The following is a 48,955-nucleotide window of genomic DNA, read 5'->3' as shown; positions in this document are numbered from 1 at the left end:
TCCAAGTGACTGGTTTTTTTTCGTCTAGAGAAAAGTGATAAGACAATAAAGCATCGACGATGGTAGCTCTTTTCTTCAAGGAGAGCCGCTAGGGGATCAAAGGGGTCGTTATCAAGATTACGCTCTAAAGATAAGTAAAAAGCCTGATTTATGATCAGGCTTTTTTTGTCTGAAATTTATCGAAAGACACATCATAAGCTGCCTATCTCTCGTTCCTATGGTCCTCCGTGGGAATGCATGCTCGTCAGCTCTGCAGGCTAGGCACTCAATACTACCCAACATACTTGAGCCGAACTTTAAAGTCATGCACTCTCACGCAGCTTAGATAGAAGCATACTTTCTTTTAGCTACTCTGTGCTGACATTTGCCTTGAGTGAAAGTCTTTGTGATTGTGTTCAGTTTTTAATTAATTAGAATCAATTAGTTATGTGAAAAGCGCAAGAATGATCGCGCTAGACAGATATAAATAGATATTTAAATAACACGCACTCTCTTTAGCTAGGAAAGCTTTTAATTGATAAGTTGGACAAATCTAACATGAGTATTATTAGAAAGGGGGTACAATGAGAAAATTATCAATCATCACACTAGGTGTATCAGACATCGAATTGTCAGCTCAGTTCTATGAGGCTGTGCTTGGGTTAGAGCGCACTGACTATAAATCTGATGAAATCGTCTTCATGGATGTTGATGGGCCTGAGTTGGCGCTATTTCCCAAATCCGAGTTAGCGAAAGATGTTGGTGTTGAGCCCAGTGGTTCTGGTTTTGCAGGTATTACTCTCGCTAGAAATGTCGGGTCGTCTCATGAAGTTCTTCGTTTATTGAGCTGTGCTGAAGCGAACGGAGGGAAAATTGTTAAAGAAGGGCAAGCTGTGTTTTGGGGTGGTTTTTCAGGTTACTTCTCTGACCCTGATGGCTACTTATGGGAAATAGCCGTAGGTTCAGAGAGTTACCGTGCAGAAATAGAGCAAGGCAGAGCACAGAAAGTTTAAGGCGAACTCACTAACACGAGCTAATTTCGCTTACCTCCAGAATGATAAGACTCTCAAAAAAAGTTAAATACATGAGATTTTGATGAAAAAAATTCTAGTTTTTGGCCTGATGGCTTTTACTTCGATATTTACCTGGGCAAGTGATAATAATTCCAAATACCAGCGTGGTGATTGTATTACTCCTATCAAGGTATCCTATTCATGGTATGGAAAGTACGCATTAGTCGAAGCTTATTCTGCTATTGAAGGACTTACGAAAGCCAAATCATATATTTTGGCATTTCCACAAAATGGCTCTAATAGCGTAATTTTTAGCAAGAAGATTGAAAACGCTACAAAGAAGGTTGAAATAAATCTATGTGGAAAATAAAGGTAAAATAGAGTGAAGCCCTTAAGTTTTAGATGTAGTAATTAAATGTGTTTAGTCTTAAACCTTAGAGACCACTATGAATCAATGCCTTTTATTTGATAACGATGGAACCTTGGTAGACAGCGAACGGCTTTGTAACATTGGACTTGTCGTCAAATTCAGAGAACTAGGTGTGAAGCTCGATGCTGATGAACTTGTTATACGGTTTAGAGGCTGGAAGCTGGCGAGCATTCTCGACACTTTATCGATCGAATATGCATTGGTTTTACCTGATGACTTTGTTGCTAGTTACCGTGCGATAGTGACAGATCTTTTTGAAACTGAGCTAAAGCCTGTGGACCATATCGAGGAAACGTTAAAAAACCTATCGCAACCCAAAGCAGTAGTATCGAGTGGACCGGTACACAAAATCAATCAGGCTCTTAGAGTATGTGGTTTGACTAAGTACTTTGAAGGTAACATTTATAGTTCATATGAAGTGAAAATTTGGAAGCCTGATCCTGGCATTTTTTTATACGCAGCTAATAGTATGGGGTTCAAACCAGAGTGCTGTGTTGTTATTGATGATGGCCCTGTTGGCGTTGAGGCAGGTTATAAAGCGGGGATGAAAACGCTATTCTTTAATCGGTTTAATGAAGCTCTTGATTACCCATCGATGGTAAGCTTTAGCTCAATGAAGGAATTGCCAAAGCTTATTTATGCGAAATAAAGAAGATTACTACAGCATTGTAAGATGATTTTAACTAAGTATAAGCATTAGCTTAGTATGGGAATAACCTTGATCGCAGAAGAAAAATTAATAATCTGGATAGCACTATCAGATCTATTTCTTGATACTGATATTGGTGATTTAACTTTTAACTACATCGCTCGAACAGTTATAGAAAAGTAAGTAATCTGTATCAGAGGTTGAAGAGATACTCTGGTATGAAGTTTATCCGGTATTAGAGAGTAACCTTAGAAATGTTGCAGGTAATTGGGAAGGGTGGACGGATGAATGGCTACTTCAAAACTTACCTGCACCAATAAGGACAAATGTTATTCACGGAGAGTCGTTAATAATTAAAGAGATAAAGCGCTGTTGGCAAGAAGTGCTTAAAGCACATGAAAACCAAAATGCTTAATAATTATTACTAATAGTACTATTTTCTCGCTCCCATGATCCTCCGTGGAAATGCAGTCGCATTAATTCCAATACTTTCCGCCAAACTTGAGCTGGAGCTCAAGGCTATACATTCTCATGCAAAGCAAGGAGCGAGCACCTATTCAGTAACTCGCGTTGTTATTTGCCTTAAAGCTCGTTAGCGATTCTTCTATAACCTTGTACCAGTGTGTGGTTAGCTGAGACAACAGACTCAGAGAAGGCGGAATATTCAGGGGGGACTTTGGATATGCTGTTTAGGTCGAAACCTTTACCTATGTTGGTCATAGGTGGCACGTGAAAGCTCTCAGGCAGGTCGAGCCCATCGACAACACAGTTATGGCGGATTACACAGCCTTTGCCGATAAGGGCGTTGAACACCACTGAATTGAAGCCGATAAAGACATCATCTTTCACTTCACAAGGGCCATGGATAATGGAGCGGTGAGCAATGGATGAACGCTCGCCAATGGTTACAGAAGCCCCTGCTTTTGAATGAATGACAACCCCATCTTGGATGTTGGTATCACGCTTGATAAGGATGGCTTGCATCTCACCTTGTTCGTTAACTTCATCGGCACGAATTACCGCATAAGGGCCAATGAAAACGTTGTCTTCAATGATTACCTTGCCACATATGATGGCTGTTGGATCAATAAATGCCGTTTCTGATACTTGCGGCATATGACCACTTGGGTTTCTTCTTAACATATTGATTTCTCGATCTAGATTAAATCTTCTTTTGAATAAAAAGGTTAACGTTTGAAGCTCAGTCGCATAGCTGAATCATCTGTAGCTTTTACCTCTTGGTTATCAAATACCAAATTGCCATTGACCCAAGTGCTTTTTATTTGTGCTGAAAAAGTGTGACCAGCAAAAGGTGTCCAACCGCATTTATAAAGGCTGTTTTCATGTGTAGTAAGTGTAGAAGAGTCGGTATCGACTAACACTAAATCTGCATAGTGACCTTCTCGAATAAAGCCACGATCTTGGATGGCATAACGAATAGCCGGATTGTGTGCTGTTTTCTCTACGACCTGAGTAATACTAAGGGCTTCTCTGTTTACTTGATCAAGCAAGGTTAATAATGCGTGCTGTACAAGCGGCAAGCCTGCGGGTGCTTGATTATATTCGACTTGTTTTTCTTCCCAAGTGTGTGGTGCATGGTCTGTGGCGATAATATCAATTTGACCTGTTTTTAAGGCTTGGATAATCGCAGTACGATCGCTTTCAAACTTGATGGCAGGGTTACATTTAATTTGATTACCTAGTGTTTTATAGTCTTGATTATTAAACCAAAGATGGTGCACACAGGCTTCTGCAGTAATCTGTTTATTTTGAATTGGGCCAGCTTCAAAAAGTGCGAGCTCTTTCTCTGTCGTAATATGCAGAACATGTAGATTGCTTTGGTATTTTTTAGCAAGAGACACGGCATAAGAAGAAGAGGCATAGCAGGCTTCGTCATCTCTTAAAATAGGGTGATCTTCAATCGTAAGAGTATCTTTAGCTGCAAGTAGCTTTTCTGCGTTTTGGGCGATTACTGGGCCGCTTTCACAATGAGTTACGATAAGGACAGGGGAGTCACGAAAGATTGCTTCTAACGCTTCTGGCTTTTCAACTAATAAGTTACCTGTTGATGCCCCCATAAAGACTTTCACACCACAGTGTTTACTAGGGTCTAAGCGTTTAATTTGCTCAAGGTTATCTTCGGTAGCACCCAGATAAAAAGAGTAATTTGCTAGCGAGCTCTCTTTAGCAATATCAAATTTCTTCTCTAGGGCTTCGATGGTGGTAGTGGCAGGGTTTACATTAGGCATTTCCATATAGCTGGTAATACCACCTGCTACAGCGGCACGAGATTCGGTGGCAATGGAGCCTTTATGAGTCAGTCCAGGCTCACGAAAATGTACTTGGTCATCAATCATGCCTGGTAGTAAGTAGCATCCATTTGCATTGATAACTGTATCGTTAGGACCTGGGCTAATATTGCTGTCGATAGCATCAATCCTTTGACCAACAATGCGCACATCAGTTTCTGTAATCTGGCCTTCATTGACGACTCTAGCATTCTTTATGAGGGTGATAGACATGAGTTTTCAGTCTCCTAATATGTTTAAAGGGATTAAGTATTTGATGGGAATTCTCTAGGGTTTGGATTTGCTATGGGTTAGCTAAATTCAATATTTGAAATAGGTATTATGTTTTATAAATTATGATATGTTATATCATAACATTTATTGAATGACATTATATTACTAAGGTATCGATAACCAAAACAATGGCTAAGAAAAGATAGGCTGAAAAAGATAGGAACGGATTAGTCTAAACTGCTTAAGCAACTTAAATCTAATGCAGATACCTTTACCTTGTTTTAAATTGAGTGCTTAGAAAGGATACAACCCAAGCTGCTTATTCATTTTAATCTGATATAGGCCATTCACTATCGTCGACAATAGCTGCGTGAATAAGTTTGTTTCTTAGCTCATTTACATTTTGTTTTAATTCATCTCGAATGAGGCGAATCGCAGGTGAGATTAACTGACGGCTAGGTAGGACTAACCACATCTCAGTGATAGGTATTTGATAGTCGGGAAGCAGTCTTTGTAGGCGTCCAGCCAGTAAATCTTGTGATACATCTATTGCAGACTTCTTCGCAATACCAGCGCCATCTACACACCAACGGCGTACGATATCGCCATCATTAACAACTCGATCGCTTTTAACTTTAATTTTGTACTTGTTTTCACCTTGATAGAACTCCCAAGCATCGTGCATTACTTCGTAAAGCTTATAAAGTAATGTGTTGTGCTCTGATAATTCCTCTAGTGTATCTGGTGCTCCAAACTCTGAGATATAGCTAGGAGAAGCACATAAAAAGTGTGGAATATTGCAAATTTTAAAGCCATAAAGGTTTAAGTTTTGAACGGCCTCTTTAGTCATTGCTCTTAACGCAACATCGACACCGTCTCGGTAAAAATCTACCCTACTGTCACTTACATGCAAACGCAGTCTTAGGTCAGGGTGTTTACTCATTACGTCATTGAGCAAGATGCGCATTAAGTTTCGGCCCATTTCTGATGACATAGCCATTTTTACTTCACCATTAATTGACTGAAGTTCTTCGTTGATTGCCATCTGTCCCTGTTGAAGTAAATCTAGCGCTTGTTGGCAAATAGGAAGATAGCGTTCCCCTTCAGGTGAAAGTCTTATTTGGCGTGTTGTACGTACAAACAGCTGTGCTCCAAGAGACGTTTCAATTCGCTTTAAGGCAACACTGGCTGCAGATGAGCTCATGTCTAGTTGATTGGCCGCCGCAGTTATCGAATGAAGTTCCGCCACTTTTATGAGCACTTGTAGGTCTGCAATCTTCATAAATTTCTCATGTAATTTCGATAAATCATACTCTGAATTTAATGTTTATTATCCATGTTTTAGCGAAAGTTTATTAAATATTTAACTGTTTATCAGGCGAATAACACAGCATAAGATTTTTATTTAATTATGAAACAAGGTTTGACATGAAAATTCTTAAAAAGTTATCCAAGTTTGCACTAGTAACGACATTTATTTCCTCACAGGTATTTGCTGCTGAAGTAGCTTCAAAAGTTGTTGCATCAGATGATATTGAGTGGGGTTATCTTAATCCGCTACGAGGAGCACTTAGCCCAGGTGCTGCAGACCTTTGGGGTGATAGAACAACAGCTACAGCAACAGGCATGTTAGTCCGTTTCAATAAGGGCTTTGAGTCACCACCGCATATCCACAATATTACTTATCGTGGCATAGTTATTGATGGTCTGTTGCATAACGATGATCCTAAAGCAGAAAAAATGTGGATGCCGACAGGTTCATTTTGGACTCAGCCAGCAGGGGAAGATCACACAACCGCTGCCAATGGTGAAACCAACCTTATTTACCTAGAGATAGACTCTGGGCCCTACTTAGTTAAGCCCTCAACAGAAAAGTTTGATAATGGAGAACGACCTTTAAATCTACATCAAAATAATATTGTTTGGTTAACGAATAGCGACCTACATGACATTAAAGCGAAAGGTGTATTAACAACTTATGTTTGGGGTAGCACCGCAAAAATGGGGGGCTCGATGATTAAGCTACCTGCAGGTTTTAAAGGAAGTTTAACCACTAAAGCGAATGAGTTTCGTGCTGTCGTTATTTCGGGGGCTATTAACTACAGTTCAAAGGACTTAACGGTACCACAATTACTAAAAGCGGGTAGCTACCTTGAGTCAGAAGGGCGTTTTACCCATAAATTGGAAAATGATAGCAGTCGTGATGCTATTATCTATATTCGCACTGATGCTAGGTATCAAGTGAACTAACGGTTAAGTGAATAGGCATATGAAAATAGTATTTTTAGCCATGACATTGCTCTTCTCTCTTGTTACACCTTTAAGTGCAGTAGCCTTGCAAGTTAATAATAAGCAGGTCATGGAACTTAAGTGGTTAGATCTTATTCCTGAAAGTGATAGAAGACAAAGTAAAACTTCAGAAGCTCTTATTGAGCATGGCGCAACTAAGGCTTCACAGCCGAAGGTAGGGCGAGTCCGTGATGAACTGAATGAAAAAACAGTGAGGATTCCTGGTTTTGTTATTCCTTTAGAGGGAGATTCAGAAACCATTTCAGAGCTTTTATTGGTTCCATTTTATGGCGCCTGTATTCATGTTCCTCCGCCGCCACCTAATCAAATTATTCATGTTAAATTTGATAAAGCCGCTCCCGTAGCAGCACTATGGGATGTGGTTTATATAACAGGGAAATTGAAAACAATACCTTTGGTAAGCCATAGCTTTGATATTGAGTCTGGATATTCGATAGAAGACGCTTATTTAGAAGAGTATAAGGAAAGCTAAAACTGCGCTTATGAAAGTTGTCAAAGTGATTTGCTTACTTTGTTAAAAGCAAAAAAAAGAGCTTCAGAAAATCTGAAGCTCTTTTTAATTTGGTACCAGTAGGCGGACTCGAACCGCCACGCCTTTCGGCAACGGATTTTGAATCCGTCGTGTCTACCAATTCCACCACACTGGCTTGAAACGTGGAGCGTATTCTATGTGTTTTACTAATTATGTCAACGGTTTATATTAATTTATTTTGAATCCAGCTAAAGGTTTAATCAGATATCTGCTTTTACATATGGATACTCTTGAGGGTGCCGTCCGCCCATAAGCTTGCTTCGCCATAGGAGCGGCTTAATACTAATTTCTCGTTACTCGGAAGCTTACCAATATAGCCCCAATCACTTTGCTCAAGTGCGCAGGCTTTTTTAAGTCTCAGTCCAATGGGGCCTTGATGATGCTGTATGGCATTAATAACCTCTTCATCAATATTGATTTGGTCGAACACCATTTGTTTCTCTAGCTGTAAAATAAGGTCAATGCCTGACATCATACCCGCCATAAAATCAGCATCAGGGTTGTCTGAGTTTTCTTGTATACCAAGTGCTTCGCAACATTTTGCTCGAATTAATAAGAATCTAAAAAGCTCTCTAGGTGGTTGAGAGGAAGAACTAATGGTAATTAGCATTGCCCATTTTTTTATTTGGCTCAAGCCGATATAAACGACGGCTTCTTTTAGGTCGGTGACTTTACGAGTCATGCCACAAATAGGGCTATTTAGTACTCTGAGCAATTGATAAGACAAGGTTGGGTTTTTGCTAATAAGTTGGGTAACTTTATCAATTGAAATATTGTCATTCTGAAGCTCATTAATAAGCTCTAGTGCACTCTCAACCCCCGAGGTAATACGTTTACCTTTAATGATGTTCGGCCTTTGTAAGTAGTAACCTTGGAATAACTGAAAGCCAAGTTTCTTGCAGCACTCATACATTTCAAGGTTTTCAACTTTTTCTGCTAATAAGGTGATTTTCTTTTTTTGTAATACTTGTATATGAGATTTATATTTTTCAGGGTCTGTCGCTAACACATCAATTTTTATCATTTTGATATAAGGGAATAGCTGTGTGTAGCTAGGGTCAAAGTGATAATCATCTAAAACAAATTGATAGCCAGCTTGGTACCAGCGGGCAACTGCTTCGACAAAATCTGGGGTGATTTCTTGGTCTTCTAAAATTTCGATATAAACAAGTTTAGGTTCGATCGGAAAAAAGGCATCAGACATGAGCAACTCACGTGTGATGTTGACAAAATAAGGGGTGCACATCTGAGCTTCTAACTCAGTAATTCCAATGCATAAGTTAATGAGTACTTGGCTAGTCGCTCCTTCGCCATCAATGACATTTGCCATCTCTTCATCACTACTTCTAAAAAGTAACTCATAGCCAAATAACTTTTTATTTGCATCAAAGATGGGTTGTTGAGCCATCATTAAGTCATTGAATACAGAGGGCAAAGAAGACATAAGTTACCTTTTTGTTATTATTCAGTGCTCACCTTACTCGGACGATTTACTATGCTACTAAATAGCTCATTTTGCTGCTTTTTTGTCGCTGATAGTGAGATAAGTATGGCCCACTTTTTGATTTGTTCTAAGCCTATCATGACAATGGCTTCACGAATGTCTGTGATTTTTCTTGGTAGACCACTGATCGGATTGTTTAAAATTCTAAGTAATTGATAAGTTATATAAGGATTATCATTGATGAGTTTAGCAACATTATCAAGATTAGCTTTATCATCTCTTAATTCAGACACAATTTTTTTCGCGGTTAAAATTTCTGCACTTGGTCCTTTTTTATCCACTTTTTGTATGGCTTTAAAATAATCACCTTGAAAGTGTGTTGCCCCAAGATGCTTACATGCTTCATAGGTTTTTTTGTCATTTACCTTACGAACAATGATCTGACGTTCTAAATTCTTAAGAGGTTCTAGTTTCTGTTTATTGTTTATTAATTTAACCGCATCCATTTTGATCATATGGATAAAAGGCAAAATATGGCTGTAATCGATATCGAAACGAAAGCCACTTAAAATGAAACGGTAGCCTGCTTGGTACTATTTTCTTAAGGCTTCAATTGATGAGCGAGTAATTGCGGTATTACCTGGTAGCTCAATGTAGATAAGATGCGCTGCAATAGGAAAGTGGATATCAGACATTAAAATCGCGCTGGTTAATCTGATCGATAGGGGCGTATTAAACTCATCTTTTAGCTCACTTACGCCTATGCAAATGTGAGCTAACTTTTGGTTTATTGCATCCTTTGAGCCTTCATAACCTGGCGTGCCTGGTTTACGTTGGAAAATTAGCTCTGTATGAGCGGTATTCCCTTCGGCATCAATAATGGGCTGATGCGCCATCATTAACTTGGTTAAAGCAGAGGATGTTTCTGACATTAGAAGTCCTTTTTTGTCGCCTATTAAAATTAGAATACCATAAGTTTTATCAAGAGGTTTTATTCTTGCATGCAGCTAGTGGTTTGAAGAGGCGGTATTTTTTAAAACTAATTCAGATAAATCTATCTACTGATTATTGTTTAATGCTTGTTTTAATTAATTAATAAAAGGAAATGATTGATGCTAAATTTTATTGACACAGGTTTTTATCCTACCTAAAATGCTTAACACTTTTGGGGCCTTAGCTCAGCTGGGAGAGCGCAACGCTGGCAGCGTTGAGGTCAGGAGTTCGATCCTCCTAGGCTCCACCAAATTCTGTTATTACCTAATATTGTTTTCAATATTAGGTAAACGAAAAAAGCCTCGTTGATACGAGGCTTTTTTGTTTCTGGCGATTTTTTGCTTTAGCAAGCTCTTGCTTATTCCCTAGGGTAGTAGTTGCATTAGTCCTAATTGTACTAGTTGCTGCTTTTGAGGCTCAGTTAAACTTGCTGTCATCTTATTAACAAAAACACGGCTTTCTTTTAGATAAGTTAAGTCGTTTTTTAAATTAGCTTCTTCCCAGTCAATTTGATTCGTAATGCTCTTCTCTTTGTTTGGATATGACATACAAAGCGTCATCCAATCTTTATCAAATTGGGTGTTATAAGCTTGCCACTCATTTACTAAGCTTTGCTGCTCACTTGTCAGAGAAAGCTCGTTTAAGTCACTTAATAATAAGTCGCTTTCTTTGAATTCTTCATCATGACCTTGATGCTGGTCCTTATAATCCATGTAACCATCTTCAAAAATAACCAAGCCTTCATCCATTTCAAACTCATCAACGGAGTAATAAAGACACTCTTTTTCTAGTTTGCTTTTACATGCTGAAGGGTTGTCTGGGCTACAAGCATCATTTGCAAATGACATTGGTGCTAATAAAACACCGCCTAGGGTTAAACTTGCTGCAATTAGTTTATTCATCTTAATAAGCTCCTATTTAAATTTTATTTCGCCATGATGAATGCCTTCATGGTCGATGAAGATAAGCTTAGTGAGTAGGGTCTTACTTAAGTCTTGCCTGAATATTAACTTTTGGTAATGAAATAATGACGAAAGCCTTGGTATTCTTAGGCTAGTTAAAAGAATAGGGTGAACAGCGTGAAAGTATTGGTAGTTGAAGACGACCTAGATGTGTCTAAATTTATTTGTACAAGTTTAAAGCAGCTAGGTTACGTGGTTGATGTTTGTCACAGTGGTAAACAAGGGCTACTACAAGCAACAACAGAAACTTATGACGCCATTATTTTGGATCGAATGTTACCTGAGCTTGATGGCATCACTCTTCTTAAAACAATCCGAGCAACAGGGTCTTTAGTCCCCGTTATTCTATTAAGCGCGATGGCAGAGGTTAGCCATAGAGTAGAAGGGCTACAAGCTGGTGCTGATGATTATCTGACTAAACCCTTTGCATTTTCTGAGTTACAGGCTCGTTTAGATGTGATGTTTAGACGAGCTACCCAAGAGCCAAGCGAGCAAACCGTCCTACACTGTGATGACCTAAGTTTGAATCTGCTCACGCAAGAAGCAAAACGTGATGGTGTGACGATTAACTTACAACCTAGAGAATATCGTCTATTAGAGTATTTGCTGAGGCATCAAGACAGGGTTGTTACTCGTACCATGTTGCTTGAGGCTGTGTGGGATTATCATTTTGATCCACAAACGAACGTAATAGATGTTCATATCTCTAGGTTGAGAAATAAAGTTGATAAGCCGTTTGGACACACCTTGATACACACGATTAGAGGGAGAGGCTATGTTGTTAAAGCGGCTTCTTAATCTTGTTAAAAGCTCTAGCTTTCGGTTTTCACTTACCGTCATGGGGACTTTATGGCTCACTTTTGCGCTTATTCTTTTTGCTCTTTATCAAATCGTAAAAACCAGTTTATGGGAAAACGTTGATATTTTATTCGAGCGACAAGAAGCGCAAGTTGAGGCCTTGTTTGAAGATTTTGATAACTTTGAAAACTTAGCCGTTCTTCGTCAAAAGCTGAGAGAAATTGGCGATCAAGCCGGTGTGGAAATTGACTTAACGCTACTGAACCCAATAGAGGATCAAGCCTACATTGATGAAATAGATGCCTATGATGAAGAGGACGATAACTGGTCAGAATGCGCGGCAGAATTTGAGCATTGGATACATCATTTAGAAATGGAAGGTGCTGAGTTTGACCCATCATCGGGCGACTTTATTCTGGCAGAAGATGCCTATTGGGAAGAGTTTGAGGCGGATGATCCTGAGCAATTCCGCATTGCACAACTTGCCTTAGCAGACGGTAATTACGTCACTCTCTCATACAATATTAGTTACCTGAAAGAAGTAGACAGTGTGCTATATAGTGCCTTGATAATCGGTTTGATATTAAGCTTTATCATCCTGTTAGCTGGCACCTTAATTCTTACAAGGCGCACGGTCACTCGTCTTACTGTGATTAATCAAACTTGCGATACTATCATAGAAGGCCAACTAGATGAGAGGATTCCATTAAGTCAGCGCAATGATGATTATGATCATATGGCAAAAAATATTAATGGCATGTTGGATAGAATTGCGAGCCTGATGCAAGGCGTTCAAGAGGTGTCAGATAATATTGCCCATGATATGAGAACGCCACTCACCCATTTACATAATAGACTGGAGTCCTTTTCACCAGATGCATCTCAAGCACAGCTTGCTAAGTTCAAAGAAGAAGCTACACAAGACACAGACAGAATACTCAAGCTTTTTAATGCCTTGTTAAACATTGGCAAGCTTGAAAAGAGTGCTGTTGATATTCCGATGAAGTCGATTAACTTAGCGTCCTTACTGGCCGACATTGCAGAAATGTATGAGCCTTTAGCGCAAGAGAAGGGAATGAAGGTCCAGTTGGATTTACATGATTATCAAGTCGTTGCTAATGGTGACTTGCTCTTTCAGGCATTCTCTAACCTATTTGATAATGCTATTAAATACGGTGCACAAGATACGGATATTAAACTTTGCTGCAAGCCCGGTTTGATCGTATTGCAGGATTCGGGTGCCGGTATAGATGCAGATGATTATGACAAGGTATTTAGGCGCATGTACCGACTAGAAAGGCATAGAGGTAGTAAAGGCCATGGTCTTGGTTTGACTCAAGCACAGGCTATTTTTAACTTCCATCAGTGGCAAATTAGTCTGGCAAATGCGCATCCGGGGCTCAAAATCATTATTCAAACCGAAGCTTAGTGAAACGAGCCAAATAAAGAGAGCTTTCTTTGGGTTAGCTCTCTTTATTTAATATTTCTAACCAAGCTTGATCTGCTTCTGCTTGATAAGTTTGCCAGTCGCCCTTTAGCCAGCGTTGTCTGCCTCTTTCAGCATAAAATAAATGCAACTTGTCACCAAAAAACTCCCATACAGAACCATCTGTATTAATCAAACCTTCACCTAAACTCAAAGCATTTGCACAGTGACCATTGTATCTAGGGGCATACTTGCGCGGGTTCTCGGCAAATTTATCCGCCGATGCTTGGCTAGCAAAACGCCACTCAGCATCTTGCCAATTAACAGTGAAGTGCTCGACACCTTTTGTCGTTGGCGTGCTACCTGTTAAGTCCTCTTGGTAATAACCCAGGGCATCATGCTTGCCTATAGCAATATTATTCCAAAAGCTTGTACTAACAGGTTCGCTAGCAAAGAGGCTATTACAGGTGAGTAATATCAGGCCTAAAAAGAGCTTTTTCATTGTCTTTCCTTACATAAATGAATTGAGTCAGCGCATTAAATATGTCTCAAATCTAGATTAGAAAATACTCATATAGTTCAAAATATTATCTAACCCAACAGAATGACTTCGATGTGATCTAGGTCAGCCTCCCCTTAGACTAATGTCTTATCTGGCCTAGCTTCCTATTTTTCTTTTTAAGTTTTAGTGTTTTAGCCTGATTATTTAAAACTTATTCAGGAAGAGGTGTTTTAAATATTTTGAAAGTTGGCTGTATGACGAACATGAAAAGGATTAATTGCCAATCAAACTCATATATAGGAGCCAAACATTGACCCAATTTCTACGAAATTTCTCAATTAATTTAAGACTTAATAGTCTTGTTTTTTTTCTCTGTCTTGGTTTAGTCGTGGTGCTAGCCATGTCACTTGCATCTTACAAACACTCATTAAATTCAGAAAAAGCCTTAAAAACACGCCATGTCGTGGATCTCGCCCATTCAAGCATTAATTACTTTTATTCATTAGAGCAATCTGGCGAGCTTTCTAGAGCCGAAGCACAAAAACAGGCTAAAGCCTCAATCCGAATGGCTCGTTATGGCGGTACTGAATATTTTTGGATTAATGATTATCAAGCAAATATTGTTTTGCATCCTATAAAGCCTGCTTTAGAAGGCAAGGACTTGAGTAACTTAGAAGATGCAAATGGTAAAAAGCTTTTTACTGAGTTCGTTAATATTGTCAAAGCGCAAAAAGAAGGTTTCGTGAGTTACCTTTGGCCTAAACCTGGTTTTGAAGCTGCGGTGGAGAAGGTTTCCTTTGTAAAAGGTTTTGAGCCTTGGGGCTGGATTGTCGGTTCTGGTATTTACCTTGATGATGTTGAAAGCCAGTTTATTAATGAGCTTCTCACTGTTGGCGGCAGCTCTGGTGTTATTATTATTTTAGGTCTTATTTTATCTATCCTTATCGTGCGTTCTATTACTCAACCTTTGCAAGCCAGTCTAGACGCTCTTGATAATATCTCAGCAGCAGAAGGTGATTTAAAGCATAGGTTGCCAGTTTCAGGCCGTGATCAGTTTACTCATATTGCCGTCGCATTTAATGCTTTCAGTGACAAGATTTCCAGCACCTTAGCTGAGGCAATTCAACTCAATCACAGTGTTTATGAACACAGTAAAGAGTTGAGGAGTGTGGCGGGTAATACCACAGAACTTGCCCAAACTCAGCTCGATACTATTGCTCAAATGACAGTCGCGATAGATGAGGTATCAGAGCAGAAAGAGCAAGTATTGGAGAATAGCCAAGCAACCTATGAGTCTGCCAAGGTAACCCAGGAGCGTACCGAGTTAGGTAAAACCTCGGTTAAACAAACCATGGAATCCTTAGAAATCCTTTCTAGCGAGCTAGACGATGGTGTGCAAACAGTGAGTTTACTTGCACAGGAGTCTCAAAATATTGGGGCCGTGCTGGATGTAATCAGTGGTATTGCAGAACAAACCAACTTATTAGCATTAAATGCTGCCATTGAAGCGGCTAGGGCGGGCGAACAAGGTCGAGGTTTTGCAGTGGTTGCTGATGAAGTCCGAGGCTTAGCGAGTCGAACTCAAAGCTCGACAGATGAAATACAAGGCATGATAAATCGTTTGCAAGCGGGCGCGAAAGAAGCCGAAAGTAAAATCAATTCAAGCCATGAATACTCTAAGCGAACAACACAAGACATTACTCAAACGGATCAGGCATTAGCTGATATTGCGCAATCGGTTACCGCAATTAGCCAAGCCAGTGATGTGATAACTGAGAGCATTAATAATCAGCATCAAGCTGTGACACATTTAAATAACTTAACCCAAGATATCTCAAAACTGGCGGATCAAAGTAATGATGAAATCGTCACAACTCGTCAATCAAGCGAGTCTTTAGCTAATACCACGTTAAAAATGAAGGAACTGATGTCTAGTTTTAATATTTAACCCCAAGCGAGAAGAGCCTCGCTTTCATTTATCCCTCAGTACTACTTTAGGCGTTAAGGTCATCCCCAAGACTTTAGCGCTTTTTTTTGCACTCACTCTAATAGTAAGCTCTTATACTTATCCAAGTTCACAAGTATTTATGGGCCTTCTTTTTGACAAGCTGGTATGCTTTAACTATTTGCTTTTCATCTAAATTTTTGCATCGAACTGGGCTTGGGTTTATATATGTTTCATCTTTATACGGGTAATCGCTTAGAAGATCTATCAAGCATTTTAGCGCGTATTTTATCCTTATCTTTGCCAGAAAGTCCTTTCGCTAAAGAGCACATATTGGTGCAGAGTCCTGGCATGGCTCAATGGCTCAAAATGCAGTTAGCCCAAGAGCAGGGAATTGCGGCAGGCTATGAATTTCCTCTACCTTCTACGTTTGTTTGGCGCTGCTTTCAGCAAGCCTTACAAGATATACCGGGACAAAGCGAATTTAATAAACCCTTTTTAGTTTGGCGCTTAATGCGTCTACTAGACAATAGGTTAGAAGAGGTCGAGTTTCAGCAACTTGCTTGGTACTTGGCTGAAGATGACAGCCAGCTAAGACGTTTTCAATTATGTTCTAGCATTGCTGATATCTATGACCAATATCTTGTTTATCGTCCTGATTGGATCGCTGCTTGGGAAGAAGGTAATCAAGCCAAAGACTTACCAAAAAGCAAGGATCAAGATCAAGCTTGGCAATCTATCTTATGGCGTGACCTCGTTGCCGATGTTGCTTCCTATGACCAATCTTTGTATCACAGAGCCAATTTACTCGAAGCCTTAGAAGAAGTTGTTCGCTCTAAGCCTAAACCACCTGCTATTCCGCAACGAGTCTATATTTTTGGTGTATCGGCTCTGCCACCTAATACCTTGCAATCCCTTCGCTTATTAGCTGAAAGTAATTGGATAGATATGCATCTATTTTTGCAGAACCCTTGCCAGTATTATTGGGGCGATATTGTTGATAAGAACTATCTGGGTAGAGTGCTGAATAAACAGGCGAATAAACCCGGCTTGAATCAGGACACATTGCACCTAGATGCCAACCCATTATTAGCGTCTTGGGGACGCCTTGGTCGAGACTATATTGGTGAGTTGCAAGCTTTTGCGAATCAACAGTTAGAGGTGTTTGAAAGCTATTGTGATGATGGCACTCAAGCTTCTCTATTGAATCGGATACAACAAGATGTGTTAGAGCTGAATAATCACGGTGCTTTAGAAGAGAGAAGTTTAAACAGTTCAGACTCTCACTATAAATATCCTATTGCGAACGATGATAATAGTGTAGCGGTTCAAGTTTGCCATAGCGCGTTGCGAGAAGTTGAGGTGCTGCATGATAGTTTGCTGACCTTGTTTGAAAAGAACCCTCACCTTACGCCTAAAGATGTCATTGTGATGCTGCCTGATGTGAACCAGTACAGTCCTTTTGTGCAGGCTGTATTTGGTCAGGCCCCACAACAGCAATCTATTCCATACTCTTTGATAGACCAAGCAGCTGGGATGGAAAACCCAGTGGTTGATGCCTATGTCACCTTACTTAGCTTGGCCGATAGCCGCTTTACCCTATCTGAACTTGTGAGTGTATTAGAGGTACCTGCTGTATTGGCGCGCTTTGGGATACAAGTGCATCAAGTGGAACGAATTCGTCAATGGTGTAGTGAGGTTGGTATTCGCTGGGGGTTGGATGAGTCAACCGCGACAGATTTAGACTTACCCAGCCAAGCGCATAATACTTGGCAAAATGGATTAGACCGTATGTTGTTGGGCTACGCCATGGGCAATGACAATATTTGGCAGTCCCTGTTAAGTTATGGCGAAGTAGAAGGCTTAGAGGCTGAGTTAGCAGGCCAATTAGCCGCATTTTTAGAGGCTATTCGTGAAACTCAGCAGGCACTTTTACTGGATAAGAAACCTAGTGATTGGGTGAGTTTTTTATATCAAGTAAGTGATCGCTTTTTTACCCTTGATGAAGATGATGCCTTTCCGCCTATGTTAAGTAAGCATATGGAGGCAATCTGTGAAGAATGGCAGCATGCTCAATTTGATCAAACCATAGATGTGAATGTACTAAAGCAATTACTGATTCCAAGGTTGCAAGAAGCACAGGGCAGTCAGCGATTCTTAGCGGGTAAAGTGAATTTCTGCACCTTAATGCCAATGCGTTCTGTGCCATTCAAGGTGGTTTGTCTTTTAGGGCTAAACGAAGGCGCTTACCCTAGGTCTATGGTGCCAATGGGCTTTGATTTAATGGTGGGAGATTATCGTAGTGGTGATCGTAGCCGTCGAGAAGATGATAAATACTTATTTTTAGAAGCGCTAATGTCAGCGCGAGAGCATCTCTATATTAGTTATGTTGGTCGCAGTGTGAAGGATAATAGTGAGCTTAATCCTTCTATTTTAGTGAGTGAGTTGGTTGATTACATCGCCCAAAGCTGCGTTTTAGAAAAAGACATAAAAGTTCCAGTAGAAGAAGGCCAAGCCGCACTGCTTGAAAAACTTGTACAAGAACATAAATTACAGCCTTTTCATCAAGGGTATTACTCAAATAAAGAAGCCTTTAGCGGTCAGCTTAAAAGCTATGATGCTTCCTGGTTAGATGCTGTGAATGTGACTAAGCAGAAAACGGAGTTGAAAACTTTGCCTTTGTTACAGGCAATAGAAGATCAGCAACATCAGCTTGAGCTTAACCAGTTGATACGTTTTTACCTCAATCCTGCGCGCTATTTTATGCAACATAGGCTCAAGGCTTACCTTAAATTGCAGGAAATTGAAGAAAATGAAGACGAGCCATTTAATCTAGATGCTTTAACTCGTTACCAACTCAAAGAAGAGTTACTGATAGCGATTCAAGAAGATACATTAGAAAGTTTTATTGCCAAATTGAAGTTGTCTGGTAAATATCCTTATGGCGCATTTGGCGATATGGAAGTTAACGACTTGGTTAAGCAAAGCCGCATTATGGCGCTCAACATCAATGAATATGCCCAACAAAAATTAGACGCCATTAATATTGATTTACAGCTTGAAGAAGGCCGAGTGCAGTCATGGTTGGAGCTGGCTAATCGTCAGCTGTATTTGGTCTATCACTTAGGTCAACTTAGCCCTGGTAAGAAAATACAGGCGTGGCTATCTCATTTGGCGTTATGTGCTCAAGGTGAACAGATTGAAACTCACATCTTAAGCTTTAAGAATGCAAAATCTAATCAAGTCATTACTCATGTGTTTGAAACCTTATCAGTTGAATCCGCTACTGACTATTTAAGCCAGTACCTCACCTATTTTAGGTTAGGAGATCGTCAGCCTTTAGTGATACCGGCTAGAACCTCTGATGCTTGGTGTGCCGCCTATCTGAATGATAAAAACCAAGATAACGAAGAGGAAGCGGCTTGGCAGATGGCACTTAAAACCTATAACGATGACTTTAATGATTTTTCCGACGGTAAGGATCCCTATTGGCAGCGTTTCTTTGCTGATCTAGCTCTCTATCAAGATGATTTTGTCGAATATGTGAAGGCAACTTGGCTACCTATGAATGAATTATTAAAGGTGAAAACAGATGAGCAATAAAGCAGTGTTACAAGATGCACTGCCTTTAGATGCTTTGCATTTTCCTTTGTATGGTAAGCGATTGATTGAAGCCAGCGCTGGGACAGGTAAAACCTATACCATAGCCAATCTCTATTTAAGAATGCTGCTGCCAGTCTCTTCTGATGCGGACTTTGAAAAGCCTTTAACGGTCGATCAAATTCTTGTCGTAACTTTTACCGAAGCGGCAACCGCAGAACTTAAAGCTAGGATTAGAAACCGTATTCGAGATGCTCGTAAAGCGCTTTTATTAGGGCAGTCTAATGATGTCTTTTTAGCGCAGCTATTAGATTCAATGACAGCTGAAAATATCGCCTCTGGGGTTGAGCGTTTGCTTTATGCTGAAAAGCAAATGGATGAGGCGGCCATCTTCACTATCCATGGTTTTTGCCAAAGAATGCTAAGCCAGAATGCGTTTGAAAGCCGTATGTTGTTCCAACAAGAAATTGAAACGGATGAACAGGCGCCTTTAGCTTTGGCGATTAAAGATGTATGGCGAGCTAATATTTATCCAATGAAAGCGGATGTTGCAGCCTTAGTAAAACCTATTTGGCCAAGTCCAGAAGCCCTGCAAAAAGAGCTTAGTTTGTTGCAAAACCAGCCGGATGCGATTATTCAGGATGGAGGGAAAGATCTGGATCAAGCTCAAGACTTTGACCTTGAGAGCTTGATGTCTAATGCACTGGAAACCATGCATAAGGTTAAGGCTATGTGGCTTGAGCAGGCCGCAAATATTTTGGATGCCTTAACAAATAGCGGTATTAAAGGCACTTTTTGGGGGAAACGCCAAGCAGGTATTCCAGATGTTATTCTTGAATGGGCTCAGTCTGATCAAACGGGTTTACCGAAAGAGCTCGCGAAATTCAGTGGGAAAGAGCATGTTAATCAGTTAAAGAAAAATGGTGCCCAGCCAAATCATGCTTTTTTTGAATTAGTGACAAGCCTTTTTGAGTCCTATCCAAGTGTCGATAAAATTAAACCGTCTTTGATGGCTTATTTATGGCAGCAAACTCAAACACGGCTGTTTAATTGGAAGCAGCAAACTCAGAAGCTAACCTTTACGGATTTACTGACCAACCTAGATGAAGCGCTTAGTCTCCCTGGTCAAGAAGAAGGAGCTGAGAATGCATTGGCATTAAGAATACGCCAGCTCTATCCCTTAGCCATGATAGATGAGTTCCAAGACACGGACCCTGTGCAATATCGGATTTTTAGCCAGATCTATCAACCCGCAAGTCAAGATGAAAATAGCCTAGGCCTTATTATGATAGGTGACCCAAAACAGGCTATTTATGCCTTTCGAGGGGCTGATATCTACACCTATTTGGCGGCTAAGCAAGAAGTTGATGCGATTTATTCTTTGGCAACAAACTATCGGTCTTCTGCCGCTATGATCCAATCAGTTAATGCTTTGTTTGCTGCTCAGGCTAACCCTTTTCTGGTAGATGGAATTCCCTTTGTTGAGGTGCAAGACAGACAAACTCCAGGTGAGTTTTATCGTCATGATCAGCTTGAAAAAGCGGTGCAGTTTTTATTGCCAGAAGAGGCTTATAGTGATGATGGGATAGTAACGAGCGCCCAATATCAGATACAAATGGCAGATCTAACCGCCGAACATATTTGTAAAACCCTTATTCAAGCTCAGCAAGGTGAGGCGTTAATTTTAGGCCAAGCGGTTCGTTCTGGTGATATTGCTGTTTTGGTATCAGGTTATCGCCAAGCCCAGTTAATGAAGGCGGCCTTAAGTGAGCGTGGTGTTGCCAGTGTTTACCTAAGTGATAGGGGGTCGGTGTTTGCCAGTACTGAAGCAAGAGAGTTGCTGTTAGTGCTCAATGCCATATTAAGTCAAGGTAAAGAGTCTGCCATACGATCTGCTTTGGCAACGAACCTATTAGGTTGGCAAGTGGATGAATTAGATCAGCTTAACCAAAATGATGTCTTGTATGAAACTTGGGTAGATAGGTTTAAAGACTATTTTGAAATTTGGCATAAAGATGGGGTGCTCCCCATGATTAGAGCCATGATACAAACCTTAGAGCTTGCTCCGAAACTATTAACAGGAATGCAAGGTGAGCGCCGCTTAACTGATCTCTTACACCTTGGTGAAAAACTACAGCAAAAAGCGAAAGAGTTAGAGTCAAAAGAAGGTCTTATTCGCTATCTCACGTTAGCGATTCAAGCACCCAATGGTGATAGTGATGAACAGAAAATACGCTTAGAAAGTGATGATGAGTTGGTCCGTATTATTACCATACATAAGAGTAAGGGCCTTGAATATCCCATAGTGTATCTGCCTTTTGCTTTTACACCTTTTAGAAATAATGGCAAATATGCCTTATATCATGATGATGAGCATCAACTAAATTATGCTCCTGTGCCAGACGAGAATCAGTTAGAGCAACATGAAACAGAGCTCTATGCAGGTGAGATTCGACTTGCCTATGTGGCGCTGACTCGTGCTCGTGAAGCCTGTTATATCGGCTGTGCACAAGTCGGTAAAGCGGCGACTAAATCGAAAGAGGCTGAGTTGTCACTGCATCTAAGTGGTATAGGGTCTTTAATTTGCCATGGCAAACCTATCGAACTTGGTGAACTTGAAACTAAACTTCAAGCGCTAACGAGTGAGAGTGACAGAATGGGCCAGTCACTTTTAGTGTCTGAGAAGAGTCTATTGCTTAATCTAAGCCAAGGCAGCAAAGAAGAGTCAGTTACGGCGCAAACTTTTACTGGTGATATTGAAAAAGACTGGTGGGTAGGGAGCTATTCATCTCTGGTCGTAGAGCAGTCTGCTTTAGCTAAAGAGCAAGAGGCTGAGCACAGTGAGCCAGGTTTAGATGAATTCACTAAAGTAGAGACACTAGAGCAAAACCAAGCTCAGCTTGTTGATGAAATAGCCCAACAGGATCTATTAGTCAGTGATGAAAAGACCTGTTTTACTTTTCCAAAAGGGGCCAAACCAGGCACCTTCTTACATGACTTATTAGAAGGCAATGCACTTATTGGCAGCTTGGAAGAGGTAAGTTTTGCCGATCTTCTAAAGACTCAGTATCAAGGTAAAATGATTGAATACTTCGTTAAGCAGGGTTATGAGGATTGGCAAGACGTCTTGTTCTCTTGGCTGGAGGATATTTTAGCGACATCTTTATACCCCAATGTGAGCTTAAAACAATTAAGTCCGCAACAGTGTCTAAAGGAAATGGAATTCTTCTTACCTGTAGCTGGTTTTAATGCCAGAACGCTGGATCAAATTGCTAGACAGTATGACCCCGTCTCCCTACATGCCCCAGCCATTCAAGAAAGGTCTTTAAAGGGAATGCTAAAGGGCTTTATTGATCTCTTGTTTGAACATGAGGGCAAGTATTATGTTCTCGACTATAAATCAAACCACATAGGTATGGCGTACGAGGATTATCAAGCGGAGCATATGGCTCACGCTATAGCAGAGCACAGGTATGACTTGCAGTATCAGCTCTATACGCTTGCTCTACACAGGCTCTTGGCCCAGCGCCTGCCAGATTACGATTATGATAAGCACATCGGTGGTGTTTGTTATTTATTTTTACGTGGTATGAAAGCTAAAGATGATAAAGGTGAAGTAGGTAGCAATACGGGAGTATTTACCACTCGATTAAGCCGTGAGCATGTTTATGCGCTTGATAATATGTTGAATGAAACCAATGAGGAGGTTCCCCAAATTGAACTCTTCTAAGCAAAATACCTCAGTAGCCACACAAATGAGTCTCACTTTAGAAAGCGAGAGAAGCTTGGTGCTAGAGAGTGATCGTCTCGTGTTAGATAGCGCGAATCACTCGAAAGACAGCTTCTTTCAGCAAATCTCCCATTGGCCTGAGCTAGGTTTGATAAGAAGACTAGATCTTCATACTAGTTTAAGGTTGGCTAGCCATTGCCAAGAAACAAGAGCGAGTGTGCTATTAGCAAGTTTGATCGCCAGCTTTTATTTAGGCCAAGGACATAGCTGTTTACCTTTAGATAAATTGTATTCTGGCCCTTTTCAAGCGATTACGTCTAAACAGTGGGCTGCTTGTTTATTGGCTTTGGGGATAAATTCTTATCAGGAGTTATTGTCTGACTTGATGGACTCGCCTTTAGTTGAGGTGAAAGAATCATCTCATGGTCAGCAAGGTACACTGGTAACTAAACCCTATGTACTACAAGATAATCGCCTGTATTTAGCTCGTTATTATGGGTTTGAGTCTCAAGTCGTTAATTATATTCGCCAAGCTCAAGGCCAAGCCAATTACGAATTTGAGGCTAGCTGGCTAGCTCAATTATTCCCTGATGATCTACCTCAACAAGAAAGCATCGATTGGCAGAAAATTGCAGTTGCCAATGCAGGGTTACAAAGCTTTGCTGTGATTAGTGGTGGTCCTGGAACGGGTAAAACAACCACAGTCACCAAGCTTTTACTTTTGTTAGCCCTGCAGACTCATTCAAAAGAAAAAGGATTAACCATAGAGCTTGCTGCACCAACAGGTAAAGCGGCGGCACGCTTGACTCAATCTATTATTCAAGCCAAAGCTAAGTTAAGGGAAAGTACCGAGTTCCCTGAGAATGTCTTTGATCTAATACCTGAGCAAGCTTCTACCTTGCACCGTTTACTAGGCAGCGAATACGGACGCTCTGGTTTTAGGCATAACCATAAGAACCCTTTACATCTTGATATCTTGCTGGTGGATGAAGCTTCTATGGTCGACCTCCCTATGATGGCTAAGTTATTAGATGCTCTGCCTGCGAAAGCAAGATTGATTCTATTAGGTGATAAAGATCAGCTTGCCTCTGTTGAAGCGGGGAGTGTATTGGCCGACCTAACTCATGGTATTGAACCTGTAAGCTTAGCGCCTGAGTGGGCCAAGGTTTTAGAGCCGCTAAGTGAAACAGATCTAAGTAGTGTGGTTTCGTTAGATACACGCATAGATTTTCCTATTCGTCAGAACTTGTCTCTGTTAGCGAAAAGTTATCGTTTTCACCAAGATAGCGGCATAGGACATTTAGCCGGCGCTGTGAATAGAGGTGATGTGAATAGCAGTTTTTCTATTCTTGGGGGGGCGGGGGCAAGCTACCCAGACCTTTATTGGCACAAACTAGATCAAGAGGAGCAAGCATTAGATATCGCGACTTTGGCCAGAGGGTATGACGCATATTGGCGAGCGGTTAAACAAGCTTTGCAAGGAGAAATCTGCGTAAGTGCTTTATTTGAGGAGTTTGCTAACTATCAAATTTTATCGGCTGTACGAACGGGAGAATATGGGGTTGAGCAGCTGAATCAAATCTTACAGGACTTTTTCTATCAAAGGGGGCGAATGATCAACCCACTTGCTTGGTATCCTGGAAAAGCCATCATCATCACTCGTAATGATGCGAGTTTAGGTTTGTTTAACGGTGATATTGGCATTTGCTTACCTGATGTGGATGATAAAGAGCGTATGCGGGTATGGTTTGAATTGCCTGATGGAAGTTTGAAAGCCTATTTACCAAGCCGTTTAAGTGAAAATGAAGCGGTATTTGTGATGACAGTACATAAATCACAAGGTTCAGAGTTTAAGCGTGTTGAATTAGTCTTACCCCCCTATGAAAGCCCTGTTATTACCAAAGAGCTAATTTATACGGGTATTACTCGGGCTAAGTCTTTCTTTAGTTTGTGGGCGACACCTGATTCCATGCGAGCAGGTATTTCGACTCAAGTCGCACGTTATTCTGGATTAATAGATAAACTTTGGTGTCATTAAAGTGTCATAAGTTGCTGTTATCAAAAAGGTGGTAATCTAAGACTTGATTCTAAGATTAGAACCCCAATATTCAGTATTTAAGCTTTACCCTAAATTGAGTAATTTTTGATTAGAAAGTTTTGTGTTAGGGTAGGCGCACATTTGTCGTGACTGAGTAGGAATAATGGCTAAAGAGATTGTTTTAACAGGAATTACCACTAGTGGTACACCGCATTTAGGTAACTATGTCGGTGCAGTTCGTCCCGCAATTGAAGCAAGTTTAGATGAAAATAATGAATCATATTTTTTTCTAGCTGACTATCATGCTTTGATAAAATGTCAGGATCCAGAGCGAGTAAAAAGCTCTCGTAAAGAAATTGCAGCAACCTGGCTAGCGTGTGGACTTGATCCTGAAAAGGTGTGTTTTTACCGTCAATCAGATATTCCAGAAATAGCCGAATTAAATTGGTTACTTACTTGTGTAACTGCAAAAGGATTGATGAATCGCGCTCATGCTTATAAAGGGGCGGTTGATGTAAATGTGAATGCTGAACAAGATGCTGACCTTGGTATTACCATGGGATTATTTTGTTACCCTGTACTTATGTCAGCTGACATCTTAGCATTTAACGCTAACAAGGTGCCTGTGGGTAGAGACCAGATTCAACACATAGAGATGGCACGTGATATCGCGGGTCGTTTGAACCATCTTTATGGACAACAATTAGTTTTACCTGAAGCTGTGGTTGATGATTCAGAAACGGCACTTTTGAAAGGTCTTGATGGCCGTAAAATGAGTAAGAGTTATAATAATACTATTCCTTTGTTTGAAAGTGAGAAGAAGCTGAAAAAAGCAATCAACAAGATTAAGACAAACTTGTTGGAGCCTGGTGAAGCGAAAGACCCTAATGACTCAACTGTGTTTGATATCTACCGAGCGTTTGCAACGGCAGAACAAACAGCAGAAATGCATCAGAAGTTTTTAGATGGCATAGCTTGGGGTGAAGCGAAGAAAGAATTATTTGCCCTAGTGAATGAAGAGCTAGGTGAAGCACGTGAAAAATACAATGCGCTTATGGCAGCACCAAACGATGTAGAAGACATTCTGCAGGCTGGTGCCGCGAAAGCCCGTAGTCGTGCTCAATCAATTGTAACGCCATTGAGAGAATCAATGGGGTTAGTGAAGTTTAGTTAAGTTGGAGTATAGAAAATGAAAACGAGTGTTTATGCTGTCCTTATGGCATTTGTACTAGCTATCGGTTTCGGTGGTTTTAGTGCAGAGGTTGAGGCCAAAAAATTTGGTGGTGGTAAGAGTTTCGGTAAGAGTTATTCTGTGCCTAAGTCTACGTCGGCTAATAAAGCGGCGACAACGACTAGCTCGGCTGCTAAAAAGAAAAGCGGTCTATTTGGCGGCGGTTTGATGGGTGGTCTTATGGGTGGCTTATTGGCTGGTGGTATTTTCGCTGCATTGATGGGAAGTGGCGCTTTTGATGGATTCGCATTTGGCGATATCCTACTGTTTGCGCTAGTAGGTTTCTTAATCTACAAGTTCTTCATCGCACCAAAACGTCAAGCGGCAGCGGCTGCTGCGGCTAATAATGCTCAGTTCCGTCAAATGCCAGGTGCTGACTCTTTCCAACAAGCACCAACAGCGTCTGCGAACCCGTTTAAGGCTCAAGACCCTGCAATGCAGTTGCCACCTGATTTTAATGAAGCAGCTTTTGTTGCAGAGGCAAAAAATCATTATGCTGCTTTGCAAAAAGCATGGGACGAAAATGATTTTGCAGAAATTTCTGATTATGTGACACCTGAACTACTTGCTATGTTACAAGCTGAACGCGCTAACTATGGTGCTGATAAACCAAAGACAGAGATCATTTCTTTGGATGTAGAGCTTGTTCGTGGTGAATACCAAGGTTCTATCTCGTCTATTACCTTGAAATTCTCTGGATGGATCAAAGAAGGTGAAGATACAAGTGATAGTACTGAGTACTGGCACTTAGAGAAAAACATGTCGCAACAATCTAGCAATTGGACCATTGTTGGTATCCAACAAGATAACTAATTGTTACTTAAAAGTTGAGCTGTGCCATTACAAGTTTACTGGTTTTCAGTATATTGTTAATGGCATAAGTTAATAAAATGATTCAAAACGGAAGTCACTATGTCTGAAATTGCCACATTAAATGACTCTAAAAAAGGCGTTTCTGAAAGCGCCAAAGGTGAGTTACTTCAATACCTTACTTTTAAGCTAATTGATGAAACCTACGGCATTAATGTAATGCAAATTCGTGAGGTTCTAAGATATAGCGAAATTGCACCTGTTCCAGGGGCTCCTTCATATGTAATGGGGATCGTGAACCTACGTGGTAACGTTGTTACTGTTGTTGATTCTCGAGTTCGCTTTGGTTTACCTGATGCGACTATTTCTGATGACACTCGTATCATTATTGTTGAGCATGATAATGAGCAAGTTGGTTTGTTGGTAGATGCGGTACAAGAAGTATTCTATCTATACCAAGGTGAAATCGAACAAAGTCCTAGTGTTGGTAATGACGAAGCGATTATGTTTATTCAAGGTGTTTATCAAAAAGAAGATGAGTTAGTTATCTTACTTGAGCTTGATAGATTCTTTGAAAGTAATGACACGCTAGGTATTGAAGCGCTTTAATAAAGCACTTTTCTAGTACATAAAAAAACCATGCCTAGGCATGGTTTTTTTATGTCTAATGCTTTGTTTAAGCGCGTGGCTTAAATAGGAGTTAGCTTTCCCAGTAACTCTCTTCCAAACTATCTTCTCTTTCAGGTAAACCTCGTGATAGTCGTGGTGCGTTTTGCGCCAGAATCTCATAACTCACTCTGTTGGAATATTTACAGATTTGAGCAAAAGAGGAATAACACAAAAAGTCAGCTCTATGCTTGCTGGAGTTAGGTACAGCAGAGCGGTGGAAGTAGTTAGCAGAGATATCATGTAATAATGCCGAAAGCGCACCATCGCCTGCACCATTGGTATTTTTAATATTTTCTGGGCCACCCATATAAGGGTCAATGTGTGAAAATACTTTTATAGGCGCATGGCAATCTCGGCGCTTCATAGGGCGACTAAACTCGTAAAGGTTAAAGTCTTCTAAGCTATCTGATTTGATTGGGTTGCTTGTTTCGCGAGCTAATTCGGCACTTGTATGGCCGCATAAGTAAAGCCCATGAGGCCCAGCTGTAATCAATACCATATCAACAAAATCAAGAATGTAATCCGCCGCTTGTAGTGGATCATCATAGCCAGTTAAAGCTTCTGCCTCTAACTCATTCATCGCTAAGACATCGACTGAGTTCTCGATTAATGACATGAGTAGATCGCGGTTATCTGTGACTAGGTGTTGTGTTCCTAGTGTTAATACAACAGGTACATTATGTTTATTGGCAGACTCGATTGCCGCCAGCATGGCTTTGTGAATCGGTTTATCTTGATGGCGTACTGGATAAGCACAAGCCACAAAGGCTGCTGCATGAGAAATAATTTCATCAGGGATGTGCTGCTCATTTAGCTCATCCATATCACCTGGCGCTATAGCGAAAGTGCGTTCACCATCTTCAGTGATGAGCGTAATTCCACGGCCAATATCGCCCTCTACACCTTGTAAATGGTTCATATCAACCTTGCTACTGGTATGGCAAATATAGTGATAAGCAGGTGAACCTAATTGAATATTGGCAGACATCACACCCAGTAATACTGACTTGTCATCAGCAAGTACCGAATAGTTATGTAAGGTGTTACCTATGGTGCCACCTGCAAAATGATCCGAGATAGAGCCTTGTGCAACAAGTTCTGCATAAATCTCAGTTGCAGTATCATGATCAACAAGATTGGAAAGACCTTTTGTGATCTTATGTCTTGTTAAAAAATCATCATTTACATTCGCGATAACGTCGACAATGGTTTCATCAAGACCAACCACATAGGTGTCTTTATTAGGTTGTACTTCAGAAGTAGGTAAAGCAGGTTTAGGTTGTGAAACGGGAAAATAATGCTTTAACTTGCGACGACCAGGGAATTTCATGTTCAATATCCAACATAGGGAAAAAAACATTTTATCAAAAAATTGAGCCAAGCTAATATGGCTTATTCTAAAAAAATGGCAAATTAATGAACGAATTACAGTTAGAAAGATATAGTCGTCAAATATTACTCCCCAATTTTGATATCGAAGGCCAGCAAAAGCTGATGAATGCGAGAGTCATGGTGATTGGCCTAGGTGGACTTGGTAATATCGCATCTTGTTACTTGGCCGCAGCCGGTGTTGGGCACTTAACCTTAGTTGATGATGATGTGGTTGAATTAAGTAATTTGGCAAGACAGGTGCTTTATAAGCAAGATGATGTTGGTGTTGCTAAAGCCCAAGCTGCCAAGACGCAAATTGCTCAAATGAATGATGAAGTTGCGGTTGAGGTTTTACTTGAACGCCTTGATGAAGCGTCATTAGCTCAGAGAGTGACAGCTTACGACCTGGTACTTGATTGCACTGATAACTTTAAAATTCGTCAGATTGTTAATAAATTATGCCATCAACATAAGATAAATCTTGTTTCTGGCGCTGCTATTCGTTGGGAAGGGCAGGTGCAATCTTTTCTTTTTGCTGAACATAGTAAGATTTGTTACCAGTGTCTTTACCCTAACCTTAATGACACTAATTTAAACTGTTCACAGTCCGGTATTATTAGTCCTGTTGTCGGCTCTATTGGTGTGCTTCAGTCATTAGATGCCATAAAAATCTTATCTGGTTGTGGTCGAGTTCAGCATGCCAAACTCAGAGTTTTTGATGGGTTCGATGGCATTTGGCGAGATATTAATTTAACCCAAGACCCTGAGTGCGTTATCTGTACTTAAACTCAGACTTTATAAAATAAATTTATGAAAAAGGCATATGCCAGGGTTGAATTACGATAGAAGAACTCTATCTCTCTAATAGTTAAAATTCGCTAATAATACTTGGTGAATTTGGGTAGACTAACGATCCGATTTAATAGGCTCAAACTCATAACCTCAGTGTCATGCAAGAATTGATACGCAAAGCAATTATGACTTTAACCTAAACATATACGACAAGATTTAGCTTTCAAGGAGCGCATCAATGAGTGACGTTAAGCACGCAAAATTAATGATTCTAGGTTCTGGCCCTGCGGGTTACACCGCTGCTGTATACGCTGCGCGTGCAAACCTAAACCCTGTAATGATCACTGGTATGCAAATGGGTGGTCAGCTAACCACTACGACTGATGTTGATAACTGGCCAGGTGATGATCAAGGTGTGCAAGGCCCTGAGTTAATGGAGCGTATGCGTAAGCATGCTGAGCGTTTTGAAACAGAAATCATTTTTGACCAAATTGGTAAAGTCGATCTGCAAAACCGCCCATTCCGCCTAGAAGGTGATGACGGTGTTTATACTTGTGATGCGTTAATTATCTGTACTGGTGCAAGTGCCCAATACTTAGGTCTTGAAAGTGAGACTGCATTTATGGGGCGTGGTGTTTCTGCTTGCGCAACATGTGATGGTTTTTTCTATCGTGGCCAAGACGTTGCTGTAATCGGTGGTGGTAACACGGCTGTTGAGGAAGCTCTATACCTATCTAACATTGCTAAGTCTGTGACTGTTATTCACCGTCGCGATAAATTCCGCAGTGAAAAGATTTTGGCTGACAAAATCATGGAAAAAGCGGAAAACGGTAACATCAAGATTGAGTGGAACTCTCAACTAGATGAGGTGCTTGGCGATGATGCTGGTGTAACTGGTATGCGTATCCTGAACAATGAAACAGGCGAGAAGAAAGAGATTGATCTTGCTGGTGTCTTTGTTGCAATTGGCCATAAGCCAAATACAGATATTTTTGCTGGTCAACTAGAAATGAAAGATGGTTACTTGAAAGTAGAATCAGGTTCCCACGGTAATGCGACTCAGACAAGCATTGAAGGTGTTTTCGCAGCGGGTGATGTAAGTGATCACATTTATCGTCAAGCTATCACATCAGCTGGTACTGGCTGTATGGCTGCATTGGATGCTGAGCGTTTCCTAGATAACGACTAGTATTTGTAAGTATAAAAAAACCAGCTTTATGCTGGTTTTTTTATGTCTAAAATTTAATCATTTAAAATGCTTATTTTATTGGGCGTTATAGGTTTCAATGCCTTCTATAATCGCTTTTTTAGCTTCTTCGGCATTTGCCCAACCTTCTACTTTTACCCACTTGTTTTTCTCTAGTGTTTTGTAGTTTTCGAAGAAATGCTCTATTTGATTGCGTAGTAATTCTGGCACGTCATCAATGTCTTTAACATCAGTATAAATACTGGTTAATTTATCATGGGGAACTGCCAGTAGTTTCGCATCAGTACCGGCTTCATCTGTCATATTTAATACACCAACAGGGCGACAGCGAATAACAGATCCAGGCAAAATGGGATGTGGTGTGATGACCAATACATCTACCGCATCACCATCATCAGCAAGGGTGTTGTTAATGTAACCATAGTTAGCAGGGTAGAACATAGGAGCCGCCATAAATCTGTCTACGAGTAGGGCGTCCATGTCCTTGTCAATTTCGTATTTTACTGGCGAACTTTGAGCCGAAATTTCAATTGTGACATAAATATCATTCGGCGCATCTTTGCCCGCAGGTATCTGTGAGTAGCTCATGCTTCTTCTTCCATCTGGCCAATATATGAGCAATATTATAAAAGTTCGTATAGTCTGATGCCAGTACGACTTTGGTTGTGTTTGGGAATAATCCCCAATCTTATTGCTAATTTCTCAATAAAAATGTGAAGAAATCTACTTAACTTATTGCTTTCTTTCTAAATTTAGCTAGTCTTATGGATAGATCAAAATCTAGTCGCGAGGACAGAAATGACTAAATCAGAGCTTATAGAGCTGCTTATAGATCAGCAATCTCATTTGCCTGTTCAAGATGTAGAGCAAGCTATTAAGGCTATGCTAGAGCATATGTCAGAAGTATTAGCAGATGGTGAACGTATCGAAATCCGTGGTTTTGGCAGCTTCTCTTTGCACTATAGAGCGCCGAGAGTTGGCAGAAACCCTAAAACCGGAGAATCTGTTGAACTTGTGGCGAAATATGTACCGCATTTCAAGCCAGGTAAAGAATTAAGAGAATTGGTTAATTCGCCAGCGATTGAGACTGACGAGCTAAATTAATTCTATTTTTTAACTCGAAATCTATTCAAGATCACGGCATAATGACGCCAATATCCATCTTGTAGGTGTTGTATGCTTAAGTGGTTTTCGCGTGTAATTTTTGCCCTAGTCCTTATCTTTTTCTTATTGGTAGGGATATTCTTTGCTGTCCGTAACCCACAACCAGTGAGTTTAGATCTGGTTTTCTGGCAGGCACCTGAATTCAGTGTCTCGCTTTACCTTCTTCTAGCCTTCGCACTTGGTGCTTTTGTGGCCATCATTGCGAGCAGTGTTGTGCTTTTAAGAGCCGAAAATCATGTTCGAGTACTTAGCCGTCGTTGTACAAATGCGCAAAAAGAATTGGATTCTTTGCGCAAAGCTACATTAACGAAAGATTTAGACATCAGTAGGGAGTAATAGGGTTGTCCGAGATTTTGCTTTTCATTGTTCTATTCGTTGCGCTTTTAGCCGGATGGATAATGGGTCGACGCAAGAACTCGTCTGCAGTTGATAAAAGTAAATTGGCTGTACCTCCAGATTACTTTCGTGGTTTAAACCACTTACTTAATAACCAACATTCTGAAGCGATTGATGCCTTTGTCGACTCGCTGCAAGTTAACTCAGAAACCTTTGATATTCACCTTACCCTTGGAAATCTTTTTCGTAAAAAAGGTGAAATAGAAAAAGCCATCAATGTTCACCAAAACCTTCTTGCTCGTCCAGAAATCACACCCCGTGAAATGCGTTTGGTGCAGCTTGAGCTAGCCAGTGACTTTATGTCTGCAGGTTTGTTGGATAGAGCAGAAAGACTGTTACTTAATATAGCGGCGAAACAAACAGAGTTTCAGCCGACTGTATTAGCCCTTTTGGTCGATCTTTATGAATTTGAGCAAAGTTGGGATCAAGCAATACAAATTGGCCATCAACTTTATCAACTGAATAAAAAGCAGGCTTTGGCTAAACGTCTTGCTCATTTTCATTGTGAAATCGCAGATGAGAAGCATGCTAAGAATAAATCAAAAGAGGCCTTACAAGATTATCAAAATGCACTTGATATGGATGAGAAGTGTGTTCGCGCGAGCATGGGGGCTGCCGATGTTTTTATTGCGCAAAAGCGTTATCGAGACGCAATCAAAGAGTTAAAGCAGGTTGCTAATCAAGATAAAGACTTTGTTCCTATTACCGTAGACTTGCTAAGAGATTGCTATGAAAAGGTCTGGGGTAACAGTGGTTTTACCAAGTTTTTGCAAGAACAAAACAGAACATCACCATCAGCCACTGTTATTTTAGCGTTAGCTCAGCGCCTATCGAAAGATAATAAAGATTATGCTGAGATCTTTCTGATCGATCAGTTACGCAAGCACCCAACGATTAAAGGTTTTCGTGAGCTGGTTCAAATGCAACTTAATGAAGCAACTGATGAAGCCAAAGAGCACCTTGAAGTGCTTTATGAGTTGCTAGACCAACTCACAGAAAACAAACATAAATACCTTTGCCGCCAATGTGGCTTTTCGGGTTTTCAACTACATTGGAAGTGTCCAAGTTGTAAAAGTTGGGGAACCGTTAAACCGATTCACGGCTTAGAAGGCGAATAAGTAATACTGTTAATTTTAACATCTCTTGTATGAGGATACTAAATGACCTGCCAATCTCCTATCGTAGTTGCTCTAGATTACCCAACCATGGCGCAATCAATTGAAATGGCTAAACGCCTTGATCCTAGCCAATGTAGAGTGAAAGTAGGGAAAGAACTTTTTACCACAGCGGGTCCTGTTATTTTAGATGAACTACATAAACTGGGTTTTGATATTTTTCTAGACCTTAAGTTTCATGACATTCCAAATACGGTCGCGAATGCAGTGAGTGTTGCAGCAAAGGCGGATGTTTGGATGGTGAATGTTCACGCTACCGGTGGCCGTCGTATGATGGAAGCCTCAGCGAATGCACTAGAGTCTATCGCATCTCAATCAGGTAAGGATAAGACCTTATTGATCGCTGTTACTGTATTAACCAGTATGGATCAATCTGATCTTGCTGAAATCGGTATCGATTTAACACCTGAAGAGCATGTAAGCCGTTTGGCGAAACTGGCTCAATCATCTGGTATGGATGGGGTTGTGTGTTCAGCACAAGAGTCGAAAATGCTATCAACAGCGTTAGGTAAAGACTTCGCCTTAGTTACGCCAGGTATCCGTCCGGTTGGTGCAGAACAAGGCGATCAAAAGCGTATTATGACACCACAAGAAGCAATGGCGGCGGGGAGTCACTATCTTGTTATGGGCCGTCCTATTACTCAAGCGGCTGATCCAGTAGCTGTGCTAACAAGTGTGAATCAAAGTTTAGTCAATAAATAAGCAAAATTACTTTTCTCAACTTGAGAATCCGGTAAGAGAGATTATAGTTAACTGGCTGATTGACAAGGGGTTGATCAGCTCAGTAAATCTTCATGATTTATGATAACTAGGCCTTTGTGCCATCAATAGAAAAAGGAGTTTTCTATGATGAATCTTGTGTGCGTCTCGTATATTTGTAATATCCGTACTTCTCTTAAAACCATGTTCTTGGTATCAGTTTTTCTACTTTCGTGTGTTTTTACGCCAGCATTTAGTGCAACGCCTCTTGACGTCAATACGGCAACGGCAGAGCAGTTTGCCGCTGTTATGACGGGGGTCGGTCGTAAAAAAGCCCAAGCAATCGTCGAATATCGTAATGAAAACGGCGCCTTTACAGAAGTTGATGAGCTTATTTTTGTGAAAGGAATTGGACCATCTTTACTTAAAAAGAATCGTGATTATTTATCGATTGGGCCAGGAGAGGAGTATAAAGAAGAGAAATTGGCTGATTTACCTTTATAAATCTAAGAACCTCTTCTATGTTTATCTACTGATGTAGATAGTCTCCTCGTTAGGGTTTTTACCCCAAGCTCCAGGCAAGGAGCTTGGGGGCTTTTTAGTTTTTATCCTCTTTTAAATACTTAATTCTTAATGGATTTTATCGCTTGATGCTGAGTTAAAAACACTTCACCTGTTAACTCGGATATTAGGTGCGTATCTCTAAGTTTATCCATAATCGGGCCTTTAACTTCTGAGAAATGTAGAGCAATATTGGCTGACTTCAATCTTTGCATCATGGTCTCCAGACTTTCCAGCGCGCTTATATCTATCATATTGACGGCATTGCACATGAGTACCAGATGTTCGACGTCAGGTCGTTCGGAAATGAGTTCAGTGACTTTTTCTTCAAGGGTTCGACAGTTAGCGAAGAAGAGGTTTTCATCGATGCGAAGGGTGAGAATATTTGGCTCTACCTCTACTTCATAGCGCTCTACATTACGATAATGCTCAGTGCCTGTGAGGTTGCCGACAATGGCAATATGAGGATGACTTGTGTGCCAAAGGAAGAGAAAGATAGATAGACAAACCCCTGCCAAAATACCTGTTTCGACACCAAAGAGTAATACGATGCTTAGTGTGCCTAGCATGGCAATACCATCATGTTTTGAGTAATGCCAAGCATGTATGATGGCTTTAAAATCAATCAGGGCGAATACGGCTAATAATATAGTTGAGGCAAGTACCGCCTTTGGCATATAGAAGAATAAATCAGTTAGGAAATAGAGGGTTAAAAGCACAAAACTTGCGGAGACTAAACCGGATAGCTGTGTTTTTGCACCCGCTTCATCATTAATTGCTGATCGTGAAAAACTGCCCGCGACAGCTAATCCACCGCTTAATCCAGATACGATATTTGCCCCGCCTAAACCAACTAATTCATTATTTGAATCAATCTTTTGTCGTTTTCGTGTAGCAAAGGCTTGGCTGATTGAAATGGACTCTATAAAGCTGACCAGACCGAGAATAGCAGCCGCTGGTAATAAATCTGATACTAGATTAAAGCTAAAATCCGGCATGGATAAAAGTGGTAAACCACTGGGTACTGTGCCAACTAGTGCAAGGTTGTGAGAGGCTAGGGCAAATTCATAGCTAATAAAAGTAAATAAGCTAATGGCGAGAATAGGCCCAGCTTTGCTTAATAGTACAGACGTGTCTTTTGATAAGCCCAATACCTCTAGAAACCTCGATGCATAGCGTTTTAATAAAAGGAGCAAGATTAAGGAGCTTAGCCCAATGATCAAACTAATTGGATTAATGTTATCGAGCTGATAATAGGTTCCCTCGATAATCTCAAGTAAGGAGGCACCTGATACAGAAATCCCTAAAAAGTGTTTTATCTGACTTGCCGCTATGATGATGGCAGAGCCTGTGACAAAACCTGAAATGACAGGGTGACTTAATAAGTTTGCTAAAAAACCCAGTTTTAAAAAGCCTAGTAGTAAAAGAATGACACCCGATAGCATAGCTAGGATCAGCGCAATCGTGTTGTATTCAGGTGTACCTTGTAAGGCGAATTGGCTGCTAAAGGATGCGGACATCATGGCGATTAAGGCCGCAGGACCAATAGCCATAGTGCGGCTAGAGCCTAAAAAAGCATAAATGAAAAGAGGGAGTATACTGGCATAAAGGCCCATTTCTGGTGGCAAACCAGCTAATAATGCATAGGCAAGTGCTTGGGGAACCAGCATGATAGATAAGATACTTCCAGCCACTAAATCCGCACCAAAGTTTTTACGCTTGTAGTGTTTTATCTGGTCGATACCTGGTATCCAATAAGCTAATTTAGTCATACTTAGTCCCTATATTATTTAGTTGTATGACTAACTGGAATCTTCAAGTAACTCGCGCCATTGGTTTCTGATTCAGGTAGTTTGCCTGCTCTCATATTGATTTGCACCGCAGGCCAGATCAACTTTGGCATATTCAATGTTGCATCTTTAGTGCTACGCATCTGAGTGAATTCAGCTTCATTAATCTTGTGATTAATATGAAGATTTGATTGTTTTTGTTCTAGTACACTAGACTGCCAAGCATAGTGATCTCTATTTTCTGCTTTATAGTCGTGGCAGGTAAAAATAAGTGTTTCATCTGGTAGAGAAAGTATCTTCTGAATAGAGTGATACAAAGTATTGGCATCTCCACCGGGGAAGTCGCAGCGAGCAGTGCCATAATCTGGCATGAATAGAGTGTCGCCAACAAAGCATGCACCATCCACATAATAACTAATGCAGGCAGGAGTGTGGCCAGGTGTGTGTAGTACCTGAATGAGAGTGTCGCCTAGAGCGAGTTCATCACCTTCACTTAATAACAAGTCAAACTGTGAGCCATCTGTGGCACAGGTGTCTTTGAGGTTTAATAAATCAGTAAAAATACCTTGTACTTGTGTGATTTCTTGGCCAATAGCAACCTGACCACCGAGTTGCTCTTGCAGATAGGGTGCTGCCGATAAATGATCCGCATGGACGTGGGTTTCAAGAATCCACTTCAGTGTGAGTACATTTTCCTTGATATGCTCAATAAGTACATCAGCAGATTGAGTGCTAGTCTGAGACGATGCCGCATCATAGTCCAGTACAGAGTCAATAATGGCGCAAGTACGACTCTTGTTATCTGTCACTATGTAGGAAACAGTATTGGTTGCATGATCAAAAAAAGAGGTAACCTGAGTGGTTTTCATAATATATCTCTAAATGGAATAAGGTTATTTCTAAATAGTATATATTATTTTTTTTAAAATTCATCTCCACTCTCAAAAGTTCTAATAATCCTTTGATATAAGATGAAATAATTCTCCTCATTGCGGTCAGCTTAAGCAGTTTTTGTTAAACTGATAGATTCAGTGATTATTAGAATGCTAGGAATAACGCCGTGTCTAAAGAGTTTGAAGTTGTATCGCAATTCTCTCCTGCAGGAGACCAACCAAAAGCGATAGAAAAGCTTTCCCAGGGGATAGAAGCCGGTCTTGCTCATCAGACTTTGTTAGGGGTAACAGGCTCTGGTAAAACCTTTACCATTGCTAATGTGGTCGCGAAAGCGAAACGGCCTACTATCATTATGGCCCATAACAAAACACTTGCAGCTCAACTTTATGGTGAGTTTAAAGAGTTCTTTCCTAATAACTCGGTTGAATATTTTGTTTCTTATTATGACTACTACCAGCCAGAAGCCTATGTAGCCGCCTCAGATACTTTTATCGAAAAAGATGCTTCGGTAAATGAACACATAGAGCAAATGCGACTTTCCGCGACGAAAGCCTTATTAGAGCGTGAAGATGTGATCATAGTGGCGACTGTATCTGCCATATATGGATTGGGAGACCCTCAGTCATATTTAAAAATGATGTTGCACCTAGACAGAGGTGATCGTATTGATCAAAGGGATATCTTAAGGCGCCTTGCCGAGCTGCAATATAGCCGTAATGATGTGGTGTTCGAACGCGGCAACTTTAGAGTGCGAGGGGATGTGATTGATGTATTCCCCGCTGATTCAGAAGACACTGCGGTAAGAATTGAGCTCTTTGATGATGAAATCGAAAACCTCTCGTTCTTTGACCCGCTAACGAATAAAACGATTCGTAAAGTCCCAAGGCTGACTATTTATCCGAAAACCCATTACGTCACACCAAGAGAAACCGTAATGGATGCCATCGAACGTATTAAAGTTGAGCTTGATGAGCGTTTACAACAGCTAAAATCCCTAGACAAATTAGTTGAGTTACAGCGTTTAGAGCAAAGAACCCGTTATGACTTAGAAATGATGCAAGAGCTAGGCTACTGCTCTGGTATAGAAAACTACTCTCGATATTTGTCAGGTCGACCAGAAGGTTCACCACCGCCCACTTTATTTGATTATCTACCTGCAAATGCACTCTTGGTTATTGATGAATCTCACGTGACAGTTCCTCAAATCGGTGCCATGTACAAAGGTGACCGATCTCGTAAAGAGAGCCTTGTGGAATATGGGTTTCGTTTGCCATCAGCATTAGATAATCGACCTATGCGCTTTGAAGAGTGGGAGCAAATTAAACCGCAAACTATTTTGGTATCGGCAACGCCTGGTAAGTATGAAGCAGAACACCAAGATTGGGTTGTTGAACAAATCGTAAGGCCGACTGGCTTGATTGACCCTCCAGTAGAAATACGACCTGTTGCCACTCAGGTTGATGATCTTTTATCAGAAATTAACAAACGTGTTCCAAACGGTGAACGTGTCCTTGTCACGACCTTAACCAAGCGTATGGCAGAAGATCTAACTAGTTACCTTTATGAGCATGGAGTTCGCGTACGTTATCTTCACTCTGATATAGATACGGTAGAGCGAGTTGAGATCATTCGTGACTTAAGGCTCGGTGAGTTTGATGTGTTAGTGGGTATTAACTTACTCCGTGAGGGTTTAGATATACCCGAAGTAAGTTTAGTTGCTATCTTAGATGCAGATAAAGAGGGCTTCTTACGTTCCGAAAGGTCACTGATACAAACCATAGGTCGTGCAGCTCGTAATATTAACGGACGCGCTATTTTATATGCCGATAAAATTACTGGTTCAATAGAACGTGCCATGGCAGAAACAGATAGGCGTCGTGCTAAGCAGATTGCTCATAATGAAGAGCATGGCATAGTGCCTAAAGGGGTATCTAAGTCCGTACAAGATATTATGGAAGGTTCATATAACCCAGGTGCAGGTAAAGGTAGGCAGAGTAAAGCCAAAAAAGTGGCGGAAACCTCTGCTGATTACAAAGTAGAAAGTATGGATGATGTGGCAGATGCTCGTAAAGCTATAGTGAACCTTCAAAAAGAAATGGTAGAAGCATCAGAGAATCTTAAGTTTGAACTTGCAGCAGGTTACCGAGATCAGATACGAGCTTTACAGAAAAAATTGAAAGAAGTGGGTGAGCTTTAAACACCCACTTATTACCTAATTCGGCAATAAGCTCGAATAAATATAAATTTGGACAATACTAAACAAGGAAGTGAAAAATAAGCAGACAGAGAAAGGCAGACAATGTCAGATCAAACAGAGACAGAAGAAACAAAAGGAAGGCTAACGACACGTACTGTTGCCATGCCAGGAGATACTAACCCAGCAGGCGATATATTTGGGGGTTGGGTGTTATCTCAAATGGATATCGCAGCCGGTATATGTGCAGGACAAAGAGCACAAAGCCGAGTTGTCACAGTCGAAATTGACCGTATGAGCTTTATTCGACCCGTTAAAGTTGGTGATATTTTAGGTGTCTACACCAGTGTGATAAAAGTAGGGCGCTCTTCAATGGAAATCTTAGTTGAAGCTTGGGTGAGACGAAATCGCATCGGCACAAGAGAAAAAGTAACCGAAGGCGTTTTTAAGTTTGTCGCCATAGGGGAAAATGGCAAATCGACGCCAGTACCAAAAGAGTCAGAATTACCCGACTATGTTCATGATTGGTCCCATGGTTCAGGTATATAAAACTAATGGCAAGATAACGAATTTTAAACAAAAATAGCTGAACAATATCAAACGCTTAAATAAAAATTAGGCATAAAGCTTGCCAAGCTATTTTGCATAGGTATAATTCTCGCAATCAAGTTTATAGGACTATAGCTCAGTTGGTTAGAGCGCACCCCTGATAAGGGTGAGGTCGGCCGTTCAAATCGGCCCAGACCTACCACTTATTTTATAAGTGAATACAAAGACTTAGGTTAGTTTCTAGGTCTTTTTTTTTGGATTTATTTCCAATTTATTTCCAAAATATTTCCACACCTCCTTTCGCAAAGTCTCGGTTTTACCTGTTTTTAGGCATAAAAAAAGCCCCGAAGGGCGTCTTAAAACACGGGCTTTATCCATCATCTTCAACCAACCCCGCTAACCCGATTGGCAGCTTTGCATCTTGCCAATCTAACCGCAATACTGCCAACCTATACGGCACAACTAAGATTAGGATCAGCACACAGTTCGATGACAGAGAAGACGTTTGTTAATCATGTGACAGAAGGACGAAAGAGTTTTATGGCAAGAGTCAGTGCAGAGCTTGTCACCCTGATCAATAAGGAAGAGTAAGCACAAGAGATCTTGGCTGATGCGCTTTCTCGTTCTGAGCTTTCTTGCTCTAATCAAAACAATGAAGCGACCAGAACCATGACCAACTTGCTTGAAGGTAATATCTTAGCGTTAGCTAACAAGCGTTCTAAAAACCATATGAGTATTGAGCGCGTAAAAATCGGTAAAGAGGTGAATAAACACCTTGGTGTGAGCAAACTGGATCAAGCAACCCCCTGCTCAATTAGAGCAAGGCTTAATCTTCATTCAAACTGCGTTAGAAGGGGAGTACCTAGGCAGGGCAGACAACCCAACCAACGAATATGTCGCGTCAATGGAACGCAGGGTAGAGTACTACGAATATAGAATGAAACTCATCCACTCCCACATCACCGCAATGAAAAGAGACTTCAACGACACCATCTTCCCAATACTCAAAATAACCAACCACAGACTATACGGCGACGCCCGAGAACACCTACAGTTCGCACACATGTACAGCAAAGTTTATTAGCGCGGGTGAACAACAAAAACGCCCCAGAAATGCTGGGGCGTTTTTGTTGAGACATAATAAAAAGCATGTAGAATCCGTAAGTAATAACAATGCTTTGAAAGCAGCTGCATCTTCTTAAGTAATTAGAGTATGCTCATTAATAATTTATAAAAGGTAGTCCAATGGACTTTGTAGAGTATTCAGCAATTTTAAAAGAATTTAAGAGTGGTTCTTTCGATTCTATCAGTGATGATTATGATGAAATATGTCGAGCCCAAGATTTGTTAATTGCCGAATTAACGAGTAAAGGTGCAGAAATCAAAGGGTGGAAAGTTGTAGACGATTCAGGTGTTTTAATACTTTCACCCATTTTTGATTTCCAGCTCTTTAAAAGCCATGATGTGTCTTTATCCCAGAAAGAATTGTTAGGGATAGAAGTAGAAATTTGTTATCAATGTTGTGTACCAAAATCAATTTCTGATGTTAAACAGTCTACTGATTTTTGCCAGCCACTAGCTTCAATTGAGATATTACGCCCTAAAATCAATGATAGTAGCTGTAATGCCTGCGACTTTTATTTTAATTATGGTATTTCTGTGTCGAGTCATGCGGTATCAGAAGACTTTAAATTAGAGAATGGGAATGCAAAAGAAATAACCCATTATTTAGGCTGCAACTCTGATTTTTTTGAGGAGAAAAAAGACATTCTCAAGAAAGGAGTATTGGAATGTATCCGTAGAGGGTATGTTGATGATGAATACTTCTTTATGACAGGCAGTTTAAATGGTCTGATTGCTACAAATATATCTATAGGTAGCAATGATGTTATTCATAAAGGTGAAAGGTTAGTTAGTTTAGAAATTTTGTGAAGTAATTAAAGTGTTACTCGTTTCAAAGCATAATAAAAAAGCAGCTAATAGGCTGTTTTTTTACTTATAAAGCTCAATTTATACTGATTAAAAACTAATAAAGGTGTTTTATTTATTGTCTACTAGCTTTTGTGAAAAATGATTTATAATCATATATTTATATTATTGACCTCATCAAAACGAAATTAAAATCAAAGTTATACAACAAGGAATTATCTTTTGGAATCAAGAGGGTTGGAGGTAACAAGCAGCTCGGAAATACATAAGCAAAATCTAATTGGTGCTCTTTGGATGATTACCTCTATGGGGGCATTCGCGATAGAAGATGCTTTTGTTAAAGTGGCAACTAAGAGTATTCCGATTGGTGAGGTGCTCGCCATTTTCGGTTTGGGTGGTATGTTGGTTTATGCAGCTCTGTTGTTTTTAAATCGTGAGCCTCTGTTTATCCCAGAAATTTTATCTCGGTCAATGCTGATAAGAGTTGGCTTCGAGGTAACAGGACGTCTGTTTTATGTGCTTGCGCTCGCCTTAATCCCATTATCTTTGGTTACGGTAATCTTGCAAGCAACGCCTCTCGTTGTGGTTGCAGGTGCCGTTCTGGTATTGGGTGAAAAAGTTGGGATGCGCAGGTGGGCGGCCATTGTTACTGGGCTGCTGGGTGTAATAGTAATAGTTCAACCAGGTACTGAAGGTTTCTCTGAGTTGTCTTTACTCGCAATACTCGGAATGATCTGCTTTGCTGGTCGTGATCTCGCAAGTCGGGTGGCACCTGCAACTATTGGTACATCACTTCTTGGACTTTATGGGTTTGTATCGGTTCTCATAGCAGGAGTGCTTTACTCCATTTGGGCTGATGATCCGTTTGTTATTCCTAAAACTGAGGTATCTTTGTCGCTTTTAGGCGCTATCATATTTGGTGTACTAGCTTATTATTGTTTGATGAAAGCGATGAGAACAGGAGAAGTCTCCGCAGTTACACCGTTTAGGTATATCCGACTTCTGTTTGGTACTGCTTTGGGTCTGCTGCTATTTGGTGAAGCTCTTACACCAGCAATGTTGATCGGATCGGCGTTAATTGTTATATCTGGCCTTTTCATTATTTGGCGAGGTAAGCGCTAGATAATGACTCGGTTTTTCTAAATTCGTGTGCACTCATTCAACTATTGGCCGTAAGTTACTACCAAAGAGTGAAATGTCAGGTAGAAGCATTACCAAATTATGAGAAAACCTACTCTATTTACCGCCCCTATGCCGCCCACGACTTTTAGAGCTAGCCATGAAAAGCTATTCATAATCAGATGTTTAGCGTATCAATTTCCGTTTTGTAAGAAGAGAAGGAAATCTCTAAAATGTAAGGCTGATTTTAATCGAAAAGCTGCTCTTCAGTATCTATATAAAAAAAGCTAGATGTGGTCATAAAAACATGTAAGATCAACTGTTAAAGATCGTACTCAAATGCGATAAGCCAAGATGGGTCAAATATGCAAACAGCCTTCCTTGACCAAATACATTAAATTTAGTGCTTTTTGTATGATAAATATATCGTATAAATGAGGCTATGAATTTTAAATTTAGGATCTAAAAATAAGAGGGAAAAATGCGAGTTTTAATTATTTTTATGATGTTTTTTGTTTCAATATCATCTTACGCTGACTCAGCAGACGATGGTGTCGTTAGTGAAGTATATGCAGATACTTCTGGAAAATTTGCAATAAAGCTAAGAAATGGATCTTCTAATGCAATTAATGAGTGCTCTTCTTATAATGGTTGGATTGGATCTCATAGTGCTTCACAAGTATTAATATCAACAATATTGGCTGCAAAGGCAACTAATACAACTATTACAGCGGTTTATTCAGGCTGTGCTCCTGGTGGACATTGGGCCAATCTTATTGCTGTCTATGCGAAATAATACCAAGCAGCTATTTACACCGGAGTTGTTTTAAGCCGCTTCTGCTTCAGCCTATCAATTTAAAGTAAACCTGCTGATGCAGGCATTAATGCATATGATTCGGAAGCAGCCAATAGGCTGCTTTTTTTGGCCTTGAGATAGCTCAATTAACTCTAAATTGGTGAAGGTTAGATTCAGCTATTACTAATTTTGTGCGAAAAATACACTCTATTTACCGCCCGTATGCCGCCCGAGGCTTTTTTGTATTAGGCATGAAAACTTATTAATAATCAGATGGTTAGAGGGTTAATTTCCGTTTTGTAAAGTGAGAAGGGAATCTCTGATAAAACTAGCTGTATATAGAGTTTATTTTCAAATTACTAAATTGTTAATAAATTTGGCACGCTTTAGCACTATAGATATCTGTGATATGGCACGCTTTGTCATTGTGCCTATTTTTAAAATATGTAGAATCAATAAGTTATGAGAAGGGTGCGAAAATAACAGTACCCAACAAGAGTAATTAGGAATTGAGATAGCGCGTATACGCGTTTAGCCAGGAAGGTTTTCAGTTGATAAATAGCCTTTCTCAAATTAATTAAGCAGATGTGACGTTTTGAGTGCGGTGGATAAACCTAGCAAACCGAGCGTGCGCATTATGAAAATGTTAGATAAAATAAGTATCGAACATAATAGGAAGTAGTATGGAATACGCAGGTTTCTGGAAAAGATTTTGGTCATTTTGTCTAGATACGCTAATTATGGCACCTATAATTGCATTTACATTTTGGGGCAATGAACAGTCTCGCCTGTTCCAACTGTACTATTTGATTCCAAACTTGCTGTTTGGATTATGGTTTTACGTATATTTAGTAAAGCGATATGGGGGAACGCCCGGTAAATTAATATTAAAAATAAAAATTACTAAATTGGACGGCTCCGATGTTAGTTATAGAGAAGCTGCTCTCAGGTATTCTGTCTTGTTTGTTCTTTCAATATTTTCGGCTATCCCAATGATTCTCGCTGCTCAAGGCATGTCTGATACCGAATACTTCTCTATGAATTGGCAAGAACGCTCTCTTGTTCTCATAGAACGCTCGCCAAGCTGGTATAACTTGGTATCGATTGCTATGAATGTTTGGGTTTGGAGTGAGTTTATAGTAATGCTAACGAATAAAAAGCGCCGAGCTATACATGACTTTATAGCAGGCACTATCGTAATTAACAGGCCATTGCCTAACAAAACGCTCAACTCAGATGCAGCGAGCGTCGCTGGTTAGCTTTGCGTTAATAGTTATTATAAGAAAGCAGCCACTCGGCTGTTTTTTTTCGATTTGAGAAAACTCAATTACTCCTAAATAGTCATAGGTTAGTTACAACTATTACGAATAAAGCACAATTTAATTGATAAAAATACACTCTATTTTCCGCCCGTATGCCGCCCAAGGCTTTTTGTATTAGGTATGAAAAATTATTAATAATCAGATGGTTAGAGGGTTAATTTCCGTTTTGTAAGGAGAGAAGGAAATTGAAGAAATACGCGCGAGGGGTATTGCAACCTTAGGAATTAGCGGTTACATTTTGTTCAAGCTGTCATATATGTGTTCGACGGCGATCCCCTTTTAAAGGCTCACAGGTATGTGGGCCTTTTTTAATTCTAGCCTCGCTATTCAGCGGGGCTTTTTCGTTTCTGGATATCACAAACCTATGAAGATCTTGCCAGATGAGCTGTTTGAAATTGCGTTAGCTATGGTGGTTGCAAGTATTGGTGGTGCAGTTAAGTACCTTATTCGAATTCAGCAAGATCCTAGAAAATTCTCATTAATTCAATTGCTTATCACCGTTTTTATTGGCGGTTTTCTAGGAATGATTACTTACTTTCTTGGTATTTCTCTTGGCTTGGCTTGGCTTGGATGGCGGTGCGGCCTTGTCGCTTTTCTCTGGTGCTGCTAATGCAGGCGGTATGGATTTAAGCAACATCGCCATGGCGGGTGCTGATATCGCAGGGGCAGCAGGTAGCCTAACCGAAGTCTTGCCTATGGCAGGCATGATGAAAGGCGCAGGCAAACTTTTTCGTCCGCTAGATATTGCCTTTTCAGGTGCAGCTTTAACCTCAGCCATATCAGAAGGCGACAACGAACAAATCGGAGCCACAGCAGGCGACATGGCAGGTGGCCTAGGTGGTGCAGCCGCAGGGGCAATGGCAGGCGCGGCCATTGGATCAGTCGTGCCTATTATCGGTACAGCAGTTGGTGGTGTGCTCGGTTCTATTGTCGGTGGCCTAGGTGGTGGCGCATTAGGTGAGTGGGCAGGCGGTAAGGTTGGTCGTCTTTTTAATGATGACGAAGACGAAAACCAGCAAGCCAAAGCAACCGCACCAAACACCCTAAACCGCTTAAGCAATTGGCTAGGCGAGCAGCTCCCTAACTGGGTGTCAGAAGACAAAACCGCTCAACCCATAGCCAATGCCAGTACAAACGGGCCAGCTAATCAGCTTGCACAACAGCAAAGTAATACTAAGCAAACCTCAGTGAACTTTGCGCCAGTGATTCACCTAACGCCAACAGGTAACCCAAGTTACGATCAAGAACTAAGCGACCAAATTATCCAGCGGTTAAAGGCCAAACTCACCCCAACCTTAATGGGTGGCTCAGCCGTGGCAATGAGTACGGATGCCAGTTTGTCGGATAATCAAAGTTCTTAGGTAACATTATTAATAAAGATAAACTGCACCTGAACTATATAGGTTGTATTCAGTAGGGTTAGAATTCACTCCAGTCCCTTTTCCGTTTTCTGAAGTTGCTCCAACGGCTAATGTTTTTCCATCAGCAGATAAAGCGAGACTTGTGGAAAATTTGCTGAAACTTCTTGGTCTGCTTGAATGTATATAAGCTTGCTGAGTCCAATTAGACCCAACTCGAGTGAAGGTGTAAACAGCGCCAGTATCAGATTCATTGCTATCAGCTTGACCGCCATTTATACCTATTGAATTACTATCTTCATTAAGAGCCCCAACAGCTAGTGTATTTCCATTAGATGATAGAGCGAGACTTATACCAAAAAGATCGACACTACCTGTATTGCTTGCTTTTATATAGGCTTCTTGAATCCATGATGTATTGTTACGAGTGAAAATATAGACTGCACCAGAATCTACAGCATCATTGTTGGAATGATCTCCATTTATACCTACGCTATTGCTATCTTCACGATGAGCACTTACTGCTAGAGTATTACCATTTTTTGATAATGCCACTTGATAACCAAAATAATCAAATGCATCTGTATTATTTGCTTTCAAATAAGCTTGTTGACTCCAAACTGAGTTGCTTCGTGTAAATACGTAAACAGCTCCAGATTCTGAGGCATCATAGTTGTTTTGATCACCATTAATGCCTGTAGCATTGCTGCTTTCTTCTAAAGAGCCAACGGCTAAAGTATTTCCATCAAGGGATAAGGAGACACTATTACCAAAATAACTAGAATATTTTGTATTACTCGCTTTTATATAAGCTTGCTGACTCCATGTTTCAGTATTATCTCGTATATAAACGTAAACAGCGCCGGAATAAAATTCATTGTTATTAAATTGATCCCCATTTATTCCTGTAGCATTACTACCTTCGTTTTGAGCACTTACAGCAAGGGTATTACCATCAGCAGATAGACTGATGCTTTTGCTAAAAAAATCAGTTCTTCCTGTATTGCTGGCTTTTATATAAGCTTGCTGAGCCCAATTAAAAGAATTGTCTCGAGTGTATACATATACAGCTCCGGAGTTTTGGAAACTATTATTAGCTTGATCTCCATTGACTCCAGTAGCATTACTGTCTTCAGCGTAGGAACCGACAGCAAGAGTATTACCATCGAATGACAGCGCAAGGCTACTACCAAAATAATCGCTATAGTCTGTATTACTTGCTTTTATATAGGCTTGCTGAGTCCAAATATTGTTACTGAGGCTGAAAATATATACGGCACCTGCTGTCTCTGCACTATTGTCTGCTTGATTACTGGCAATACCTGTAGCTAAGCTGTCTTCATGAGCGGCTCCAACAGCAAGGGTCTTTCCATCAGCAGATAATGCAATACTATCTCCAAAACTATCAAAAGAATCTGCATTACTTGCTTTAAAATAACCAATACTAGCAGCTAAGTTATCATTGACTGAGATTGTGTTTGAATCAGTACAGGCACTATCATTACAGCTTTGAAGTATATATTGTGTATTCATGCGAGCATATAAAGGCACTATATGGCTGTAAGTGAATGTGTCACTTGCTATATTTTCGCCGACTTGAATAAATCCTGAATTACCATCCGCATTTTCCATTAACTTGTAATGGGTAGCGCCATCTTTAGCAGGCCAAGTAAAATCAAAGCTTTTAGTTTGGGAGAAAGTGAGCTTAAAGGGTTCTACTGGTACATAAAAATCACTTACAGATAGAGGTGTAGAACTAGTACAGCCAATATCGTTACAGCTTTGTACGATGAATAAAGCGTTTAATCGTGCAGATACTAGTGCGGTATAATTGTAAGGGTCATCATATCCAACTCGGCTAGGTGAAATGCCTGAACCAACACGAGTATAGTTGGATTTACCATCTATATTTTCCCAAAGATTGTAATATGTTGCCCCATCAACATCAGTCCATCTGAAAGTGAAAGCATCTTCTCCAGAAACACTCAGTCTTAAATTGCTAATAGCTAAAGGTGCTGTTGTAGGTGTAGAGCCCGAACCAGAAGAACCTGAACCA

General features: G+C 40.4%; 43 protein-coding genes and 3 tRNA genes. 32 read left to right on the top strand and 14 right to left on the bottom strand.

Annotated elements, in window-relative coordinates:
• Positions 1-563 precede the first annotated feature (563 nt).
• The 3 genes from TW85_RS24100 to TW85_RS24090 all read left to right on the top strand — a co-directional run bounded on the left by TW85_RS24100 (position 564) and on the right by TW85_RS24090 (position 2,071).
• Complete coding sequence (locus TW85_RS24100) at positions 564-992, top strand: VOC family protein (RefSeq protein ID WP_046019688.1); 429 nt, start codon at positions 564-566, stop codon at positions 990-992.
• 82 nt (positions 993-1,074) lie between these two features.
• Positions 1,075-1,362: a hypothetical protein gene (locus TW85_RS24095; RefSeq protein WP_046019687.1), complete on the top strand. Its 288-nt coding sequence runs from the start codon at positions 1,075-1,077 to the stop codon at positions 1,360-1,362.
• A 76-nt stretch (positions 1,363-1,438) separates the two neighbouring features.
• On the top strand, positions 1,439-2,071 hold the full coding sequence (locus TW85_RS24090) for an HAD-IA family hydrolase (RefSeq protein ID WP_046019686.1): 633 nt from the start codon (positions 1,439-1,441) through the stop codon (positions 2,069-2,071).
• 582 nt (positions 2,072-2,653) lie between these two features.
• On the opposite strand, the gene TW85_RS24085 is transcribed toward TW85_RS24090, so the two are convergent.
• The 3 genes from TW85_RS24085 to TW85_RS24075 all read right to left on the bottom strand — a co-directional run bounded on the left by TW85_RS24085 (position 2,654) and on the right by TW85_RS24075 (position 5,875).
• On the bottom strand, positions 2,654-3,214 hold the full coding sequence (locus TW85_RS24085; RefSeq protein ID WP_046019685.1) for a carbonate dehydratase: 561 nt from the start codon (positions 3,212-3,214) through the stop codon (positions 2,654-2,656).
• 44 nt (positions 3,215-3,258) lie between these two features.
• Positions 3,259-4,593, bottom strand: a complete 1,335-nt coding sequence (locus TW85_RS24080) for a dihydroorotase (protein ID WP_046019684.1) — start codon at positions 4,591-4,593, stop codon at positions 3,259-3,261.
• Between the two features lie 328 nt (positions 4,594-4,921).
• Positions 4,922-5,875, bottom strand: a complete 954-nt coding sequence (locus TW85_RS24075) for a LysR family transcriptional regulator (protein WP_046019683.1) — start codon at positions 5,873-5,875, stop codon at positions 4,922-4,924.
• Positions 5,876-6,021: 146 nt separating this feature from the next.
• Between TW85_RS24075 and TW85_RS24070 the strand changes: the two genes are divergently transcribed.
• Together TW85_RS24070 and TW85_RS24065 are read left to right on the top strand one after the other, a co-directional pair.
• The gene (locus tag TW85_RS24070; protein WP_046019682.1) at positions 6,022-6,843 is read left to right on the top strand and encodes a DUF4437 domain-containing protein; all 822 of its coding nucleotides are present in this window, start codon (positions 6,022-6,024) and stop codon (positions 6,841-6,843) included.
• A 19-nt stretch (positions 6,844-6,862) separates the two neighbouring features.
• Positions 6,863-7,375, top strand: a complete 513-nt coding sequence (locus tag TW85_RS24065; RefSeq protein WP_046019681.1) for a DUF3299 domain-containing protein — start codon at positions 6,863-6,865, stop codon at positions 7,373-7,375.
• A gap of 90 nt (positions 7,376-7,465) precedes the next feature.
• Here the strand turns inward: TW85_RS24065 and TW85_RS24060 are convergent.
• From TW85_RS24060 to TW85_RS24045, 4 genes are all read right to left on the bottom strand, one after another.
• A tRNA-Leu gene (locus TW85_RS24060) sits at positions 7,466-7,550 on the bottom strand.
• A 99-nt stretch (positions 7,551-7,649) separates the two neighbouring features.
• Positions 7,650-8,879 (bottom strand): HDOD domain-containing protein, encoded by a 1,230-nt coding sequence (locus tag TW85_RS24055; RefSeq protein WP_046019680.1) that lies wholly within the window; start codon positions 8,877-8,879, stop codon positions 7,650-7,652.
• A 17-nt stretch (positions 8,880-8,896) separates the two neighbouring features.
• Positions 8,897-9,385 (bottom strand): HDOD domain-containing protein, encoded by a 489-nt coding sequence (locus tag TW85_RS24050; protein ID WP_046019679.1) that lies wholly within the window; start codon positions 9,383-9,385, stop codon positions 8,897-8,899.
• Between the two features lie 87 nt (positions 9,386-9,472).
• Positions 9,473-9,811, bottom strand: coding sequence for a hypothetical protein (locus tag TW85_RS24045; protein WP_046019678.1), 339 nt, complete (start codon positions 9,809-9,811; stop codon positions 9,473-9,475).
• 235 nt (positions 9,812-10,046) lie between these two features.
• On the opposite strand from TW85_RS24045, the gene TW85_RS24040 reads away from it, so the two are divergent.
• Positions 10,047-10,122, top strand: a tRNA-Ala gene (locus tag TW85_RS24040).
• Between the two features lie 115 nt (positions 10,123-10,237).
• Here TW85_RS24040 and TW85_RS24035 read toward each other — a convergent pair.
• Positions 10,238-10,774, bottom strand: coding sequence for a hypothetical protein (locus tag TW85_RS24035; protein ID WP_046019677.1), 537 nt, complete (start codon positions 10,772-10,774; stop codon positions 10,238-10,240).
• A 177-nt stretch (positions 10,775-10,951) separates the two neighbouring features.
• Between TW85_RS24035 and TW85_RS24030 the strand changes: the two genes are divergently transcribed.
• Positions 10,952-11,632, top strand: a complete 681-nt coding sequence (locus TW85_RS24030; RefSeq protein WP_046019676.1) for a response regulator transcription factor — start codon at positions 10,952-10,954, stop codon at positions 11,630-11,632.
• Entirely contained in the window at positions 11,610-13,061 is a 1,452-nt protein-coding gene (locus tag TW85_RS24025; protein WP_046019675.1) for a HAMP domain-containing sensor histidine kinase, read from the top strand. Before TW85_RS24030 ends, TW85_RS24025 begins: the two co-directional genes overlap by 23 nt.
• A gap of 34 nt (positions 13,062-13,095) precedes the next feature.
• Here the strand turns inward: TW85_RS24025 and TW85_RS24020 are convergent, their stop codons facing one another.
• The gene (locus tag TW85_RS24020; RefSeq protein ID WP_046019674.1) at positions 13,096-13,560 is read right to left on the bottom strand and encodes a YHS domain-containing (seleno)protein; all 465 of its coding nucleotides are present in this window, start codon (positions 13,558-13,560) and stop codon (positions 13,096-13,098) included.
• A 400-nt stretch (positions 13,561-13,960) separates the two neighbouring features.
• Here TW85_RS24020 and TW85_RS24015 point away from each other — a divergent pair, with 400 nt between their 5' ends.
• From TW85_RS24015 to TW85_RS23985, 7 genes are all read left to right on the top strand, one after another.
• Positions 13,961-15,508: a methyl-accepting chemotaxis protein gene (locus tag TW85_RS24015; RefSeq protein ID WP_084616489.1), complete on the top strand. Its 1,548-nt coding sequence runs from the start codon at positions 13,961-13,963 to the stop codon at positions 15,506-15,508.
• 225 nt (positions 15,509-15,733) lie between these two features.
• Complete coding sequence (gene recC / locus TW85_RS24010) at positions 15,734-19,108, top strand: exodeoxyribonuclease V subunit gamma (RefSeq protein WP_046019672.1); 3,375 nt, start codon at positions 15,734-15,736, stop codon at positions 19,106-19,108.
• Positions 19,098-22,835 (top strand): exodeoxyribonuclease V subunit beta, encoded by a 3,738-nt coding sequence (gene recB / locus TW85_RS24005; protein WP_046019671.1) that lies wholly within the window; start codon positions 19,098-19,100, stop codon positions 22,833-22,835. Before recC ends, recB begins: the two co-directional genes overlap by 11 nt.
• Positions 22,822-24,873, top strand: a complete 2,052-nt coding sequence (gene recD / locus TW85_RS24000) for an exodeoxyribonuclease V subunit alpha (protein ID WP_052702402.1) — start codon at positions 22,822-22,824, stop codon at positions 24,871-24,873. Before recB ends, recD begins: the two co-directional genes overlap by 14 nt.
• Before the next feature lie 163 nt (positions 24,874-25,036).
• Positions 25,037-26,047 carry a tryptophan--tRNA ligase gene (trpS, locus tag TW85_RS23995; protein ID WP_046019670.1) on the top strand — a complete coding sequence of 337 codons (1,011 nt, stop codon included), beginning with the start codon at positions 25,037-25,039 and terminating at the stop codon, positions 26,045-26,047.
• Positions 26,048-26,062: 15 nt separating this feature from the next.
• Complete coding sequence (locus tag TW85_RS23990) at positions 26,063-26,917, top strand: Tim44-like domain-containing protein (RefSeq protein ID WP_052702401.1); 855 nt, start codon at positions 26,063-26,065, stop codon at positions 26,915-26,917.
• 99 nt (positions 26,918-27,016) lie between these two features.
• Entirely contained in the window at positions 27,017-27,523 is a 507-nt protein-coding gene (locus tag TW85_RS23985) for a chemotaxis protein CheW (protein ID WP_046019669.1), read from the top strand.
• Between the two features lie 91 nt (positions 27,524-27,614).
• Here TW85_RS23985 and TW85_RS23980 read toward each other — a convergent pair whose 3' ends face one another.
• Entirely contained in the window at positions 27,615-28,913 is a 1,299-nt protein-coding gene (locus TW85_RS23980) for an inosine/guanosine kinase (protein WP_046019668.1), read from the bottom strand.
• 86 nt (positions 28,914-28,999) lie between these two features.
• On the opposite strand from TW85_RS23980, the gene moeB reads away from it, so the two are divergent.
• Together moeB and trxB are read left to right on the top strand one after the other, a co-directional pair.
• Positions 29,000-29,740, top strand: coding sequence for a molybdopterin-synthase adenylyltransferase MoeB (moeB, locus tag TW85_RS23975; RefSeq protein ID WP_046019667.1), 741 nt, complete (start codon positions 29,000-29,002; stop codon positions 29,738-29,740).
• A gap of 244 nt (positions 29,741-29,984) precedes the next feature.
• Positions 29,985-30,935 carry a thioredoxin-disulfide reductase gene (gene trxB, locus TW85_RS23970; protein ID WP_046019666.1) on the top strand — a complete coding sequence of 317 codons (951 nt, stop codon included), beginning with the start codon at positions 29,985-29,987 and terminating at the stop codon, positions 30,933-30,935.
• A 75-nt stretch (positions 30,936-31,010) separates the two neighbouring features.
• Here the strand turns inward: trxB and ppa are convergent, their stop codons facing one another.
• Positions 31,011-31,541 carry an inorganic diphosphatase gene (gene ppa / locus TW85_RS23965; protein WP_046019665.1) on the bottom strand — a complete coding sequence of 177 codons (531 nt, stop codon included), beginning with the start codon at positions 31,539-31,541 and terminating at the stop codon, positions 31,011-31,013.
• 180 nt (positions 31,542-31,721) lie between these two features.
• Between ppa and ihfB the strand changes: the two genes are divergently transcribed.
• The 5 genes from ihfB to TW85_RS23940 all read left to right on the top strand — a co-directional run bounded on the left by ihfB (position 31,722) and on the right by TW85_RS23940 (position 34,891).
• Entirely contained in the window at positions 31,722-32,057 is a 336-nt protein-coding gene (gene ihfB, locus TW85_RS23960; RefSeq protein WP_269447917.1) for an integration host factor subunit beta, read from the top strand.
• A gap of 72 nt (positions 32,058-32,129) precedes the next feature.
• Positions 32,130-32,453, top strand: coding sequence for a LapA family protein (locus TW85_RS23955; RefSeq protein WP_046019663.1), 324 nt, complete (start codon positions 32,130-32,132; stop codon positions 32,451-32,453).
• A gap of 5 nt (positions 32,454-32,458) precedes the next feature.
• Complete coding sequence (gene lapB / locus TW85_RS23950) at positions 32,459-33,631, top strand: lipopolysaccharide assembly protein LapB (protein WP_046019662.1); 1,173 nt, start codon at positions 32,459-32,461, stop codon at positions 33,629-33,631.
• A 42-nt stretch (positions 33,632-33,673) separates the two neighbouring features.
• On the top strand, positions 33,674-34,390 hold the full coding sequence (pyrF, locus tag TW85_RS23945; protein WP_046019661.1) for an orotidine-5'-phosphate decarboxylase: 717 nt from the start codon (positions 33,674-33,676) through the stop codon (positions 34,388-34,390).
• Positions 34,391-34,534: 144 nt separating this feature from the next.
• Entirely contained in the window at positions 34,535-34,891 is a 357-nt protein-coding gene (locus tag TW85_RS23940) for a ComEA family DNA-binding protein (protein ID WP_238326290.1), read from the top strand.
• Positions 34,892-35,010: 119 nt separating this feature from the next.
• Here the strand turns inward: TW85_RS23940 and sulP are convergent, their stop codons facing one another.
• Both sulP and TW85_RS23930 read right to left on the bottom strand, forming a co-directional pair.
• Positions 35,011-36,720: a sulfate permease gene (gene sulP, locus TW85_RS23935; RefSeq protein WP_046019660.1), complete on the bottom strand. Its 1,710-nt coding sequence runs from the start codon at positions 36,718-36,720 to the stop codon at positions 35,011-35,013.
• Positions 36,721-36,734: 14 nt separating this feature from the next.
• Positions 36,735-37,607, bottom strand: coding sequence for an MBL fold metallo-hydrolase (locus tag TW85_RS23930; RefSeq protein ID WP_046019659.1), 873 nt, complete (start codon positions 37,605-37,607; stop codon positions 36,735-36,737).
• A 191-nt stretch (positions 37,608-37,798) separates the two neighbouring features.
• On the opposite strand from TW85_RS23930, the gene uvrB reads away from it, so the two are divergent.
• From uvrB to TW85_RS23880, 10 genes are all read left to right on the top strand, one after another.
• On the top strand, positions 37,799-39,829 hold the full coding sequence (uvrB, locus tag TW85_RS23925; RefSeq protein ID WP_046019658.1) for an excinuclease ABC subunit UvrB: 2,031 nt from the start codon (positions 37,799-37,801) through the stop codon (positions 39,827-39,829).
• Positions 39,830-39,931: 102 nt separating this feature from the next.
• A complete protein-coding gene (locus tag TW85_RS23920) occupies positions 39,932-40,375 on the top strand; it encodes an acyl-CoA thioesterase (protein WP_046019657.1) in 444 nt (147 codons plus the stop codon).
• A 125-nt stretch (positions 40,376-40,500) separates the two neighbouring features.
• Positions 40,501-40,577: transfer RNA gene (locus TW85_RS23915), tRNA-Ile, on the top strand.
• 401 nt (positions 40,578-40,978) lie between these two features.
• Positions 40,979-41,311, top strand: coding sequence for a hypothetical protein (locus tag TW85_RS23910; protein WP_046019656.1), 333 nt, complete (start codon positions 40,979-40,981; stop codon positions 41,309-41,311).
• 309 nt (positions 41,312-41,620) lie between these two features.
• Positions 41,621-42,307 carry a hypothetical protein gene (locus TW85_RS23905; RefSeq protein WP_046019655.1) on the top strand — a complete coding sequence of 229 codons (687 nt, stop codon included), beginning with the start codon at positions 41,621-41,623 and terminating at the stop codon, positions 42,305-42,307.
• A 219-nt stretch (positions 42,308-42,526) separates the two neighbouring features.
• A complete protein-coding gene (locus tag TW85_RS23900) occupies positions 42,527-43,426 on the top strand; it encodes a DMT family transporter (RefSeq protein ID WP_238326289.1) in 900 nt (299 codons plus the stop codon).
• A gap of 478 nt (positions 43,427-43,904) precedes the next feature.
• Positions 43,905-44,219 (top strand): hypothetical protein, encoded by a 315-nt coding sequence (locus tag TW85_RS23895; protein WP_046019654.1) that lies wholly within the window; start codon positions 43,905-43,907, stop codon positions 44,217-44,219.
• A gap of 683 nt (positions 44,220-44,902) precedes the next feature.
• A complete protein-coding gene (locus TW85_RS23890; protein WP_046019653.1) occupies positions 44,903-45,478 on the top strand; it encodes an RDD family protein in 576 nt (191 codons plus the stop codon).
• 427 nt (positions 45,479-45,905) lie between these two features.
• Positions 45,906-46,151 (top strand): phage holin family protein, encoded by a 246-nt coding sequence (locus tag TW85_RS23885; RefSeq protein ID WP_162197520.1) that lies wholly within the window; start codon positions 45,906-45,908, stop codon positions 46,149-46,151.
• A complete protein-coding gene (locus tag TW85_RS23880; protein ID WP_157197017.1) occupies positions 46,093-46,902 on the top strand; it encodes a hypothetical protein in 810 nt (269 codons plus the stop codon). Before TW85_RS23885 ends, TW85_RS23880 begins: the two co-directional genes overlap by 59 nt.
• Before the next feature lie 9 nt (positions 46,903-46,911).
• On the opposite strand, the gene TW85_RS23875 is transcribed toward TW85_RS23880, so the two are convergent.
• Positions 46,912-48,955: FG-GAP repeat protein (locus TW85_RS23875; RefSeq protein WP_052702400.1), on the bottom strand; the 2,044-nt coding region annotated here is incomplete at its 5' end.

The organism is Marinomonas sp. S3726, from assembly GCF_000967665.1.
Lineage (GTDB): Bacteria > Pseudomonadota > Gammaproteobacteria > Pseudomonadales > Marinomonadaceae > Marinomonas.
Note: the sequence above shows the minus strand (reverse complement) of the source record. Positions and strands in the feature narration are given on the sequence as shown.

Coding starts and splice junctions, on each gene's coding strand:
- TW85_RS24100 (WP_046019688.1), top strand. CDS start 564: ATGAGAAAATTATCAATCATCACACTAGGTGTATCAGACATCGAATTG.
- TW85_RS24095 (WP_046019687.1), top strand. CDS start 1,075: ATGAAAAAAATTCTAGTTTTTGGCCTGATGGCTTTTACTTCGATATTT.
- TW85_RS24090 (WP_046019686.1), top strand. CDS start 1,439: ATGAATCAATGCCTTTTATTTGATAACGATGGAACCTTGGTAGACAGC.
- TW85_RS24085 (WP_046019685.1), bottom strand. CDS start 3,214: ATGTTAAGAAGAAACCCAAGTGGTCATATGCCGCAAGTATCAGAAACG.
- TW85_RS24080 (WP_046019684.1), bottom strand. CDS start 4,593: ATGTCTATCACCCTCATAAAGAATGCTAGAGTCGTCAATGAAGGCCAG.
- TW85_RS24075 (WP_046019683.1), bottom strand. CDS start 5,875: ATGAAGATTGCAGACCTACAAGTGCTCATAAAAGTGGCGGAACTTCAT.
- TW85_RS24070 (WP_046019682.1), top strand. CDS start 6,022: ATGAAAATTCTTAAAAAGTTATCCAAGTTTGCACTAGTAACGACATTT.
- TW85_RS24065 (WP_046019681.1), top strand. CDS start 6,863: ATGAAAATAGTATTTTTAGCCATGACATTGCTCTTCTCTCTTGTTACA.
- TW85_RS24055 (WP_046019680.1), bottom strand. CDS start 8,879: ATGTCTTCTTTGCCCTCTGTATTCAATGACTTAATGATGGCTCAACAA.
- TW85_RS24050 (WP_046019679.1), bottom strand. CDS start 9,385: ATGGATGCGGTTAAATTAATAAACAATAAACAGAAACTAGAACCTCTT.
- TW85_RS24045 (WP_046019678.1), bottom strand. CDS start 9,811: ATGTCAGAAACATCCTCTGCTTTAACCAAGTTAATGATGGCGCATCAG.
- TW85_RS24035 (WP_046019677.1), bottom strand. CDS start 10,774: ATGAATAAACTAATTGCAGCAAGTTTAACCCTAGGCGGTGTTTTATTA.
- TW85_RS24025 (WP_046019675.1), top strand. CDS start 11,610: ATGTTGTTAAAGCGGCTTCTTAATCTTGTTAAAAGCTCTAGCTTTCGG.
- TW85_RS24020 (WP_046019674.1), bottom strand. CDS start 13,560: ATGAAAAAGCTCTTTTTAGGCCTGATATTACTCACCTGTAATAGCCTC.
- TW85_RS24015 (WP_084616489.1), top strand. CDS start 13,961: ATGTCACTTGCATCTTACAAACACTCATTAAATTCAGAAAAAGCCTTA.
- recC (WP_046019672.1), top strand. CDS start 15,734: ATGTTTCATCTTTATACGGGTAATCGCTTAGAAGATCTATCAAGCATT.
- recB (WP_046019671.1), top strand. CDS start 19,098: ATGAGCAATAAAGCAGTGTTACAAGATGCACTGCCTTTAGATGCTTTG.
- trpS (WP_046019670.1), top strand. CDS start 25,037: ATGGCTAAAGAGATTGTTTTAACAGGAATTACCACTAGTGGTACACCG.
- TW85_RS23990 (WP_052702401.1), top strand. CDS start 26,063: ATGAAAACGAGTGTTTATGCTGTCCTTATGGCATTTGTACTAGCTATC.
- TW85_RS23985 (WP_046019669.1), top strand. CDS start 27,017: ATGTCTGAAATTGCCACATTAAATGACTCTAAAAAAGGCGTTTCTGAA.
- TW85_RS23980 (WP_046019668.1), bottom strand. CDS start 28,913: ATGAAATTCCCTGGTCGTCGCAAGTTAAAGCATTATTTTCCCGTTTCA.
- moeB (WP_046019667.1), top strand. CDS start 29,000: ATGAACGAATTACAGTTAGAAAGATATAGTCGTCAAATATTACTCCCC.
- trxB (WP_046019666.1), top strand. CDS start 29,985: ATGAGTGACGTTAAGCACGCAAAATTAATGATTCTAGGTTCTGGCCCT.
- ppa (WP_046019665.1), bottom strand. CDS start 31,541: ATGAGCTACTCACAGATACCTGCGGGCAAAGATGCGCCGAATGATATT.
- TW85_RS23955 (WP_046019663.1), top strand. CDS start 32,130: ATGCTTAAGTGGTTTTCGCGTGTAATTTTTGCCCTAGTCCTTATCTTT.
- pyrF (WP_046019661.1), top strand. CDS start 33,674: ATGACCTGCCAATCTCCTATCGTAGTTGCTCTAGATTACCCAACCATG.
- TW85_RS23940 (WP_238326290.1), top strand. CDS start 34,535: ATGATGAATCTTGTGTGCGTCTCGTATATTTGTAATATCCGTACTTCT.
- sulP (WP_046019660.1), bottom strand. CDS start 36,720: ATGACTAAATTAGCTTATTGGATACCAGGTATCGACCAGATAAAACAC.
- TW85_RS23930 (WP_046019659.1), bottom strand. CDS start 37,607: ATGAAAACCACTCAGGTTACCTCTTTTTTTGATCATGCAACCAATACT.
- TW85_RS23920 (WP_046019657.1), top strand. CDS start 39,932: ATGTCAGATCAAACAGAGACAGAAGAAACAAAAGGAAGGCTAACGACA.
- TW85_RS23905 (WP_046019655.1), top strand. CDS start 41,621: ATGGACTTTGTAGAGTATTCAGCAATTTTAAAAGAATTTAAGAGTGGT.
- TW85_RS23895 (WP_046019654.1), top strand. CDS start 43,905: ATGCGAGTTTTAATTATTTTTATGATGTTTTTTGTTTCAATATCATCT.
- TW85_RS23890 (WP_046019653.1), top strand. CDS start 44,903: ATGGAATACGCAGGTTTCTGGAAAAGATTTTGGTCATTTTGTCTAGAT.
- TW85_RS23885 (WP_162197520.1), top strand. CDS start 45,906: ATGAAGATCTTGCCAGATGAGCTGTTTGAAATTGCGTTAGCTATGGTG.